This window comes from Nonomuraea sp. NPDC050790, assembly GCF_044456745.1.
GTDB lineage: Bacteria > Actinomycetota > Actinomycetes > Streptosporangiales > Streptosporangiaceae > Nonomuraea.
On the sequence record NZ_JBITGF010000012.1, the window covers coordinates 168,865 to 223,575 of the forward strand.

59 protein-coding genes, 1 tRNA gene and 1 riboswitch (2 of these 61 cut by a window edge) are annotated in these 54,711 nt (G+C 70.4%); of the genes, 30 read left to right on the plus strand and 30 right to left on the minus strand.

Annotated elements, in window-relative coordinates; translation table 11 throughout:
* A protein-coding gene (locus ACIBEJ_RS44700) for a cellulase family glycosylhydrolase (protein ID WP_397189060.1) crosses the window boundary here: on the minus strand, nt 1-840 show its 5' portion. The gene continues 606 nt to the left of window position 1, outside the view; 840 of the gene's 1,446 nt are visible here — the first part of the coding sequence; it begins with the start codon at nt 838-840; its stop codon lies off the left edge, out of view.
* Nucleotides 841-885: 45 nt separating this feature from the next.
* On the opposite strand from ACIBEJ_RS44700, the gene ACIBEJ_RS44705 reads away from it, so the two are divergent.
* The 3 genes from ACIBEJ_RS44705 to ACIBEJ_RS44715 all read left to right on the plus strand — a co-directional run bounded on the left by ACIBEJ_RS44705 (nt 886) and on the right by ACIBEJ_RS44715 (nt 2,619).
* Complete coding sequence (locus ACIBEJ_RS44705; protein ID WP_397189061.1) at nt 886-1,386, plus strand: hypothetical protein; 501 nt, start codon at nt 886-888, stop codon at nt 1,384-1,386.
* Complete coding sequence (locus ACIBEJ_RS44710) at nt 1,383-1,640, plus strand: DUF3039 domain-containing protein (protein ID WP_397189062.1); 258 nt, start codon at nt 1,383-1,385, stop codon at nt 1,638-1,640. The genes ACIBEJ_RS44705 and ACIBEJ_RS44710 overlap by 4 nt, the downstream gene beginning before the upstream one ends.
* Before the next feature lie 79 nt (nt 1,641-1,719).
* Nucleotides 1,720-2,619, plus strand: coding sequence for a zinc metalloprotease (locus ACIBEJ_RS44715; RefSeq protein WP_397189063.1), 900 nt, complete (start codon nt 1,720-1,722; stop codon nt 2,617-2,619).
* 5 nt (nt 2,620-2,624) lie between these two features.
* Here ACIBEJ_RS44715 and ACIBEJ_RS44720 read toward each other — a convergent pair whose 3' ends face one another.
* Complete coding sequence (locus ACIBEJ_RS44720; RefSeq protein ID WP_397189064.1) at nt 2,625-2,921, minus strand: hypothetical protein; 297 nt, start codon at nt 2,919-2,921, stop codon at nt 2,625-2,627.
* Between the two features lie 80 nt (nt 2,922-3,001).
* On the opposite strand from ACIBEJ_RS44720, the gene ACIBEJ_RS44725 reads away from it, so the two are divergent.
* The 3 genes from ACIBEJ_RS44725 (at nt 3,002) to ACIBEJ_RS44735 (ending at nt 7,185) form a co-directional block, all read left to right on the plus strand.
* Nucleotides 3,002-4,387 (plus strand): MFS transporter, encoded by a 1,386-nt coding sequence (locus tag ACIBEJ_RS44725; RefSeq protein WP_397189065.1) that lies wholly within the window; start codon nt 3,002-3,004, stop codon nt 4,385-4,387.
* 168 nt (nt 4,388-4,555) lie between these two features.
* The gene (locus ACIBEJ_RS44730; protein ID WP_397189066.1) at nt 4,556-5,302 is read left to right on the plus strand and encodes a hypothetical protein; all 747 of its coding nucleotides are present in this window, start codon (nt 4,556-4,558) and stop codon (nt 5,300-5,302) included.
* Between the two features lie 134 nt (nt 5,303-5,436).
* On the plus strand, nt 5,437-7,185 hold the full coding sequence (locus tag ACIBEJ_RS44735; protein ID WP_397189067.1) for a DEAD/DEAH box helicase: 1,749 nt from the start codon (nt 5,437-5,439) through the stop codon (nt 7,183-7,185).
* A 293-nt stretch (nt 7,186-7,478) separates the two neighbouring features.
* Here the strand turns inward: ACIBEJ_RS44735 and ACIBEJ_RS44740 are convergent, their stop codons facing one another.
* The 3 genes from ACIBEJ_RS44740 to ACIBEJ_RS44750 form a co-directional block, all read right to left on the minus strand.
* Nucleotides 7,479-7,973: a hypothetical protein gene (locus ACIBEJ_RS44740; RefSeq protein WP_397189068.1), complete on the minus strand. Its 495-nt coding sequence runs from the start codon at nt 7,971-7,973 to the stop codon at nt 7,479-7,481.
* 103 nt (nt 7,974-8,076) lie between these two features.
* Nucleotides 8,077-8,649 carry an isochorismatase family protein gene (locus tag ACIBEJ_RS44745; protein WP_397189069.1) on the minus strand — a complete coding sequence of 191 codons (573 nt, stop codon included), beginning with the start codon at nt 8,647-8,649 and terminating at the stop codon, nt 8,077-8,079.
* 15 nt (nt 8,650-8,664) lie between these two features.
* The gene (locus tag ACIBEJ_RS44750; RefSeq protein ID WP_397189070.1) at nt 8,665-9,948 is read right to left on the minus strand and encodes a nicotinate phosphoribosyltransferase; all 1,284 of its coding nucleotides are present in this window, start codon (nt 9,946-9,948) and stop codon (nt 8,665-8,667) included.
* A gap of 46 nt (nt 9,949-9,994) precedes the next feature.
* Here ACIBEJ_RS44750 and clpS point away from each other — a divergent pair, with 46 nt between their 5' ends.
* From clpS to ACIBEJ_RS44775, 5 genes are all read left to right on the plus strand, one after another.
* Nucleotides 9,995-10,288: an ATP-dependent Clp protease adapter ClpS gene (gene clpS / locus ACIBEJ_RS44755; RefSeq protein ID WP_397189071.1), complete on the plus strand. Its 294-nt coding sequence runs from the start codon at nt 9,995-9,997 to the stop codon at nt 10,286-10,288.
* A 10-nt stretch (nt 10,289-10,298) separates the two neighbouring features.
* A complete protein-coding gene (locus ACIBEJ_RS44760; protein ID WP_397189072.1) occupies nt 10,299-10,820 on the plus strand; it encodes a DUF2017 domain-containing protein in 522 nt (173 codons plus the stop codon).
* A 10-nt stretch (nt 10,821-10,830) separates the two neighbouring features.
* A complete protein-coding gene (locus ACIBEJ_RS44765) occupies nt 10,831-11,232 on the plus strand; it encodes a Mov34/MPN/PAD-1 family protein (protein ID WP_397189073.1) in 402 nt (133 codons plus the stop codon).
* A 144-nt stretch (nt 11,233-11,376) separates the two neighbouring features.
* Nucleotides 11,377-11,655 (plus strand): MoaD/ThiS family protein, encoded by a 279-nt coding sequence (locus ACIBEJ_RS44770; protein ID WP_397189074.1) that lies wholly within the window; start codon nt 11,377-11,379, stop codon nt 11,653-11,655.
* A gap of 54 nt (nt 11,656-11,709) precedes the next feature.
* Complete coding sequence (locus tag ACIBEJ_RS44775; protein ID WP_397189075.1) at nt 11,710-12,657, plus strand: PLP-dependent cysteine synthase family protein; 948 nt, start codon at nt 11,710-11,712, stop codon at nt 12,655-12,657.
* 431 nt (nt 12,658-13,088) lie between these two features.
* Here the strand turns inward: ACIBEJ_RS44775 and ACIBEJ_RS44780 are convergent, their stop codons facing one another.
* Nucleotides 13,089-14,969, minus strand: coding sequence for a DUF3352 domain-containing protein (locus ACIBEJ_RS44780; RefSeq protein WP_397189196.1), 1,881 nt, complete (start codon nt 14,967-14,969; stop codon nt 13,089-13,091).
* Nucleotides 14,970-15,052: 83 nt separating this feature from the next.
* Nucleotides 15,053-15,376, minus strand: coding sequence for a hypothetical protein (locus tag ACIBEJ_RS44785; protein WP_397189076.1), 324 nt, complete (start codon nt 15,374-15,376; stop codon nt 15,053-15,055).
* A 113-nt stretch (nt 15,377-15,489) separates the two neighbouring features.
* Here ACIBEJ_RS44785 and ACIBEJ_RS44790 point away from each other — a divergent pair, with 113 nt between their 5' ends.
* The 3 genes from ACIBEJ_RS44790 to ACIBEJ_RS44800 are packed head-to-tail and all read left to right on the plus strand — an operon-like array spanning nt 15,490 to nt 17,908.
* Complete coding sequence (locus tag ACIBEJ_RS44790; RefSeq protein ID WP_397189077.1) at nt 15,490-16,278, plus strand: thioesterase family protein; 789 nt, start codon at nt 15,490-15,492, stop codon at nt 16,276-16,278.
* A 56-nt stretch (nt 16,279-16,334) separates the two neighbouring features.
* On the plus strand, nt 16,335-17,159 hold the full coding sequence (gene murI, locus ACIBEJ_RS44795; protein ID WP_397189078.1) for a glutamate racemase: 825 nt from the start codon (nt 16,335-16,337) through the stop codon (nt 17,157-17,159).
* Nucleotides 17,156-17,908, plus strand: coding sequence for an MBL fold metallo-hydrolase (locus ACIBEJ_RS44800; protein WP_397189079.1), 753 nt, complete (start codon nt 17,156-17,158; stop codon nt 17,906-17,908). The genes murI and ACIBEJ_RS44800 overlap by 4 nt, the downstream gene beginning before the upstream one ends.
* Here the strand turns inward: ACIBEJ_RS44800 and ACIBEJ_RS44805 are convergent.
* Nucleotides 17,893-19,089: an MFS transporter gene (locus tag ACIBEJ_RS44805; protein ID WP_397189080.1), complete on the minus strand. Its 1,197-nt coding sequence runs from the start codon at nt 19,087-19,089 to the stop codon at nt 17,893-17,895. The two genes, ACIBEJ_RS44800 and ACIBEJ_RS44805, sit on opposite strands and share 16 nt — an antisense overlap.
* A gap of 110 nt (nt 19,090-19,199) precedes the next feature.
* Between ACIBEJ_RS44805 and rph the strand changes: the two genes are divergently transcribed.
* From rph to ACIBEJ_RS44840, 7 genes are read left to right on the plus strand one after another with little or no spacing between them, the layout of a single operon-like run.
* Nucleotides 19,200-19,919, plus strand: a complete 720-nt coding sequence (gene rph / locus ACIBEJ_RS44810) for a ribonuclease PH (protein ID WP_397189081.1) — start codon at nt 19,200-19,202, stop codon at nt 19,917-19,919.
* Nucleotides 19,916-20,512 carry an RdgB/HAM1 family non-canonical purine NTP pyrophosphatase gene (rdgB, locus tag ACIBEJ_RS44815; protein ID WP_397189082.1) on the plus strand — a complete coding sequence of 199 codons (597 nt, stop codon included), beginning with the start codon at nt 19,916-19,918 and terminating at the stop codon, nt 20,510-20,512. Before rph ends, rdgB begins: the two co-directional genes overlap by 4 nt.
* Before the next feature lie 35 nt (nt 20,513-20,547).
* Nucleotides 20,548-22,260 (plus strand): molybdopterin-dependent oxidoreductase, encoded by a 1,713-nt coding sequence (locus tag ACIBEJ_RS44820; RefSeq protein ID WP_397189083.1) that lies wholly within the window; start codon nt 20,548-20,550, stop codon nt 22,258-22,260.
* Between the two features lie 47 nt (nt 22,261-22,307).
* Entirely contained in the window at nt 22,308-23,285 is a 978-nt protein-coding gene (locus ACIBEJ_RS44825) for a LacI family DNA-binding transcriptional regulator (protein ID WP_397189084.1), read from the plus strand.
* Nucleotides 23,272-24,690, plus strand: coding sequence for an arylsulfatase (locus tag ACIBEJ_RS44830; protein WP_397189085.1), 1,419 nt, complete (start codon nt 23,272-23,274; stop codon nt 24,688-24,690). Before ACIBEJ_RS44825 ends, ACIBEJ_RS44830 begins: the two co-directional genes overlap by 14 nt.
* Nucleotides 24,691-24,723: 33 nt before the next feature.
* The gene (locus tag ACIBEJ_RS44835) at nt 24,724-25,530 is read left to right on the plus strand and encodes a toxin glutamine deamidase domain-containing protein (RefSeq protein ID WP_397189086.1); all 807 of its coding nucleotides are present in this window, start codon (nt 24,724-24,726) and stop codon (nt 25,528-25,530) included.
* A complete protein-coding gene (locus ACIBEJ_RS44840; protein ID WP_397189087.1) occupies nt 25,527-25,796 on the plus strand; it encodes a hypothetical protein in 270 nt (89 codons plus the stop codon). Before ACIBEJ_RS44835 ends, ACIBEJ_RS44840 begins: the two co-directional genes overlap by 4 nt.
* Nucleotides 25,797-25,932: 136 nt before the next feature.
* On the opposite strand, the gene ACIBEJ_RS44845 is transcribed toward ACIBEJ_RS44840, so the two are convergent.
* The 6 genes from ACIBEJ_RS44845 to bcp all read right to left on the minus strand — a co-directional run bounded on the left by ACIBEJ_RS44845 (nt 25,933) and on the right by bcp (nt 31,979).
* A complete protein-coding gene (locus ACIBEJ_RS44845) occupies nt 25,933-28,413 on the minus strand; it encodes an ABC transporter permease (RefSeq protein ID WP_397189088.1) in 2,481 nt (826 codons plus the stop codon).
* A complete protein-coding gene (locus tag ACIBEJ_RS44850) occupies nt 28,410-29,162 on the minus strand; it encodes an ABC transporter ATP-binding protein (protein WP_397189089.1) in 753 nt (250 codons plus the stop codon). Before ACIBEJ_RS44850 ends, ACIBEJ_RS44845 begins: the two co-directional genes overlap by 4 nt.
* Before the next feature lie 109 nt (nt 29,163-29,271).
* Complete coding sequence (locus ACIBEJ_RS44855) at nt 29,272-29,922, minus strand: response regulator transcription factor (RefSeq protein ID WP_397189090.1); 651 nt, start codon at nt 29,920-29,922, stop codon at nt 29,272-29,274.
* Between the two features lie 3 nt (nt 29,923-29,925).
* A complete protein-coding gene (locus ACIBEJ_RS44860) occupies nt 29,926-31,104 on the minus strand; it encodes a sensor histidine kinase (protein ID WP_397189091.1) in 1,179 nt (392 codons plus the stop codon).
* Between the two features lie 244 nt (nt 31,105-31,348).
* Nucleotides 31,349-31,432: transfer RNA gene (locus ACIBEJ_RS44865), tRNA-Leu, on the minus strand.
* Nucleotides 31,433-31,505: 73 nt separating this feature from the next.
* Nucleotides 31,506-31,979 (minus strand): thioredoxin-dependent thiol peroxidase, encoded by a 474-nt coding sequence (gene bcp / locus ACIBEJ_RS44870; RefSeq protein ID WP_397189092.1) that lies wholly within the window; start codon nt 31,977-31,979, stop codon nt 31,506-31,508.
* A gap of 79 nt (nt 31,980-32,058) precedes the next feature.
* On the opposite strand from bcp, the gene ACIBEJ_RS44875 reads away from it, so the two are divergent.
* Nucleotides 32,059-32,385: a DUF3618 domain-containing protein gene (locus ACIBEJ_RS44875; RefSeq protein ID WP_397189093.1), complete on the plus strand. Its 327-nt coding sequence runs from the start codon at nt 32,059-32,061 to the stop codon at nt 32,383-32,385.
* A 454-nt stretch (nt 32,386-32,839) separates the two neighbouring features.
* Here ACIBEJ_RS44875 and ACIBEJ_RS44880 read toward each other — a convergent pair whose 3' ends face one another.
* Both ACIBEJ_RS44880 and ACIBEJ_RS44885 read right to left on the minus strand, forming a co-directional pair.
* Nucleotides 32,840-33,451: a hypothetical protein gene (locus tag ACIBEJ_RS44880; RefSeq protein ID WP_397189094.1), complete on the minus strand. Its 612-nt coding sequence runs from the start codon at nt 33,449-33,451 to the stop codon at nt 32,840-32,842.
* Complete coding sequence (locus ACIBEJ_RS44885) at nt 33,448-33,888, minus strand: winged helix-turn-helix transcriptional regulator (RefSeq protein WP_397189095.1); 441 nt, start codon at nt 33,886-33,888, stop codon at nt 33,448-33,450. The genes ACIBEJ_RS44880 and ACIBEJ_RS44885 overlap by 4 nt, the downstream gene beginning before the upstream one ends.
* Before the next feature lie 108 nt (nt 33,889-33,996).
* Between ACIBEJ_RS44885 and ACIBEJ_RS44890 the strand changes: the two genes are divergently transcribed.
* Nucleotides 33,997-34,770 (plus strand): oxidoreductase, encoded by a 774-nt coding sequence (locus ACIBEJ_RS44890; protein WP_397189096.1) that lies wholly within the window; start codon nt 33,997-33,999, stop codon nt 34,768-34,770.
* 9 nt (nt 34,771-34,779) lie between these two features.
* Here the strand turns inward: ACIBEJ_RS44890 and ACIBEJ_RS44895 are convergent, their stop codons facing one another.
* The 3 genes from ACIBEJ_RS44895 to ACIBEJ_RS44905 all read right to left on the minus strand — a co-directional run bounded on the left by ACIBEJ_RS44895 (nt 34,780) and on the right by ACIBEJ_RS44905 (nt 37,775).
* Nucleotides 34,780-35,262 carry a pyridoxamine 5'-phosphate oxidase family protein gene (locus ACIBEJ_RS44895; protein WP_397189097.1) on the minus strand — a complete coding sequence of 161 codons (483 nt, stop codon included), beginning with the start codon at nt 35,260-35,262 and terminating at the stop codon, nt 34,780-34,782.
* Nucleotides 35,263-35,328: 66 nt separating this feature from the next.
* On the minus strand, nt 35,329-36,501 hold the full coding sequence (locus ACIBEJ_RS44900) for an erythromycin esterase family protein (RefSeq protein WP_397189098.1): 1,173 nt from the start codon (nt 36,499-36,501) through the stop codon (nt 35,329-35,331).
* Nucleotides 36,502-36,581: 80 nt separating this feature from the next.
* Nucleotides 36,582-37,775 carry an amino acid deaminase/aldolase gene (locus ACIBEJ_RS44905; RefSeq protein ID WP_397189099.1) on the minus strand — a complete coding sequence of 398 codons (1,194 nt, stop codon included), beginning with the start codon at nt 37,773-37,775 and terminating at the stop codon, nt 36,582-36,584.
* A 123-nt stretch (nt 37,776-37,898) separates the two neighbouring features.
* Between ACIBEJ_RS44905 and ACIBEJ_RS44910 the strand changes: the two genes are divergently transcribed.
* Nucleotides 37,899-38,501, plus strand: a complete 603-nt coding sequence (locus ACIBEJ_RS44910; protein WP_397189100.1) for a DUF6286 domain-containing protein — start codon at nt 37,899-37,901, stop codon at nt 38,499-38,501.
* Nucleotides 38,501-39,001 (plus strand): hypothetical protein, encoded by a 501-nt coding sequence (locus tag ACIBEJ_RS44915; RefSeq protein ID WP_397189101.1) that lies wholly within the window; start codon nt 38,501-38,503, stop codon nt 38,999-39,001. The genes ACIBEJ_RS44910 and ACIBEJ_RS44915 overlap by 1 nt, the downstream gene beginning before the upstream one ends.
* A gap of 4 nt (nt 39,002-39,005) precedes the next feature.
* Here the strand turns inward: ACIBEJ_RS44915 and ACIBEJ_RS44920 are convergent, their stop codons facing one another.
* Complete coding sequence (locus ACIBEJ_RS44920; protein ID WP_397189102.1) at nt 39,006-39,458, minus strand: GNAT family N-acetyltransferase; 453 nt, start codon at nt 39,456-39,458, stop codon at nt 39,006-39,008.
* A gap of 63 nt (nt 39,459-39,521) precedes the next feature.
* Nucleotides 39,522-40,106 (minus strand): TetR family transcriptional regulator, encoded by a 585-nt coding sequence (locus ACIBEJ_RS44925; protein WP_397189103.1) that lies wholly within the window; start codon nt 40,104-40,106, stop codon nt 39,522-39,524.
* Nucleotides 40,107-40,184: 78 nt separating this feature from the next.
* Between ACIBEJ_RS44925 and ACIBEJ_RS44930 the strand changes: the two genes are divergently transcribed.
* On the plus strand, nt 40,185-40,592 hold the full coding sequence (locus ACIBEJ_RS44930; protein ID WP_397189104.1) for a VOC family protein: 408 nt from the start codon (nt 40,185-40,187) through the stop codon (nt 40,590-40,592).
* 221 nt (nt 40,593-40,813) lie between these two features.
* Here ACIBEJ_RS44930 and ACIBEJ_RS44935 read toward each other — a convergent pair whose 3' ends face one another.
* Both ACIBEJ_RS44935 and ACIBEJ_RS44940 read right to left on the minus strand, forming a co-directional pair.
* Nucleotides 40,814-43,213 (minus strand): PKD domain-containing protein, encoded by a 2,400-nt coding sequence (locus ACIBEJ_RS44935; protein WP_397189105.1) that lies wholly within the window; start codon nt 43,211-43,213, stop codon nt 40,814-40,816.
* Nucleotides 43,214-43,322: 109 nt separating this feature from the next.
* Nucleotides 43,323-43,727, minus strand: coding sequence for a winged helix-turn-helix transcriptional regulator (locus ACIBEJ_RS44940; RefSeq protein WP_397189106.1), 405 nt, complete (start codon nt 43,725-43,727; stop codon nt 43,323-43,325).
* Between the two features lie 96 nt (nt 43,728-43,823).
* Here ACIBEJ_RS44940 and ACIBEJ_RS44945 point away from each other — a divergent pair, with 96 nt between their 5' ends.
* Nucleotides 43,824-44,642, plus strand: a complete 819-nt coding sequence (locus tag ACIBEJ_RS44945; RefSeq protein ID WP_397189107.1) for an SDR family NAD(P)-dependent oxidoreductase — start codon at nt 43,824-43,826, stop codon at nt 44,640-44,642.
* A 204-nt stretch (nt 44,643-44,846) separates the two neighbouring features.
* On the plus strand, nt 44,847-45,056 hold the full coding sequence (locus ACIBEJ_RS44950; protein ID WP_397189108.1) for a hypothetical protein: 210 nt from the start codon (nt 44,847-44,849) through the stop codon (nt 45,054-45,056).
* Between the two features lie 40 nt (nt 45,057-45,096).
* Here ACIBEJ_RS44950 and ACIBEJ_RS44955 read toward each other — a convergent pair whose 3' ends face one another.
* Complete coding sequence (locus ACIBEJ_RS44955) at nt 45,097-45,432, minus strand: excisionase family DNA-binding protein (RefSeq protein WP_397189197.1); 336 nt, start codon at nt 45,430-45,432, stop codon at nt 45,097-45,099.
* Nucleotides 45,433-45,523: 91 nt separating this feature from the next.
* On the opposite strand from ACIBEJ_RS44955, the gene ACIBEJ_RS44960 reads away from it, so the two are divergent.
* Entirely contained in the window at nt 45,524-46,030 is a 507-nt protein-coding gene (locus tag ACIBEJ_RS44960; protein WP_397189109.1) for a hypothetical protein, read from the plus strand.
* A gap of 362 nt (nt 46,031-46,392) precedes the next feature.
* On the plus strand, nt 46,393-46,665 hold the full coding sequence (locus ACIBEJ_RS44965; protein ID WP_397189110.1) for a MerR family transcriptional regulator: 273 nt from the start codon (nt 46,393-46,395) through the stop codon (nt 46,663-46,665).
* Nucleotides 46,666-47,145: 480 nt separating this feature from the next.
* On the opposite strand, the gene ACIBEJ_RS44970 is transcribed toward ACIBEJ_RS44965, so the two are convergent.
* From ACIBEJ_RS44970 to ACIBEJ_RS44995, 6 genes are all read right to left on the minus strand, one after another.
* Nucleotides 47,146-48,522, minus strand: a complete 1,377-nt coding sequence (locus ACIBEJ_RS44970; protein ID WP_397189111.1) for an L-serine ammonia-lyase — start codon at nt 48,520-48,522, stop codon at nt 47,146-47,148.
* A gap of 66 nt (nt 48,523-48,588) precedes the next feature.
* Nucleotides 48,589-48,978, minus strand: coding sequence for a glycine cleavage system protein GcvH (gene gcvH / locus ACIBEJ_RS44975; protein WP_397189112.1), 390 nt, complete (start codon nt 48,976-48,978; stop codon nt 48,589-48,591).
* A gap of 34 nt (nt 48,979-49,012) precedes the next feature.
* On the minus strand, nt 49,013-50,104 hold the full coding sequence (gcvT, locus tag ACIBEJ_RS44980) for a glycine cleavage system aminomethyltransferase GcvT (protein WP_397189113.1): 1,092 nt from the start codon (nt 50,102-50,104) through the stop codon (nt 49,013-49,015).
* Between the two features lie 132 nt (nt 50,105-50,236).
* A riboswitch (glycine riboswitch) is annotated at nt 50,237-50,335 on the minus strand.
* A gap of 27 nt (nt 50,336-50,362) precedes the next feature.
* A complete protein-coding gene (locus ACIBEJ_RS44985; RefSeq protein WP_397189114.1) occupies nt 50,363-51,793 on the minus strand; it encodes a cation:proton antiporter in 1,431 nt (476 codons plus the stop codon).
* A gap of 301 nt (nt 51,794-52,094) precedes the next feature.
* Complete coding sequence (locus tag ACIBEJ_RS44990) at nt 52,095-53,768, minus strand: M28 family peptidase (protein WP_397189115.1); 1,674 nt, start codon at nt 53,766-53,768, stop codon at nt 52,095-52,097.
* On the minus strand, nt 53,765-54,711 hold the 3' end of the coding sequence (locus ACIBEJ_RS44995) for a M4 family metallopeptidase (RefSeq protein WP_397189116.1). It continues 1,333 nt past the right edge of the window; the window shows 947 of its 2,280 coding nt (coding positions 1,334-2,280); the start codon falls outside the window, past its right edge; the stop codon is at nt 53,765-53,767. Before ACIBEJ_RS44995 ends, ACIBEJ_RS44990 begins: the two co-directional genes overlap by 4 nt.

Here is a 54,711-nt window from a genome sequence, read left to right on the forward strand (position 1 = left end):
GGAGGGCAGGCCCCAGTTGACCCCGACCGCCTGCGGCTCCAGGAAGATCCAGCTATCGGGGTCGACGGCGCGGATCTCGGCGATGGACTTGCGGTAGAGGGTGGCCAGCGGGCCGGTCTCGAAGGCGGCGCCCTGCACCGATCCGCCCCACGGCTCGTTCATGAGGTCGTAGCCGATGACGGCGGGGTCGTCCTTGAAGCGGTCGGCGACGGCTCGCCAGGCTTTGGCGTAGCGGTCCATGAGCTCGGGGTGCTCGCCCGTGGTGTTCCAGAAGTGGTCGAAGGCGCGGATGACACCGGGCTCCAGGTAGTACATCTCCCAGGTGGGCTGCTCGGTGGCGACGGGCAGGCCGTCCATGAACGTGGCCCACTGGGGCGCGCCGTTGCCCGCGACCTTGGAGGGGGTGATGCCGTTGCCCCACAGGTCCTGGTGCATGTCGAGCATGACGTGGTAGCCGCGTTTGCGGTACCAGCCGATGCGCTCAGCCACCTTGTCCAGATATTTCGTGTCATAGGTGCCGGGGGAGGGCTCCACCGCGCGCCACTGCAGGAGGAAGCGGACGAAGTTCGTCCCCATGTCCCGGTACTCGCGCTCCACATCCGCCTCGGCCAGCTTCGGCAGGCCGTCCGGCGTGCTCTTGGCGCTGCTGGCGGTGTTGAACCCGTGCAGGATCAGCGCCCGTCCCGCGTCGTCGGTCACGTACCTGCGCGCGGGCTGCGGCGTGTCCCTGGCCGCCGCGGCCACACCGCCACCGGCCACGACCAACGCCACCACGGCGCCTGCGATCCACCGCGCACGCTTCATCTCATCGAACTCCGGCATCCGCGGGGTTTCCCGCATCTGGGGTCTTCCATCACCATCTTGGTGGCCGCTAGCCTGCCGAACATGAGCTTTGGTCGCAATAGCCTTCCGGCGATCGTCACCGCGCTGCTCGCGCTGTTCTTCGGCCTGTTCGGGACGTGGCTGGTGACGCGGGTCGGGTACCTGGCCGTGCCGTCGGCCGTGGGCCTGCCGTACGGGCTGCCGGGGCTGCGGGTGACGCCGGTCGGCGAGACGTCCTGGCTCTTCCTGCTCGCCGACGTCGCCGCGGCGCTGGTGCTGGTGGCGGTGGTGGCCAGTACGCGGCGCGGGTTCTGGGCCACCTGGGGCGTGTTCGTCCTGGGGTCGATGCTGGCCGGGCTGCTGCGGGCCGCGGTCCTGGCCACCTCGGCCGAGGCCGGTCTGGGCGCCTACGCGGGGCTGGCCGGAGGTGGGCTGGTGGCCGGGCTGCTCTGGGGGATCGTGCTCGGATGGATCGCCGGGCTGGCCGCGCTGCCGCGGCGGCGTGCCGTACGGGGCGTCCAGGAGGATGGGCGCTTGCCCGCGGGCATAAACTCGATGGGGTGAGCACGAAGATCCTCCCTGAGCAGAAAACCACGCCGCAGACCTCGCACGGCGACGGGGACCACGAGCGGTTCGCCCACTATGCCGACAAGCACAAGATCACCGAAGCCATGGTGACGGGCACGCCGATCCGTGCCCTGTGCGGCAAGGTGTGGGTGCCCAGCCGTGACCCGAAGAAGTACCCGGTCTGCCCGGAGTGCAAGGAGATCTACGAGGGGCTGCCGGCCGGCGGCGGCGACGGCGACGACAAGCAGTGAGTGTTGATCACGGGTGATCGCCCCCGGTAGGGCTACGGTCGGGGTGACCTGACCTGCTCATGCCGTATCGGGGGAGTGCATGGCCCGGCGTGCGACCGCCGTTCTGTTGGTGTGCCTGTTCGCGGCCGTGCCACCGATCGACAGCCCTGCTGATGCCGCCGCTTCCTGCGAGCGGCCCGCCGTACCCCGGCTGAGGGGTGAGCGCCCGCCCGACGTGCGGGCGCCGCACGTGCGCGAGCCCGATCCACGGCAGGTGCGCAAGGTGCTCGCCGAGCTCGGCGAGCGGCTGGGCGACACCAAGCCGCCCAGTTCGATCGAGGTCCCGACGTGGGTGCACGTGCTCACCGACGGGCGCCGGCGGGCGCCGGACGAGGCCGTGCGCGCGCAGATCGCCGCGCTCAACTCCGCGTACGGCGGGCGGCTCGGCGGCGTCGACACCGGCGTGCGCTTCCGTCTGGACGGCATCACGCTCACCCGAAACGCGACCTGGTTCGGCGACCCCCTAGGCCACGAGGCGGCCATGAAGGGCGCGCTGCGCAGGGGCGGCGTGCAGACGCTCAACCTCTACATCGGCCAGCTCAGCGAACTCGTGCTCGGCTTCTCGACCTACCCCTTCTGGTACGCCTCCGGGCCGGGCCTGGACGGCGTCGTCGTCGACTGGCGCAGCCTGCCCGGCGGCGCCCTGCGCAACTTCGACCGGGGCTTCACCGGCGTCCACGAGATCGGTCACTGGCTCGGGCTGTTCCACACCTTCGAGAACGGCTGCGAGGAGCCGGGCGACGGCGTGGACGACACGCCCCCCGAGGCGCTGCCCACCGAGGGCTGCCCGGGGGGCAAGGACACCTGCCCGCTGGGCGGTCCCGATCCGGTCCGCAACTTCATGGACTACTCCTACGACCGGTGCATGACGGAGTTCACGCAGGGTCAGGCGGTCAGGATGCACGAGATGTGGGCGGCCTACCGCGGCGCGCAGACCTGACCCGGCTACACGAACGACAGCAGGGAGACGGCCAGCCCCGCCGCGGACAGCAGCGCGCCCGCGCGGCTGCCCCCGGTGCGCCGGACCGCGAGGCCGGTGAGCAGCCCGCCGAGGCCGAACAGCAGGCCGACCAGACCGGCGATGAGGCTGAACGGGTTCGGCGCGGTTCCGGCGGCCGTCCAGCCGCCGGGGACGAGGACCCATACGGGACCGCTGGCCAGACCGGCCAGTCCGGCGAGCAGCGAGCCGCCGCCCAGCAGGGTGCCCGGCTCGGTCCGCTCGGGCTTGGTGGAAGATCGCATGGAGCCCATCCTCCCTGCTCGCCGCGTGGAGGCCGCAACACCGGGGTTACTTGGAAGTGAAAAATGGTGACATCTAGGATATGGGGGTGACAGCACCGAAGACTCTGGACACTCCAGTCGACCCGCCCCGCATCTTCGGGCCCACATACCGCACGGCCACCTTCGGCATCCTCCTCGTCGCCACCCTGATCGCCTTCGAAGGCATGTCCGTCGGCGTCGTCATGCCGCAGATCTCCCGGGACCTGCGCGCCGTGGAGCTCTACGGCATCAGCTTCTCCGCCTTCCTCATCGCCAGCCTGTTCGCCAACGTGGTGTCGGGACTCTGGTCGGACCGGCGCGGATACACCATGCCGTTCCTGGTGGGCGTGGTGCTGTTCGTCGCCGGCATGGGCCTGGCGGGGGCGGCGGTGAACGCGCAGATGTTCATCGTCTCCCGCGCCGTCCAGGGGCTCGGGGCGGGGACCACGATCGTGGCGCTGTTCGTCATGATCGCCCGGGTCTACCCGGCCGAGGTGCGTCCCAAGGTCTTCGCGGGGCTGTCGGCGGCCTGGGTCGTGCCCGCCATGGTCGGACCGGCCATCGCGGGCTTCGTCGGCGACCGGTTCGGCTGGGAGTGGGTCTTCTTCGGCATCATCCCGCTCGTGGTGCCCGCGCTGGTCATGCTCATCCCGGCCCTGAACAGGAAGCCCACCGAGGAGGCCGCGCCCTCGACGGGACCGCGCGCCAGGCCGGCACTGATGTCGCTGGCGGCCACCTGCGCGGCGGTCGGCGCGGGCACGCTGCTGTTCGGCATCCAGGAGCACACGGTCGGCAGCGCCCTGCTCGGCGCGGTGGGACTGGCGCTGCTCGGCTACGGCCTGTACCGCCTGCTGCCGCCGCACGCGCTGCGCTTCGGCCGCGGCCTGCCCACCACGGTCATGATGCGTGGGATGTTCTCCGCCGCCTTCTTCGGCGTCAACGCCTACATCCCGCTCGCGCTGCAGGAGGTCAAGGGCTTCGACGCCACCACCGCGGGCATCGCGCTCACCACCGGCGCCCTCGGCTGGTCGACCGGCTCCTACCTGCAGAGCCGCCGCGACGCCCCGCCGCACCGGCGCATCAGGCTCGGCGGCTTCTGCGTGATGGCCGGAGTGCTGCTCACCATGCTGTCGGTCCTGCCCGGCGTCACCGGATGGGTCGCGGTGCCCGCCTGGATCATCGCCGGATTCGGCATGGGCATCGGCATGACCACGGTCAGCGTCACCGCGCTCAAGCAGTCGCCGGTCAACGAGCAGGGCGCCAACTCGGCCGCCCTGTCGGTCACCGACATGCTCGGCTCCGCCCTCACCATCGGCGTGGGCGGCGCGCTGGTGAACATGATCGGCCACGCCCCCGCGCAGATCGCGACCGGCTTCGTGGTCATCTCCTGCCTCATGGCGGCCATCGCCCTGGCCGCGGCGCTTCTGGCGGGCCGTACCGCGGGCTGAGCGCGCGGAGTGAGCGGGCGGCCTGCCGGGTACGCACTGATCGTGCCCCTGGCCTCCCGTGCCCCGCCGTACCCCTCATTCGGCTAACTTTCCCCTTCCGCCCCAGCGATCACGGATCGCCGGACCCGGCGCGGGAGGAGTGATAGGACAGCGGGACGAGGAGGTGCCATGGAGGACGATCACCGCGTCTGGCCGCCCGGGTCGCCGCGCGGCACCCCTCCGCTGCCCGCCGCCGACGACGATCTCGACGATCTCGACGAGCCGTGGAACCCCCCACTCAGACGTACGGCGGGCCGCGACGTCGAGCCCACGCCGTGGGAGTCGCTGCCCCCTTCCGCCCGCTACTACGGCAAGCCGGCGACCCCCAGCCCGGTGCGCCGCTCGCGCTGGCGGCGGCGGGCCGGGGCGGTGCTGGCGCTTCTCGTGGCCGCGGGGCTGGTGGGCGGGCTGGTCGTGGTCGTGTTCAGGATGGCGACCCCGCCGCCGGTCCAGGGGCGGCTCGTCGATGGCGCCGCCCAGGTGACGATGATGCTGCCGCAGGACTGGCAGGAGGGGGTGGTGGCGCCGGTCACCGGGTTCACCTCGGTGGCGCGCTCGGATCGCGGGGTGGTGATGGCGCGGGCCGTACCGCACTCCCAGCAGGCGCCGCGCACGATGGTGGCCGACACCGCGCAGCTCTACTCGCGGCTGCTGCTCAAGGGCGACCAGGTCGACATCGTGGACGACCGGGCGCTGCCCCAGGGGCACACGCGGGCGATCCGGGCCGAATATCGGGATGTGGTCAACCGTCCGGCCTATCTGCGGGTGACCCTTCTCACGCGGCCGGGGCGGCCCGTCCTGCTGGTCGGACTGCTCCAACCTGCGGATACCGCCTCAATCGCGGCCCTCGACTCGGTGATGGCGAGCGTGCGATAAGCCGCGCTACGCCCAATAGCACGCAAGGATGAGGTTGGCCAGGATCCAGGTTCCACGGCACGTCTTGTCGGTCGGCCCGATTACTCTTGGGTCACTGTGAGAGAGCGAAGCACACGAACCCCAGGGGTGATGCGGTGAGTACGTTCGCCGCATCCCATCTGTCACCCTCCTATCCCGACAGGGCAGCATGGGGCACCGCGCCCAAGCTGAGGGCCTGGCAGCAGGAGGCTTTCGACCTCTACTTCAGGCGCGAGCCCCGTGACTTCCTCACGGTGGCGACGCCGGGCGCGGGCAAGACGACCTACGCCCTGCGCATCGCCAGCGAGCTCCTGGCCAACGGCGTGATCAGGGCCATCACCATCGTCACGCCCACCGAGCACCTCAAGCGCCAGTGGGCCGACGCCGCGGGCCGGGTCGGCATCAACATCGACCCCGAGTTCAAGAACAGCCAGGGCGCCACCTCACGCGACTACATCGGCGTCGCGGTCACCTACGCCCAGGTCGCCATGCACCCGGCGCTCCACCGCGCCCGCACCGAGGCGCGCAAGACGCTGATCATCTTCGACGAGGTGCACCACGCGGGCGACGCCAAGTCGTGGGGCGACGGCATCCGCGAGGCGTTCGAGCCGGCTACCCGTCGCCTCCAGCTCACCGGAACCCCGTTCCGGTCCGACGACAGCCCCATCCCCTTCGTCGAGTACGCCGAGGACACCGAGGGCTTCAAGCGCAGCGTCTCCGACTACTCCTACGGCTACGGCCCCGCCCTCGACGACGGCGTCGTCCGCCCGGTCATCTTCCTCGCCTACTCCGGCGAGATGAAGTGGCGCACCCGCGCCGGCGACGAGATCGCCGCCACCCTCGGCACCCCGCTCACCAAGGACCAGCTCTCCCAGGCCTGGCGGGCCGCGCTCGACCCCAAGGGCGACTGGATCCGCCAGGTGATGCAGGCCGCCGACCGCCGCCTCACCGAGGTACGGCGGGGCGTCCCCGACGCCGGCGGCCTGGTCATCGCCACCGACCATGAGGCCGCCCGCGCCTACGCCCGCCACCTGCGCGCCATCAGCGGCGAGGGCGCCACCGTCGTGCTCTCCGACGACCCGGGCGCCTCCAAGAAGATCAAGCAGTTCGCCGCGTCGGAGGACCGCTGGCTCATCGCCGTGCGCATGGTCTCGGAGGGCGTGGACATCCCGCGCCTGTGCGTCGGCGTCTACGCCACCTCCACCTCGACCCCCCTCTTCTTCGCCCAGGCTGTCGGCCGCTTCGTGCGGGCCCGCAAGCGCGGCGAGATGGCCTCGGTCTTCCTGCCCTCGGTGCCGACCCTCATGGGGCTGGCCAACGAGATGGAGGTCGAGCGCGACCACGTGCTCAACAAGCGGCCGCCGGAGGACGGTCTCGACGACACGCTCCTCCAGGAGGCCAACCGCAAGAAGGACAATCCCGACGTCCTGGGTGACGAGCTGCCGTTCGAGACCATGGAGACGTCGGCCACCTTCGACCGGGTGCTGTTCGACGGCGGCGAGTTCGGCACCGGCGCCGAGGTCGGCTCGGCCGAGGAGGAGGACTTCCTCGGCCTGCCCGGCCTGCTCGAACCCGACCAGGTGGCGACCCTGCTGCGCAAGCGCCAGTCCGACCAGCAGGCCGCCAAGACCAAGAAGGCCGAGACGGTCAGGCCCGCGCTGGCGCCCCACGAGCAGATGGCCGAGCTGCGCCGCGAGCTCAACGGCCTGGTCGGCGCCTGGAACCACCGCACCGGCCAGCCCCACGGCATCATCCACAACGAGCTGCGCCGCGCCTGCGGCGGTCCGCCCATCGCCCAGGCGACGGCCGAGCAGATCCAGGAGCGCATCGACAAGATCCGAGCCTGGGCCACCCAACGCCGCTGACCCCACCCTTCGGACGCCGCCCGCGCCTGACCTCCGCCGTGTTGGGCGCCACCGTGTTGGGCGCTGCCGCTTTTGGGTGCCGCCGGTTCGAGGTTGGGTGCCGCCGGTTTTGGGTGCCGCCGGTTCGAGGTTGGGCGCCGCCGGTTTTGGGTGCCGCCGGTTCGAGGGTTGGGTGCCGCCGGTTTTGGGTGCCGCGGTTTGGGCGCCGCGCCAGTCCCTGGCGTTCGCCTGCCGTTGAGCGCCACTCGCCCGTTGTGGGCGCCACTCGCTCCGGCGTTCGGCCGCCGAAGGGGCTAGGGAGTGGGGATGCGGTGGTTTGTGCGGCCGTCTATGGCGCGGTAGGCGCCTGGCCTGGGCAGGGGGACCCGTAGGGAGGCGGCGCCGCCGTTCACGTGCACCGGGACGGTGGTGACGCCGGGGTGTACGCCGGTCAGCGGGCCCTCGTGGATCCACACGCGCAGTTTGTGGCCCTTGGGGCGCAGCAGCACCTTCGCGGTGTCGCACTCGGTGGCCGAGGCGGGCCAGGTCAGCTCCAGGCTGCGCCGCCTGACCACGCGGGCCGTCGCGGGGACCGGGGCGCTCTCGGCGCACTCCGCCTGGCGCGGCATGGTGTGGGAGACCACGACCGGCTCCGGGTCCAGGGCGTCGGCCAGGGCGACCGTACCCGACTCAAGGAGCACCAGCACGGCGACGGCGCCGGCCCTGGCGAGGTTGTGGCCGCGGACGAGCACCCAGAGGCTGAGCGGCGCGAGCACCAGCCATGCCAGGCCCAGGGAGATGGCGAGCATGAGGACCCCAAGACGGTGAAGGAGAGATTACTCTGCGTGTCGATGTGATGACAGAGGGGTGTCGCCGTCCTGGATATCACATGACCGGTGGGCCGCGTGGTCGCTAAGCGCGCACGATCGGGGCCCCGTGCAGATTGGCGCCCGCGTCGGTCAGCTCCGCGACGGCCTTGTCCGTGGTGGTGCGGGCCACCCCGGCGGTCAGGTCCAGCAGCACGTTCACCGCGAGCCCGTGCTTGACCGCGTCCAGCGCCGTCGCGCGCACGCAGTGGTCGGTGGCGATGCCGACCACGTCCACCTGGTGTACGCCGTGGGCGCTGAGCCAGTCGGCCAGCGAGACCCCGTCGCCCGAGGCGCCCTCGAAGCCGCTGTAGGCCGCCTCGTGCGCCCCCTTGCTGAAGACCTCCTCCACCGCCGCCACGTCGAAGGCGGGGTGGAAGTCGGCGCCAGGCGTGCCGGCCACGCAGTGCGCGGGCCAGGAGGAGACGTAGTCGGGCGTCGCGGAGAAGTGCTCGCCGGGGTCCACGTGGTAGTCGCGGGTGGCCACCACGTGGTCGTAGCCGTGGTCGGCGACGTGGCGGGTGATGGCCGCCGCGACCTCCGAGCCGCCTGCCACGGCGAGGCTGCCGCCCTCGCAGAAGTCGTTCTGCACATCGACGATGATCAGCGCCGTGCTCATACCAAGAACGATACTTCAGGCGAATTCCGTGGGGATGGCCGCATAGCCCCGTCCGAGGTGGAGGGCGTCCTGGGGCAGGCGTCCGACGGCCTCGCGGTGGCGGTCGCGGGCGGCCTCCAGGGGTTCGCGGCCCACGACCGCGCCGTCCTTGACCAGCTCGTGCAGCAGGGGGACGCCGCCTTCCGGCACGAGTCCCGAGGTGGTCACCATCTCGGTCTCGTAGTGGCCGCTCTCGTCGAGCAGCCGGTAGGCGTGCTTGCGGCCGCCCCGCGAGGGCTTGCCGACCGAGCGCTTGGCCACCGGCTCCAACTTGCCGGCGGCGGTCTCCCTGGCCACGAGCTTGTACACCAGCGCCGCCGTCGGCACCCCCGAGCCCGTCACCAGCGAGGTGCCCACGCCATAGGCGTCCACGGGGGCCGCGGCCAGGGCGGCGATCGCGTACTCGTCGAGGTCGGAGGTGACCAGGATGCGGGTCTTGAAGGCGCCGAGCGCGTCGAGCTGCTCGCGCACCTCCTGCGCGGCGGCGGCCAGGTCGCCCGAGTCGATCCTGACCGCGCCCAGGTCGCGGCCGGCCAGCTCGACCGCGGTCCTGACCGCCTCGGGCACGTCGTAGGTGTCGACCAGGAGCGTGGTCGAGGGACCGAGGGAGGCGATCTGGGCCTCGAAGGCGGCCTTCTCGGAGTCGTGCAGGAGGGTGAAGGCGTGCGCGGCCGTACCGGCTGTGGGGACGCCGTAGGCGTGACCGGCCATGAGGTTGGAGGTCGCGGTGAAGCCGGCGAGGTAGGCGGCGCGGGCGGCGGCCACGGCGGCGCGCTCGTGGGTGCGGCGCGAGCCCATCTCGATGAGCGGCCGGCCACCGGCGGCGTTGGCCATGCGCGAGGCCGCGGAGGCGATGGCGCAGTCGTGGTTGAGGATCGAAAGGATCACGGTCTCAAGCAGTACGGCTTCCGCGAACGACCCCTCGACCACCAGGATCGGCGAGGCCGGGAAGTACAGGTCACCCTCGCGATAACCGCACACGCTCCCGGAAAATCGGTAATCGGCCAGAAACGCCAGGGTCGCCGCGTCCACCACCCGGTTGTCGCGCAGGTAGGCCAGTTCTTCCTCACCGAAGCGGAAGCGTTCCAGCTCGTCCAGCACCCGTCCGATGCCCGCGACCACGCCGTAGCGGCGCCCGCCGGGCAGGTGGCGCGCGAAGACCTCGAACACGGCCCGTCGATGGGCGGCGCCGCTGCGTAGCGCGGCCTGCAACATTGTCAGCTCATAGTGATCTGTGAGCAACGCAGTGCTCATGGTCATAGTCACGACTCGAAGACTACGGCCCAGATAGGGCAGACTCGGGGATGTGGGTAGCACCGCTCCAATCGCCGTCGAGCGTCCGTCATCGGACGTTCGGCCCGATCTGCCATGGGTGACGATCGTCTGGAATGACCCGGTCAACCTGATGTCGTACGTGACCTATGTCTTTCAGACCGTCTTCGGCTACTCGAAGGAAAAAGCCGAGAAGCTCATGAAGGACGTCCACCACAAAGGCAAGGCCGTCGTGTCCAGCGGCACGCGTGAAGAGATGGAACGCGATGTGCAGATTCTTCACTCCTACGGCCTGTGGGCGACGCTCCAGCCGGACTCGGCCAAGTGAGGCGGAACCCGTGAGCTCTGGCTTCACCTCGCACAAGGACGGTGTGATCGCCGAGTTCGAGCCCGCCGAGGTCTCGATACTCAAGTCGCTGGTCTCCCAGGTGCTCGGGCTGGTCGAGCCGGGGCTCACCAGTGACGACCCGCTGGAGCGCGCGCTCGGCATCGGCGCCGCGCAGGCGCCGTCGGACCCGGTGCTGAAGCGGCTGTTCCCGAGCGCCTACGAGGACGACGAGGACGCGGCCGACTTCCGCCGCTACACCGAGGCGACGCTGCGCGAGGGCAAGCGCGCCGACGCGCAGACGATGCTGGACACGGCGAAGCCCGGCCGCAGCGAGCTGACGGCCGAGCAGGCGCAGGCGTGGCTGCGCTCGCTCAACGACGTACGGCTGGCGCTGGGCACCCGGCTGGAGGTCACCGAAGAGGTGCACGACGAGATCGCGATGATGTCCGAGGACGACCCGCGCTATCCGGCCTACGTCACCTATGACTGGCTGACCTACCTGCAGGACAGTCTGGTTCGCGCACTCTGGTAGTTTCCGCCCCATGCTGACGATCTCGCAGGAACTGGTGGACAAGATCGTGGCCCACGCGCGGGCCGACCACCCCGACGAGGCGTGTGGGGTCATCGCGGGGCGAAATGGGGTACCCGAGCGCTTCATCCCCATGGAGAACGCCGAACGCTCGCCCACCTTCTACCGTTTCGACTCGCTGGAGCAGCTCCGCGTCTGGCGGGAGATGGACGACAACGACGAGGAACTGGTCGTGATCTACCACTCCCACACCGCCACCGAGGCATACCCCTCACGGACCGACGTGAGCTACGCCTCCGAGCCGAACGCTCATTACGTGCTGGTCTCAACCCGGGAAGAGGACGAGACCGAATTCCGCTCCTACCGCATCCTCGACGGGGAGATCAGCGAAGAAGAGGTAAGGTTTATCCCATGAGGACCGCCGCCCCTGCCGCCGCGCGGGTGCGTCATGTCCAGAGCTTCCTCTTCGCGCACACGCCCTCTGTCGTCGTCTACGACTGTCGCTGAACGGACCCCCGCTCACCCCGACATATCCCGACATGAGGAGACCTGATCAGCGATGGCCATTGAGGTACGCATCCCTACCATCCTGCGCAACTACACCGACGGCGCGAAGGCCGTCGACGCCGAGGGCGCCACGCTCGACGAGCTGATCGCCAACCTGGAGTCCCGGCACCCCGGCATCAAGGACCGCCTGGTCGACCAGGGGGCGCTGCGCCGGTTCGTGAACGTCTACCTGAACGACGAGGACGTGCGTTTCCTCGGCGGTCTCGGCACGCCCGTGTCCGACGGTGACACGGTGACCGTCCTGCCCGCCGTCGCCGGCGGCGCGCGCTAGATCCCTTAGCGTGGCCCCTTTCCGGGGCCGCGCCCGAGGCGGAAGCCGTACACGATGCGCTTTGAATCTTTGATCGACTCCGTCGGCCGCACGCCGCTCGTCGGGCTGCCCAGGCTCTCGCCCTCCGCCGAGGTGCGCGTGTGGGCCAAGCTTGAGGACCGCAACCCCACAGGTTCCATCAAGGACCGGCCCGCGCTGTGGATGATCGAGCAGGCGGAGAAGGACGGCCTGCTCACCCCCGGCTGCACGATCCTGGAGCCGACCAGCGGGAACACCGGCATCTCGCTGGCGATGTCGGCCAAGTTGAAGGGGTACCGGCTGATCTGCGTCATGCCGGAGAACACCTCCGAGGAGCGGCGGCAGTTGCTGCGGATGTGGGGCGCGGAGATCATCTCCTCGCCGGCCGCCGGCGGCTCGAACGAAGCCGTCAGGGTGGCCAAGGGGCTGGCGGCCGAGCATCCGGACTGGGTGATGTTGTACCAGTACGGGAACCCGGCCAACTGGCGGTCCCACTATGAGACGACCGGGCCGGAGATTCTGGCTGATCTGCCGACGGTGACGCACTTCGTGGCGGGGCTGGGGACGACCGGGACGCTGATGGGGGTGGGGCGGTTCCTGCGTGAGCGGGTGCCGGAGGTGCAGATCGTCGCCGCCGAGCCTCGGTATGGGGAACTGGTCTATGGGCTGCGGAACGTGGACGAAGGGTTCATTCCTGAGCTTTATGACGAGTCCGTGCTGACCACCCGGTTTTCGGTGGGGTCGGGGGATGCGTTGCGGCGGACCCGGGAGCTGCTGGAGGCTGAGGGGATCTTCGCTGGGGTTTCCACGGGGGCGGCTTTGCATGCTGCGCTGGGGGTGGCGGGGAAGGCGGTCAAGGCTGGGGCGCGGGCGGACGTGGTGTTCGTGGTGGCGGATGGCGGCTGGAAGTACTTGTCCACCGGCGCGTACGAAGGCACCCTCGACGAGGCCGAACACCGCCTCGACGGGCAGCTCTGGGCGTGATCCGGTTCTCCCGGGGCAGTTCCTGGATTTTCTGAGGGTCTTCCCGCCTCGGCGACCGTGCGTGTTGCGCCGGGCTCCATCGCACATCGTCCCGCCGTACCGGCGCTGACAAGCGTCGGGGGTGGCGGGGTGTTGGGCGCCACCGCGACCGGGCGTCGCCTGCGGTGCTGGCGGGCGGTGCTTGCCGACCGTGCGTGTTGCGCCGGGCTCCACCGCACATCGTCCCGCCGTACCGGCGCTGAAGAGCGTTGGGGCCGTCAGGTTGTGCGGCCGTGCGGCGGCGGTGGTGGCGATGTGCTCGGGTGGGTTGGGATGCGGTGCGCGGGGGTGCGGAGGGCGGGTGCGGGGGGATTGGTGGTGCGGTGGGCTGGGGTGTGGTGGGTGTGGAAGAGGGGCAGGGCCTAGTGGCTCTGCCCCTCTTTTGGGTTTTGTTAGTTGAAGAGGAGGCGGAGAGAGAAGGTGGCCTCTGAGGTGGTTTGTTTGCCGCTCAGGCCCACTGCGCGGAGCGCCTGCAGGTTGGTCTTCTCTTCGCCCTGCAGGTTCTGCAGGTAGAGCTTCTCCACCTTGTCCAGGTCCACGAAGAGGGCGTAGCTGGTGGAGCCAGCGTCGGGGATGGCGGTTTTGAAGGTTTCGCTGTCGCCCAGGGCGCCCTCTTCCGCCAGCTTCTTGGCGTACTCGTCCGTGGTGGCGAGGGTGAAGGTGCCGTCGCCGGGGACCTTGGCGATCTGCGGGGCCGGCTGGCCCTGGGCGGTGATCGCCTTCTCGACCTTGTCCACGATGGCCTGCGCCTTGGCGGGGTCCGTGACGATGCGGACGCCGGCCTTGAACTGCTGGCTGTCCAGGCCCTCGCCGTCCACCGCGATGGTCAGGTTCTTGCCCAGGAAGGTGGCCAGGTCGTCGGGCAGGGCCAGGCCGTACTGGGTCTTGGCCTGCTCCACGAACTGCTTCATCTGGGCCCCGCCCGGGGTGGCGGCCATGGACTGTTCGATCTCGGCCCACTTCTTGGTGATGATCTGGTCGAGGCCGGAGATCGAGAGTGCGCCCGCCGTGCTGGCGGGGAGCGTGGCGAGGTTGGCGGCCTCGGGGTCGCTGGTGACCAGGCCGTCGGCGCCCCTCACGATGCCGGCCAGTTCGGCGTAGGCGGCGTCGAAGCGGAACGCGCCGGCGAAGCGGGCGTTCTTGATCTGCTCGAACGCCTTGGTCTCCTCGGGCGACATGTCGGGCTTGGCCAGTTCGGCGATCTTGCCCACGTGACCCCAGAAGGACAGCACGCCCTGCTCGCCCACGGCGTCGATGTCGCCGCCGAAGTCGGTGTTGTCGGCGAGGCTGGTCGAGCCGGTGGCGTACTTGTCGGCGTCGGCCTGCTTCTCCGTGAGGATCGCGTAGTCGTCGCGGAAGGCCAGGCCGTACTTCTCCTCGCCCATGAGCTTGGCGATGCCCGCCTTGGCCTGCTCCTCGTCCTTGACCTGGACGGCCACGGCGAAGCCCGGCTCCTTCGAGCCGCCGGCGGGCGGCAGGACGCCGACGCCGATCCGGCTGCCGAGCCAGGGGTCGACGTCCTTGGCGAAGTCCAGCTTGGACAGCCGCTCGTCGTCCTTGGTGGCGGCGTCGAACAGCGCCTGGCGCGGGTCCTCACCCTTGAAGGAGTCCTTGGTGACGGTGAACTTCCTGGCGATCTGGAACAACGCCACCTTCTGGTTGGCGGCCGGGTCGAGGTCCAGGCGCATGTAGGCGAAGGACTCTGCGGGCAACACCTCGTGCGGCTGCGTGCCGCCGCCACCCAGCGCGCTCAGCGCGTAGACGGTGCCGCCGCCGAACAGGATGACGGCCAGCGCCGCGATCCCGGCGATGATCCAGCCCTTGCGGTTGCCGCCGCCCTGCTTGGCCGGCGGCTCCGAGGGACCGAAACCCTCCGGGCCCTCCTGCTGCCAGCCGCCGTACTGCTGCTGCTGGTCGTACTGGGGCTGCTGCTGGCCGTAGGGCTGCTGGCCGTACTGCTGGTGCTGGCCGTAGGAAGCCTGGTCATGCGAAGGCTGACCATATGAGCCCTGGGAGGGCTGGCCGTATGAGGGCTGACCATGCGAAGGCTGGTCATATGAGGGCTGACCGTAGGCAGGCTGACCGTAGGGGGGCTGGCCTTGGGACGGCTGCTGCCCGTAAGCGGCCTGCTGACCGTAGGGCTGCTGCTGGCCGTACTGGGGCTGCTGCTGCTGGTAGGGCTGCTGCGGCGGGTACGGCTGCTGCTCCTCGTTCCAGCGGTATGCCGTCGTCCGATCCGGATCCTGGCCACTCGGGGGATTATTCGCAGACATCACTCAACTCACAATGTGGATTTTTGACCACATGGAAGTTATCGGATGTCTCTAGCGGATCGCTTGCAATGGACTAAATCGTGTTACACCCGTGAAAGCTCCTTCTTCTGGGTCTTGAGGATCACCTCACCGCCCCCGTAGTCCTCGACCGTCTCCCACGGCACGAACGTGCATCCCGTGTAAACGATCTTCGCCACCTTCTCGGACACCCATCCGAAACGTCCCTCGCGGTCGCGGGTCAGCCCGAAGAAGACCGGCCCGCGGATCGCCGAGACCACGAGCCCGTAGACCGTGTGGCTCTCCTGGAGGCCGCCCTTGTTCTTGACCACGCGTACGTCCACGACGTGTCCGACCCAGATTCCCTGGGAGTCCCAGACCGACTGACCCATGAGCTCGGTGAGTGCCATGCGCGCGACCTTCGCACCCGGATCACGTTTACGCAGGTAGGCGCGCTGATAGGCGGGATGCCCTAGAGTATGGGTTTACTAGAATTTAGTTCCGGACTTGAGGTGGCAACGGGATGACCAAGTTCGACGAGGCGACCCAGGCGATCAGGGTCGACGACCAGACCTACGACGTCTGCCTCGACCCCGGCTACGCGATCGGGGGACCGCTCAACGGCGGCTACCTGATGGCGGTGATCCTGCGGGCCGCGGTGGACGCCTCGCCGTTCGAGCATCCGGTGAGCACCTCGACGCAGTTCCTCAAGGCTCCGGTGGCGGGTCCGGCCCGGGTCATGATTGAGCCGCTCAAGGCCGGCCGTACCGCGGCATTCGCCCGCGCGCGGCTGATCCAGAACGACGTGCCGCAGATCGAGGCTCTGATCACCACGGCCACGCTCACCGGCGCCGCGCCCGACTTCAGCGGGGAACCGCCCGCGCTGCCCCCGATCGAGGAGTGCGGGAAGCTGCCCGACCCCAAGCCCGAGTCGGGCATGACGCTCAACGCCCAGATGGACCTGCGCTTCGACCCGCCCACGATCGGCTGGCTGAGCGGCGCCCCGAGCGGCCGCCCCGAGTCGCGGGCCTACTTCAGGATGGCCGAGGAGCAGGACCCCGACCCGTACGTGCTGGCGCTGGCCGTGGACGCGCTGCCGCCCGTGGTCTTCTCGGCCGGGCACCGCGGCTGGGCGCCCACCGTGGACCTGACCTGGCACCTGCGCGCCGTCCCCGCCCCCGGCTGGCTGACCCTGAGCGCCGGCGGCCGGCTCATCGCCGACGGCTGGTTCGACGAGGAGGTCGAGGTGTGGGACTCCGCCGGCCGCCTGGTGGCCCAGTCCAGGCAACTGGCCAGGGTGGGGCGCGGATAGGCAATGTGAGCATTCTTACGCGGTGAAGTCGTGGCAGGTCGCCTACCCTCGAATGCGTGCCAGACGCGAGCATCGGGATCTTCGACAGCGGGGTGGGCGGCCTGACGGTCGCCAGGGCGATCATCGACCAACTGCCGCACGAGTCCGTCACCTACGTCGCCGACACGGCCAACCAGCCGTACGGTCCCAAACGCATCGCCGAGCTGCGCAAGTACGCCCTGGAGGTGATGGATCACCTCGTCGATACCGGCGTCAAGATGCTCGTGATCGCGTGCAACAGCGCCAGCGCCGCCGTGCTGCGCGACGCCCGCGAGCGCTACGACGTCCCGGTGGTCGAGGTGATCCAGCCGGCCACGCGCCGGGCCGTGCGGGCCACCCGCAACGGCCGGGTCGGCGTGATCGCCACCCGCGCGACCATCGAGTCGATGGCCTACAACGACGCCTTCACCGCCGCACCCGACATGCGACTGACCGGCGTGGCCGCCCCACGCCTGGTCGAGTACGTCGAACGCGGCGAGACGATGAGCGACGAGCTCATCGAGGTGCTCCGCGGCTACCTGGCGCCCGTCCAGGACGACGGATGCGACACGCTCATCCTGGGCTGCACCCACTATCCGCTCCTGACCGGCGCGATCTCCTACGTCGCCGGTGACGGCGTCACGCTGGTCTCCAGCGCGGACGAGACGGCCAAGGACGTCTACCGGATCCTGCACGACCGCGGCCTGGCGGCCGGGAGCGGAGCCACCCCCCGGCACCGGTTCCTCGCCACCGGCGACTCGACCCTGTTCGCCCAGCTCGGGCGGCGCTTCCTGGGGCCGGAGATCGACGCGGTCGACCTCGCACCCGTGGGGGGTAGTACCTCTTTTGGGAGGCCCACATGAAGGTGACCATCGTCGGCTGCTCGGGCAGTTTCCCGGGCCCGGACAGCCCCGCGTCCTGCTACCTGCTGGAGGCAGAGGGGTTCAGGTTGCTGCTCGACTTCGGCAGTGGAGCGCTGGGAGCGCTCCAACGCCACATCGACCTCTATGACGTCGACGCCATCTGCCTCACCCACCTGCACGCCGACCACTGCCTTGACCTGTGCGGATACCACGTGGCACGCACCTACGGGCCGGCCGCGCCGTACCCGAGGGTGCCCGTCTACGCGCCGCGCGACGCCTCACGACGGCTGGCCGCCGCCTACGGCATGCCCGAGGAGCCCGGCCTGGAGACCGCCTTCGACTTCGTCGCGCTGGCTCCCGGCAGCTTCGAGATCGGGCCGTTCACGGTGACGGCCGGCCGCGTCAACCACCCCGTCGAGACGTACGGCTTCCGCGCCGCCTATGGCGGGCGCAGCGTCGCCTACTCCGGCGACACCGGCGAGTCGGAGGAACTGGTACGGCTGGCCGACGCCGCCGACCTGCTCCTGTGCGAAGCCTCCTTCCTGGAGGGCCCCGACCTGCCGCAGGGCCTGCACCTGACCGGCCGCCAGGCCGCCGAGCACGCGGCGAAGGCGGGCGTGGGCCGGCTCGTGCTGACCCACCTCGTGCCGTGGCACGACCGCCGCCGGGTGCTCGACGAGGCGTCGAGCGGCGGGTTCGCCGGCCCGATCGAGCTGGCCCGCAGCGGGGCGGTCTACGAGCTGGCCTGAATCTTCACGAAGTCCCGCATGCGCGGCAGCCGGGAGAACAGCAGGGGCGCGAACGAGACCAGCCGCCCCGCCATGAACACCCACAGCGCCTCGCGCACGCCGATCTCATGGGCCACGATGCCGCCGAGCAGCGCGCCGACCGGCATCGTGCCCCAGACGATGAACCTGACCGTGGCGTTGACGCGGCCGAGCACGTTCTCCGGCATGACCGTCTGCCGGTAGGTGATCACGCCGATGTTGTAGAGGATGCCGCCGAAGGACAGCGCGATCGAGGTCAGCGCGAAGAACGAGACCCGCCAGTCGGCCTGCGTCATGGGCAGCAGCAGGCCGAACGGCGAGCTCAGGGCGAGGGCCAGCCAGGTGACCCTGGCCTGGCCGTACCTCCTGAACAGCCATGCGCCGAAAACGCCGCCGAGCAGACCGCCGACCGCGCCCGACATGAGCAGCACGCCGATGATGCCGGGCGGCAGGTGCACCACGGTGGCCAGGAACAACACCGACAGGCTGAGCACGGCGCTCACGCAGACGTTGGTCGCGGCCGTCGCGGCCAGGAAGGCCCGCAGGACCTGGTCACCCCATACGGCCCGCAGCCCGACGGCGATGTCGGGAAGGAGCCGGGAACGTTCCGATCGGACGGGCGCCGGTTCCGGCTTCTTGATCGTGCCCAGGAAGGCGACCGAGGCCAGGGCGGCCAGCGCGGTGGCCAGCATCGTGCGCGGGGCACCCAGCAACTGCACCAGAGCGCCGCCGAGGCTCGGACCGGCCAGCGCGCCCCCGTTGCGCACGACCTCCAGCTTGGCGTTGCCGTCGGTGAGATCCTCCTTACCGACCAGTGACGGAAGGTAGGTCGGATCGGCCACGTCGTTGAAGACCTGGACCAGTCCGGCGAGCAGGGCGACCGCGTAGAGCACCGGCATGCTCAGCACGCCCAGCGCCGCGGCCAGCGGAATGCTGCTGAGCAGCAGGAAGCGCACCGCGTCGGCGAACATCATCACCCTGCGCTTGCGCATGCGGTCGACCCACACCCCCGCGGGCAACCCGATGATCAGGAAAGCGACGGACTGCAGCGCTGCGAGCGCGCCCACCTCGAACGGCGACGCGTGCAACGACAGCACGGCGACCAGGGGGAGGGCCACCCGTGCGATGTTGGCTCCGAACTCGTTGGCCAGATGTGAACCCATGAATCGGAGGAAGTCCGGGTTTCGTAACACCCCCGTTGTCATTGGGTAAGGATCTATGTCTAGGCCGGGGGCGGTCAAGGGTATAGGCCCGCGGAGATAGGGTGATCTGCATGTCTCGACAGGATGGCCGCACCCCGGATCAGCTCCGCCCGATCACCATCACCCGCAACTGGCTCACCCACGCGGAGGGCTCCGTGCTGGTGGAGTTCGGCGGCACGAGGGTCCTGTGCGCCGCGTCCGTCCAGGACAGCGTGCCGCGCTGGCGGCGCGGCAGCGGGCAGGGCTGGGTCACCGCCGAGTACGCGATGCTGCCCCGGGCCACCAACACCCGCAACGACCGTGAGTCGGTCCGCGGCAAGATCGGCGGGCGCACCCACGAGATCTCCCGGCTGATCGGCCGTTCGCTGCGCGCCTGCGTCGACTACAAGGCGCTGGGCGAGAACTCGGTGCTGATCGACTGCGACGTGCTGCAGGCCGACGGCGGCACCCGCACCGCGGCCATCACCGGCGCGTACGTGGCGCTGGCCGACGCGGTCGCGTGGATGCGCAAGCGCAAGATGTGCCCGGGGGACCCGCTGGTCGGCTCGGTCGCCGCGGTGTCGGTGGGCGTCGTGGGCGCGGTGCCGATGCTCGACCTCTGCTACACCGAGGACGTCGCCGCCGAGACCGACATGAACGTCGTCATGACCGGCGAGGGCAGCTTCGTCGAGGTCCAGGGCACCGCCGAGGGCGTCCCCTTCGACCGTGACGCACTCAACCAGCTCCTCGACCTGGCCGTGACCGGCTGCGAGGAGCTGACGCTCCACCAGCAGGAGGCACTGGGCGCGTGAAGATCATCCTGGCCACCCGCAACAAGGGCAAGATCGCCGAACTGCGGCGCATCCTCGGCGGCTTCGACATCGTGGGCCTCGAGGAGTTCCCCGAGATCGAGGACGTCGTGGAGACCGGCGTCACCTTCGAGGAGAACGCCCTGCTCAAGGCCGTCGCGGTCGCCCAAGGCTCCGGGCTGCCCGCGGTCGCCGACGACTCCGGGCTCTGCGTCGACGTGCTCAACGGCATGCCCGGCGTCTTCTCCGCCCGCTGGGCGGGCCGACACGGCGCCGACGAGGCCAACATCGACCTGCTGCTCGCCCAGGTGGGCGACGTGCCGGACGAACTGCTGACCGCGCACTTCGCCTGCACCGCCGCGCTCGCGCTGCCCAGCGGGGAGACGCGGGCGGTCGAGGGCACGCTGCCCGGACGGCTGATCCGCGAGCGCCGCGGGTCCCACGGCTTCGGGTACGACCCGATCTTCGTGCCGGACGGCGGGAGCCGTACCACGGCCGAGCTCACGCCCGCGGAGAAGGACGCCATCAGCCACCGGGGCCGCGCCTTCCGCGCCCTCGACCCGATCGTCCGCGAACTCCTCGTAACCAGGGCGTAAGAACTCCCGCCCCGGGGCTGGCGTAGCGTCGGGGTGTGCGTAGACGTGTGGTTCCCGCGTGGGCGGGAGCGCTTGCCGGGCTCGTGGCCGGGGCCGTGGCGCTGGGGATCGCCCAGTTGACCGCGGCGATCGTGCGGCCCGAGTCCTTTCCCGTGGTGGCCGTGGGTGACGCGGTCGTGGATCTGTCGCCCGCTCCGCTCAAGGACTGGGCGATCGCGACGTTCGGCGAGAACGACAAGGCCGTGCTGGTCGGGGGCGTGCTCGTGCTGCTCGCGGCGGCCGCGGCGGGTCTCGGCGTGCTGGCGACCCGGCGGATCGGGTACGGCCAGGCGGGGCTGGCCGCCTTCGCGGTCATCGGGGTGTGGGCGGTGCTGACCCGTCCCGATGCCGGCCCCGCCGACGTGCTGCCCACGGTGATCGGGCTCGCGGTGGGCATCTGGGCGCTCGGTCTCCTGGTACGGCGGGCGTACCGCATGGCCCCGGCCGTCGCCGGCGCGTCCACCGGGGAGCCTGCCGGGCTTCGCACGGAGGAGCCCGGCGCGGTTCGCACGGAGGAGCCCGCCGCGGTTCGCGCGGGAAATCCCGCTGAGGCGGGCGCGGGGGAACCCGCCGAAGATCCCGTAGGGGGGTCAGCGGAGGGTGGGCCTGTGGAGTGGCCCACGGTTCATGGGCCGGAGATGGTCTTCGATCGGCGGCGGTTGCTGATCGGGGCGGCCGGTGGGGTGGTGGTCGCGGGGGCTTCCGGGCTGGTGGGCAGGGCGTGGTCCGGGTCGGAGGCCGTCGATGCCGCCCGTAGCGGTGTCGCCCTGCCCAAGGCTGCCCAGCCTGCGAAGGCGCTTCCGCCGGGCGTGGACTTCCGGCTCAACGGCCTCACCCCCTTTGTCACGAAAAATCGGGACTTCTATAGGGTGCACACCGCGCTGATCCTGCCCAGGATCGACCCCAGCCAGTGGCGGCTGCGCATCCACGGCATGGTCGACCGTCCCATCGAACTGACCTACGCCGACCTGCTCAAGCGCCCCTTCACCGAGGCCGACATCACGCTCACCTGCGTGTCCAACGAAGTGGGCGGCGACCTGGCGGGCAACGCGCGCTGGCTCGGCGTGCCGCTGGCCGGGATCCTGCGCGAGGCGGGCGTCCAGCGCGACGCCGACATGCTGCTGTCCACCTCCGACGACGGCTGGACCTGCGGCACCCCCGTGGACGTGGTCATGGACGGCAGGAACGCCATGCTGGCCGTCGGCATGAACGGCGAGCCGCTGCCGCTCGCGCACGGGTTCCCGGTCCGGCAGGTGGTGCCGGGTCTGTACGGGTACGTCTCGGCCACCAAATGGCTGGTCGACATCAAGGTGACGCGTTTCGACCGGGACGAGGCGTACTGGACTCCGCGCGGCTGGTCGGCCAAGGGGCCCATCAAGACGCAGTCGCGCATCGACCTGCCGCGCGACGGGGCCAAGGTTACGGCGGGCCGTACGACGATCGCGGGGGTGGCGTGGGCGCAGCACACCGGCGTGGACGCGGTCGAGGTGCGGGTGGACGGCGGCGCGTGGCAGCAGGCGCGGCTGGCCGAGGCGCCCACGGCCGACACCTGGCGGCAGTGGGTGTTCGACTGGCAGGCGGCGCCGGGTGAGCACACGATCCAGGCGCGGGCCACCGACGCGGCGGGCCGTACGCAGGTCGAGCAGAGGGCGCCGGTGGCGCCGGACGGCGCGAGCGGATGGCACACGATCACCGTGCGGGTGGGCTGAGGAGGCGGGCCGTTGACGGCTCGGCGTTAAACGTTTAACAATGGCGTGTGCCGTCCAAACCGACCGTCCGTGACGTCGCGCGCGTGGCCGGCGTCTCGGTGGCGACGGTCTCCTACGTGCTCAACAACCGCGACGACGGCCGGGCCAGGCCGGAGACCCGCGAGCGGGTGCTCGCCGCCGCGGCCGGACTCGGCTACTCGCCCAGCTTCGCCGCCCGCGGGCTGCGGCGGGGGAGGACCGAGCAGGTGTACGTCGTGCCGCGCCGGCCGGGCTCGCCCTTCGCCGCCGCCCTGGCCCGCGACCTGTCGGCCGTCGCCGAGCGGCACGGGTACGCGACCGCGATGTTCGTCCAGGGCGACTGGGAGGGCTACCTGCGCAGGCGGGTCGCCGACGGGGCCGCGATCGACCTGTGGCACCGGCGCGGCTTCGACCAAGCCAGGCTCGAACCGCTGGTCGAGATGGGGCTGGCCCTGGTGGTGTTCGGCAACGGGATCGAACCCTCGGGCTTCGACGTGGTCCGCAGCAACGAGCGGGAGGCGTGCGAGGAGGCCATGCGGTACCTGGTCGGGGCCGGGCACCGGCGCATCGCCTGCCTTCGGCGCTGGCCCGGCGAGGGGCAGGACGACTACCGGGCGGTGCGCTTCGAGGCCTATCAGAGTGTTCTGGGGGAGCTGCCCGAGGAGTGGCTGATGCCGTACACGGACAATTCCTGGGAACGCGGCCACGACGCCGCGCTCGCGCTCCTCGACCGGCCCGACCGGCCCACCGCCGTCTTTGCGCTCAGCGACTCCGCGGGGGTCGCGGCCTGCTGGGCCGCGCGCAGCCTCGGCCTGCGCGTGCCCGACGACGTGGCGATCGTCGCCGTCGGCGGCGTGCACGAGCCCGCCACCCGGGTCACGTTCGTCGAACCCGACCGCATGGACTTCACCCCCGCGGCCGACCTGCTCTTCGACCGGCTGAGCGACCCCGGCCCCGGCCGGGTCCTGTTCCAGAACTGGAGTCTCGTCCACCGTGGCACAGCCTGACATCCTGGTGATCTTCACCGACCAGTGGCGGGGCGACTGCCTGTCGATCGACGGCCACCCCGTCGTCGAGACGCCCTTCATCGACCGCTGGGCCTCCGGCGCCCGCCGCTTCACCAGGGCCTACTCCGCCAACCCCACCTGCGTGCCGGCCCGCGCCTCCCTCATGACCGGCCAGCGCGCCACCACCCACGGCCGCGTGGGCTACGCCGACGGCGTGCCCTGGGAGTACGAGACCACCATGGCGGGCGCCTTCACCGCCCACGGCTACCGCACCCACGCCATCGGCAAGATGCACGTCTACCCCGAGCGGCACACCCTCGGCTTCGAAAGCGTCGAACTGCACGACGGCTACCTGCACCACGCCCGTCGCCACGCCGCCGACCTGGCCGACATCGACGACTACGTGCCCTGGCTGCGCGAGGTCACCGGGCGGGCCGACGCGGACTACGCCGAGCACGGCGTCGACTGCAACAGCACCGTCGCCCGGCCCTGGGACAAGCCCGAGTGGCAGCACCCGACGAACTGGGTCACGCAGCGGACCGTGGAGTTCCTGCGGACCCGTGACCGGTCGCGGCCGTTCTTCCTGTACGCCGGGTTTCATCGGCCGCATCCGCCGTACGACCCGCCCGCCTGGGCCTTCGAGCAGTACATGGATCGGGAGATGCCGCCGGTGCCCGTGGGGGAGTGGGCCGGGGACATGTGGGGCGGGCTCGGGAATCCCCATGATCCGGCTTCGCCGTACCTGGAGCTGCCGCCCGAGCGGCTGCGGCGGGCCAGGGCCGGCTACTACGGGCACATGTCGCACATCGACCAGCAGGTCAACCGCATCCTCGAGGTGCTCGCCGAGGAGAAGGCCGACAACACGATCGTGCTGTTCACCTCCGACCACGGGGAGCTGATGGGCGACCATCACCTCTACCGCAAGTCGCTGCCGTACGAGGGGTCCGCGCGCATCCCATTCGTCCTGGGCGGGCCCGGCATCGCGCCCGGAGTGGACACGCGGGTGGTGGAGCTGCGTGATGTCATGCCGACGCTGCTGGGGGCCGCCGGGCTGCCGGTTCCGGCCACGGTCGAGGGGCGTGACGTGGTGTCCGGGCAGCCGCGGCCGGTGCTGCACGGTGAGCACGTGATCTCCGCGCGGGCCGGGAGCACGCACTGGCTGACCGACGGGCGGTGGAAGTACGTCTGGCGCAGCGGTGACGGGCGGGAGCAGCTTTTCGACCTGGCCGAGGATCCGGACGAGCTGCGCGAGCTGCCGGTCGGTGGTCCGTGGCGGGCCATGCTGGTGGAACGGCTGCGCGGCCGTCCCGAGGGCTTTGTCAGGGACGGGTCGCTGGTCGCGGGGCGGCCGGTGGGGCCGGTGTTGCCCGCCGGGTGGGTTCGGGAGAATCGGGTAACTCGCTGACTCGGAGCGACGGGGAGTTTACGATCGGTCGTCGTGTTCCGCGACCGAAAGTCCGGCAACCGGTGGAGCCTTCCCGGCGGGCACTACGACCCGCTGGTGGCCGAGGGCGTGCGCTGGCGTGACTACGAACGGGCCGCCGACTCGGCCGAGCCCCTGGAGCCGTCCTTGGAACAGCCCTCTGAGCAGCCGTTGGGAGTTCGGGATGGTGGTTTTGCCGGGGAGGACTGGTTCGACCTGCCCGGTCGGCCGCCCCGGCTGGCGAGTTGCCGGCCGTACGGGGTGCCGGGTGGGCTGGCGCACCCCGACCCGCAGGTCGAGCAGGACCTGATCCGGTCCGTTCCGGCGGGGAGCCGGTTTCCCGATCCGCGCGGCACCTGGATCCGGCTGATCAACGGCGAGGGGCCCGCCGAGGACCCGTTCCGGGCGGGCAACGCCGTGGACTGCGCGCTGGCGGTGCTGTCCACCTGGCACGGCGAGCCCGCGGCGGCCGCGCCGCGGCTGCCCGAGTACGACCGGGTCGGCCGGCCGCTGCTCACCGGCGAGGACGGCGGCATCGCCAGGATGGAACGCTGGGTCGGGCAGCGGTTCGAGTGCGCGGGGCAGGGGCGCAACGCCTACCCGCTGATCGCGCGGCGGCTGGCGGAGGCCGGGCACGGGGCGGCGGCCGTGCTGGTGGTGCGCTGGCCGGGCGGCGGCGCCCACGCGTGGAACGCGGTCAACATGGCGGGAGAGGTGATCTGGGTGGACGCGCAGCGAGGGCACATGGCGGTCGAGCCGCCGTACACGACGGTGACGGGCGTCTTCTGCGTGGTCGTCGACCGGCAGGGGCTGCCGCGGTGAACCTGGACCAGGCGCGCGCGGTGGCGGAGGAGTACTTCAACGGCGTCCGGGCCGCCGACGAGGCCGTCTCGGTCGGGCTCCACGCCTTTCGCGAGGGTTACGTGGCCTGGGTCAGGGAGCCGGAGCCCGCCGACCCCGCCCAACTGCCCGAGAGCGTGGGCGGCGGCTGCATCGTCATCGACGCGGCCACCGGAGAGGTGGCGATCCGGCCACTGCTCGACCCCGAGACGGTCGCCGAGCAGTGGCCGGGCCGTACCCCTCGCTGACCCGTCACCCCGAGCTCGCGAGGACGGCACGCTGAGCGCGCCGCCCTGACGCGAGCTTGGGAGCGGCGTCGTGAGGCGGGCTCAAGGAGCGCGGCCTCCTGAGGCGGGTTCGGAGAGCGCGGCGGGCTCGGGGGAGTCAGCCGGCGGCGAGGGAGCCGACGATGGAGGCGCGGGCGGCGCGGCGGGCGGGCAGGACCGCGGCGAGCACCCCCGCCACCCCCGACAGCGCCACGAATAGCAGCACCTGGCCGATCGGGAGCTGGTAGACCGCGCCGTCGATCATCGCCTTGACCGCTGCCCAGCCGAACACGGCGCCGAGCGCCACTCCGACCAGTGCCCCGATGAGCCCGAGCACCAGCGCCTCGACCGAGAGCATTCGGCGTAGCTGCGGCCGGGTGAGCCCGAGCGCGCGCAGCAGCGCCGACTCGCGGGTGCGCTCGTGCACCGACAGCGAGAGCGTGTTGGCGATGCCCAGCAGCGAGATGAGGATGGCCAGCCCCAGCAGCGCCGTGATGATCATCAACACCATGTTGAGCGCGTCGTCGAACTGCCCGCGCACGTCCGTGGAGCTCTGCACCTGGACCGTCGGGTAGGCGGCGGTGGCCGCCTCCACGAGTTCGCGGGCCCGCTCGGGGGCGACGCCGTCCTTGATGTTGACCATGACGCGGGAGTCGAGCGCGGCGGCGAAGTGCGCGTCGAAGAACTTCTCGGGCAGCGTGACGCTCGGCAGCGGCGTCTCCGAGCCTTCGAGGACCGCCACCACCTTGAGCGTCTCGCCCTTCAGCGTGATCGTGCTCCCGACCTTGGCCCCGAGGTCGGTGGCCAGGTAGTCGGTCAGAGCCACCTGACCGGGGGCGAAGCCGGACATGCTGCCGCTCTTGGCGACCGGCTTGAGCGGTCCCGACCAGGTGCCGACGTCGAACTTCTTCCCGCCGACCTTGGCGCTGCCCTCGCGGATGGAGACCACCGCGCTCAGCTCGGGCTGGGCACGCAGCTTCTCGCCGACCTCGCGCGGGATGCCGGGCTCGCGCGTCTGGGTCATGATCATGTAGTCGACCGGGAACTGGTTGTCGAGCTTGGCGTCCATCGTCACCCGCGTGGACGCCGTGATGACCGAGATGAGCGTCATCAGCGTGACCCCGATCGTCAGCGCGACCGTGGTGGTGGCGGCCCGCTTGGGGTTGCGGCCAGAGTTGTCCACGGCCAGTCGTCCCGGCACCCCGAACAGCTTGCCCGGCACCCAGCCGACCAGCGCGCTGAGCGGCTTGACCAGGACCGGGCCGAGGATCAGCACCGCCAGGAAGGTCAGCGCGCCGCCGCCCATGACGACGAACAGCGAGACCATCTCACCGGGCGTCATCATCACCCCGGCCACGGTCGCACCCGCCCCCGCCAGCAGGAACAGCCCGGCGAAGATCATGCGCAGCGCGCCGGTGCGGAACGTCTGCTCCTCCACCTGCGAGCGCAGCGCGGCGATCGGGGCCACCTTGGTCGCGCCGCGGGCCGGCAGCAGCGCCGCGCCCACGGTGACCACGATGCCGACCGCCAGGCCGATCGCGATCGTCTTCGGCGCCAGCGACACGCCCGCGCCGGTCGGCAGCGGCGCGTCGAAGGCGGCCAGCAACGTCATCGCCAGCGCGCCGAGCCCGTAGCCGGCCAGCAGGCCGAGCACCGAGGAGACCACGCCGACCACCGCCGACTCGAACAGCACCGAGCCGAACACCTGCCGCCGGGTGGCGCCGATGCAGCGCAGCAACGCCATCTCGCGGGTGCGCTGGGCGATGAGGATGTTGAAGGTGTTGTAGATGACCAGCGCGGCCACCAGCATGGCGATCAGGCCGAACAGCAGCAGGCCCGCGGTGATCATGTCCGTGGACACGCCCGCCGCCTTCGCCATCTGGTCGGCCAGCTCCTGGCCGGTCAGGACCGTGGCGCCGCCGGCGACCGCGGCGACCGCGCGCTTCAGCGCGGCGGGGTCGGCCCCGGCCACGTCGATCTCCGAGAACCCCTTGGCGCCGGTCATCCGCTGCGCCGTCGCGGTGGTGAACCCGACCGCGCCGGTGAAGCCCAGCTCCTGGTCCAGTCCGGGGTCGAGGATGCCGACGACCTTGAAGTCGTGCCTGGCCTGGCGGTGGTCGAGCACGGTGACGGTGTCGCCGGGCTTGAGGTCCTGGGCCTTGGCGGTGTTCCTGTCGACGACGGCCGCGTGGTCGTCGTTGCCCGGCCCGGTGCCGGTGAGGATCGTGGCGCGGGCCAGCTCGCCGGTCGGAAGCGAGACGGCGGTGGTCGGCAGGTCGCCGACCGCCTTGCCGTCCTTGCCGAGCAGGGGAGCGGAGCCGCGGACCAGGCCCTGCGCGTCCCTGACGCCGGGCACCTCCCTGATCGTGGCCAGCAGCTCGGCGGGCAGCGGCTTCTCCGGGTTCTCGGGCAGCACGGCGACCGCGACCTTGTCGGCCTCCGCGGTGACCTTCTGGGAGAAGCCCGCGTCGATGGTGTCGGTCAGCACGAACGTGCCCGCGATGAAGCCCACGCCGAGCGTGATCGCCAGGGAGGTCAGGAGGAGTCTGAGCTTGTGCGCGCGCAGGCCGGCCAGAGCCGTCTTGATCAACCCGCTCACCCTTCCAGCTTCATCAGGGTGTCGAGGACCGTCTGCGGGGACGGCTGCGCCAGCTCGGAGACCAGGACGCCGTCCCGCAGGAACACCACGCGGTCGGCGTAGGAGGCGGCCACCGGGTCGTGGGTGACCATGACGATCGTCTGGCCCAGCTCGCGCACGCTCGTCCGCAAAAACGACAGCACCTCGGCGCCGCTACGCGAGTCGAGGTTGCCCGTCGGCTCGTCGGCGAAGATCACCTGGGGCTTGCTGATGAGGGCGCGGGCCACCGCCACCCGCTGCTGCTGGCCGCCGGACAGCTCGCTCGGCTTGTGCGACAGCCGGTCCTTCAGCCCGACGGTCGCGATCACCCGGTCGAACAGCGGCTGGTCGGCCAGGCGGCCCGCGATCTCCAGCGGCAGCCGGATGTTCTGCTCTGCGGTCAGCGTCGGCAGCAGGTTGAACGCCTGGAAGATGAAGCCGATCCGCTCGCGGCGCAGCAACGTGAGCTGCTTGTCGCCGAGTCCCGTCAGCTCCACGTCGCCGATGTGCACGGTGCCGCTGGTCGCGCTGTCCAGACCCGCCAGGCAGTGCATCAGCGTGGACTTGCCCGAGCCCGACGGGCCCATGATCGCGGTGAACGCGCCGGTGGCGAACGACACGTCGACGCCGCTCAGGGCGCGCACCTGGGCGTCGCCCTGGCCGTACACCTTGGTCAGGGCTCTGGCCACCACCGCGGGCGGGGCCTGGCGCCGTGTCTCCGTGAGGGTCACGTTCACTCCTGGGTCGTGTTTCGTCGAACTCGACCCACGCTAGGGCCGGAAATTTCGCGATCCATGACCCCTGAGGAGGGACTTCACGTGCCCCCTGAGATGACCGGCCTCAGCCTTTCGGCCGATTCGAGGGCACGATCAGGCCCGCCTCGTAGGCGTACACGACCACCTGGGCGCGGTCCCGCAGCCCCAGTTTCGCCAGAATGCGCCCGAGATGCGTCTTCACCGTGGCCTCCGCCACGTCCAGGCGGGCGGCGATCTCCAGGTTCGACAGTCCACGGCCCACCATCAGCAGCACCTCGTGCTCGCGTGGCGTCAGCTCCTTCACCGCCGCCGCCTCGCCCGAGGGCAGGTGCGCGGCGAAGCGGTCCAGCACGCGCCGCAACGTGCTCGGCGCCATCGCCGCGTCGCCCGCGTACACCTGCCGGATGGCGGTCACCAGGTCCGCCGGCGGCACGTCCTTCAGCAGGAACCCCGCCGCGCCCGCCTTCAGCGCCGCGAACGCGTACTCGTCCAGGTCGAACGTGGTCAGCATCAGCACCTTCGGGCCGTCGATCCTGGCCGTCGCCTCGACGCCGTCCATGGTCGGCATGCGTACGTCCATGAGCACCACGTCCACCTCCGTGTGCTCCAGGATCTCCAGCGCCTGCGCGCCGTTGGCCGCCTCGGCCACCACCTCGATGTCCGGCTGGGCCGACAGCACCATCCTGAAGCCCGTGCGCAGCAACTGCTGGTCGTCCACCAGCATCACGCGGATCATGGTCTAGGCCGCCCTCTGCTTCGGGATCGGGAGCCGGGCCAGGACCTCGAAGCCGCCGCCCGGCCTGGGTGCGGCCGTGACGGCGCCGCCGTACATGGAGACGCGCTCGCGCATGCCGACCAGGCCGTGGCCGCCGGTGCTCGTGGGGGCCGCGGCGCCCCTGCCGTCGTCGGTGACCTTGACGACGAGTTCGGCGCTGCCGTACGTCAGCTCGACCTGCGCCCGCGCGGCGGGACCGCCGTGTTTGAGCGCGTTCGTGAGCGCCTCCTGGATGATCCGGTAGACGGCGAGTTGCTGCCCCTCGGGCAGCTCGCCGGGCGCGCCGGACACCTGCAGCTCAGCCGGTACGCCCGCGCCCCTGACCAGCTCCTCAAGCTGGCCGAGACCGGGCTGGGGCAGGTAGTCGGTGCCCGGAGTGTCGTCCTGCCGCAGCACCCCCACCAGCCTGCGCATCTCCGCGAGCGCCTCGCGCCCGGTCCTGGAGATGTTCCGCACGGCCAGCCGCGCCTGCTCCGGATCGCCGTCGATCGCGAACCCGGCGCCGTCCGCCTGGACCACCATGACGCTCACGTTGTGCGCCACGACGTCGTGCAGTTCCCGCGCGATCCGCGCCCGTTCGGCCGCCGCGGCGATCCGCGCCTGCTGGTCACGCTCACGCTCGGCCCGCTCGGCCCGCTCCTCCAGGCTTTCCAGGTAGCGCCGCCGGGTGTTGGCGTACAGGCCGGTGAGCCAGATCGCCGCCACGAAGATGGTCCCGGTGGTGAACATCCCCAGCGACGGATTGTCCCAGTGCACCAGCGACAGGAAGATCCCCAGCTCGGCCACCAGCACCGCCAGGACCGCCCACAGCAGGCGCGCCCGGTAGGCCACCGAGAACAGCGCCACCAGCACCGCGAGGTTGGCCGGGATCGGATCCAGCTTCAGCAGCCACTGGACGAAGCTGATCGCCGCGATCACCGCGAACGCCGGAACCGGCCGCGAACTGCGCCAGAGCAGCGGCAACAGCAGGATCCCCGACAGCCCCAGATAGCCGCCCACCGAGATGTAGGCGCCCGGATCCTCCGGCCTGATGTTGCCGTACGGCACCGCCATCAATACGCACAGGCCGATGAGAGGCGACACCCACAGGGCATCGACCAGCTTGTCGTGGCGCTGCGTCCACGAACGAACCCTGCCGAACACATCATCACGATACGTACCACCCGCGGGCGCTCGATCCGCCTGGAGGTGGAACACGCCGTACGACCCAGGTCTGACATGAACGGCTCTTAACACCCGCCTTACCGGCCTTCCGGCAAGATTCTTCCTGGGAGCGCCTTTCAGAGGCGGGTAAAGGGAGATCGTGATGGTCGATCATGATCACGACGTCGGGCCGGGTGGCGAAGAGGAAGCGCCACCCGGCCCGATCTTTGTCCGTGGCGGCGTGTGCGGGCGGGGGGACTCGAACCCCCACAGTGTCTCCACCAACAGGACCTAAACCTGCCGCGTATGCCAATTTCGCCACGCCCGCGTCCCGGCTGCAGTAGCGGAACTCCCGTAGTCTAGCTGCCCCGGGGCAGCCTGGAGCACGGGTTTTCGCCGCCTCAGTCCAGGCCCAGCTTCTTCTTCAGACTCGCCACGTGGCCGGTGGCCTTCACGTTGTAGAGCGCCTGCTCGATCTTGCCGTCGGCGTCGATCACGAAGGTGGAACGGATCACGCCTACGACCTCCTTGCCGTACAGCTTCTTGGCGCCGTACGCGCCGTACGCCTTGTGCACCGCGAGCTCAGGGTCGGACAGCAGCGGGAACGTCAGCGCGTCCCGCTCCGTGAACTTGACCAGCTTGTCGGGCTTGTCCTTGGACACGCCGAGCACCACGAAGCCCTCCGCGGTCAACTGCCCCAGATTGTCGCGGAAATCGCACGCCTGCTTCGTGCAGCCCGGCGTCATCGCGGCAGGGTAGAAATAAAGGATCACCCGCTTGCCGCGCAGCGAGTCGAGCGAGACGGTGCTGCCGTCGGCGGCGGGAAGGGCGAACTCCGGCGCGGCGTCACCAGCTACCAGCTTGGTTTCGGTCATGACCCAGAACCTACCGGCCTGCCCGGCGTGCCGTACGGTGACCTGACCTGACAGACTGATCGCCTGCGAGAGGAGAGCCATGGCTGACACCGACCCGGACGAGATGGAGCGGCGGATCGCGCAAACGCGCACGGAGCTCGCGCGTACGGTCGACGCCATCGCCGACCGGGTGAGCCCCAAACGCGTGGCCGAGCGCACGGTGGCCGACGTGCGAAGCCGGGCCGCGCACGTCGCCACGTCCGTAGGCGACGCCCTCGGCTTCACGGCCCGGCCGGTGCGCATCGAGGACGACCCGGACCACCTGTGGGACGACGAGCCGCCTAGCTTGGCGCCGGTGCTGATCGGGGTAGGAGCCGTACTGGTGGTGGGGGCCGCCATCATGCTGTGGCGCCGCCGCCGCCGCTGACACAGGCAAGCTCCTCCCCTCGGGGCGTCGGGCTGTGACAGTGGGGCTCTGCCCCACACCCCGGGCGCGGGAGAACCCTCGCGCTCCCCACGCGGCCGAGGTCCTGCTGTTGCGCCGGGGTTGGGACTGCCCTGGCGAGGTGGCTACGGGCGTGGCGTGTCTGTCGGACCGTTGTGGCACTGAGCGCACCGGGCGCGGTCACCGCGTCGTGTGGGCCGAACCGGCCACCGCACCCGACAGCGACGCCCCTGGCGAGCCCTTGGCCGCCAGCCCAGTCACCTGAAGCAATAGTGTCGCCCGACCAAGGAGACCTTGGCCCGGCTCACCAAGCGACCCGGAGCGCACGCCGCCATACCTAGTTGCGATCTCAGCGCGAATGGGCCCAATCCACGATGAGTGGTGGCGACTTGAGGACGATGTCCTGGACGCTGACGCACCAGGGATCGCTGGGCGCTCAGAGGTAGTCGCGCCAGAACGGGACGGTGGCCTGGGGCGCCCAGTCTTCTGGAAGTTCAGGCCGGGGCACCTCGAATTGCCGGGTGATGTATTCGAGCAGGTCGGCCAAGTAGTAGATGATGTCCCTGCCCCACATCGACAGCACCGGGTGGCCGAACGTGCCGTGCCCCGCGGGCAGGAACCGGTGCGCGTAGACCGGAACCATCCTTGGCACCCCGGCGAGCTGCGACCGTGCCAGCTCCACCGCGGCCTCGCCGGAATCCGGCCGCTCACCCCAGGCGAAATCCCAGTGCCCGCGCCCGACGTCCTCGAGCAGGAAGTCGATCGGCCACTCGACCTGGTAGCGGAGCTCGGCGGGGTCACCGTTGCGGCAGTCGGGCCAAGGTCTTTCCCACGTGTAGGTGGTGTTCGGTTCCTCGACCCGAGGCTGGTTGACCGGTAGTCCGGCGGCGAGGAAGGCTCGGTGGTCGTCGGCGAACTCGAAGCCGTATTCGTGCTCGATGCGAGCGAACTCCGCGTCGGTCAGGCCATCCTCGATCACGCAGCAGTCCAGATGGACCAGGCGATCCGCGGCTTGTCTTCCGAGCCGGGCGCCTCCTGCGCTGATCATGTTCGAACTGTACCGCCACCGCCGCCGGCGGAGGGTTCGCGGTTGGCGAGGACCTCGTCCATGTGGGTCTGTGCCCAAGTTCTCAGGCCGCGGGTCAGGTGGTGGAGGGACAGGCCGAGGGCGGTCAGTTCGTAGGTGACGGTGACCGGGACGGTCGGGGTGGCGGTGCGGGTGAGCAGGCCGTCGCGTTCCAGGGAGCGGAGCGTCTGGGTCAGCATCTTCTGGCTGACCCCGGCCAGCACGCGGGAGAGCTCCGAGTAGCGCATCGCCGCGGGCCCCGCGCCGGGCCGGCTGTCGCCGCCCAGCGCGCACAGCACCAGGACGACCCACTTGTCCGAGATGCGGTCGAGCAGTGCCCGGCTCGGGCAGCCCGCCAGGAACGCGTTGTACTCCACCTTGGCCTGGGCCCGCTTCTGGGCCGCCTTCATCGTCGTCACCGATCCGCACCTCTCACCCGTGGGTGGGTTACGCACTTTCGAGTGCCTACTTCCTGGCAGGAAGTTTCTCTCCCATGCTGCTGCAGGGATACGACGAAAGGAAACCCGATGAGCACTCTTCCCGGCGGCACCTGGAAACTGGGCGACCTGTCCGTCACCCGGTTCGGGTACGGGGCCATGCGACTGGCCGGACCGGGGGTGATGGGGCCGCCTGCCGACAGGGACGGCGCGCTGGCCGTACTGCGTGCGGCGGTTGACCTCGGCATCACCCACATCGACACCAGCGACGCCTACGGACCGCGCGTCACCAACGAGCTGATCCGTGCGGCCCTGCACCCCTATCCGGACGGGCTGCTCGTCGCGACCAAGGTGGGCGCGACGCGCGACGAGCGGGGCGGCTGGCCGACGGCGAGGCGCCCGGAGGATCTGCGGCGGCAGGTCCATGACAACCTCAGGGCCCTCGGGCTCGACGCTCTCGGCCTGGTCAACCTGCGGCTCGGGGACGCCGAAGGTCCCAAGCCGGGCTCGGTCGCCGAGGCGTTCGAGACGCTGGCCGGGCTTCAGCGGGAGGGGCTGATCAGGCAGCTCGGGGTCAGTAACGCCACTGCGGAGCAGATCGCCGAGGCCCGGAGCATCGCGCCGATCGTGTGCGTGCAGAACATGTACAACCTGGCGCACCGGCACGACGACGAGCTCATCGACCGGCTCGCCCTCGACGGCATCGCCTACGTGCCCTTCTTTCCCCTCGGCGGGTCCACGCCGGTCCAGCCGTCGGCGCTGGCCTGGCTGCTGCGGCGCTCGCCGAACATCCTGCTCATCCCCGGCACGTCGTCGATCGCGCACCTGCGCGAGAACGTCGCGGCCGCCGGGCTCGCCGCTTGACGGCGCGGTTCAGCCACGCCGGCGGATCAGCTCCTCGACCGCGCTCGGCAGGGTCGTCTCGAAGTCGATCAGCTTCGCCCAGGTCGGGGTGACGACGATGCGGACCATGCCGTCGTAGAGCGAGCGGACCTCGGCCTCCCACTCGACCCGCTGCTCGGGCGTCATCTGGTAGGTGCCGTTCGTCTGGAGAAACTCCTCCGGGATGCCGTCCACGACGTCCAACTCGGCCCGGCCCCGGATGAACAGGATCTTGGGCGGGTGCACCTCGGTGTCGATGGTCAGGGCGACCACCGGGTTGGCGCGCAGGTGCCTGAGCTTCTCGGAGATCTTCGTCGTGCACATGACCACCTTCGAGCCGTTCCAGGTGAACGAGATCGGCAGCACGCGCGGCGTGCCGTCCTCGGCGACGTAGGCCAGGCGGGTCACGTCGCGGGCCAGAAGCTCCTGGCTGAGCGGGCGGTTCAGGATCTCGTCGATCTTCTGCTGCTGCACGGTGGTCTCCCGGTGTCGCGGGGCCGCGCCGGTCGCGGCCCCCCTTCACCTGGAGAGCGGAGCCGGTTACCAGTTCTCGACACCGGTGCGGTGCGCGGTTTTCCTGAGGAAGACGATGCCGTCGATCAGGCCGAGGTGGTCGGGGTCCAGCGGGATGTACGCGTGGTCGTGGGCGACCCGCCGCGCCGGCTCGGCGAGGGCGCCGGCCAGGCGGCGGGCGTCGACCAGGGAATGGTCCCAGGGCAGTTCGGACAGCGCGCCCTCGACGGTGTCCGGCGACGGTACGGCCTCGCCGATCGTGCCGAGCGCGATGGCCAGGAAGGCGTACCGGTCACCCAGGTACGCCTCGGCGACCGCCCCCGCGCTGTACCACTCCAGCGTCTGGTCGCCGAAGCTCATGCTCGCCCGGTTGCGCTGCAGATGGAGGTTGTGGGCGAAGACCAGGCACGGGCCGCGCTCGGCGATGGCGCGCAGGTTGGCGGCCATCATCGCGTCGCGCAGGCTCGACAGCCTGGTCCACCGCATCGGGGAGGCGTCGGCCAGCCAGTAGTGGTAGCGAAGCAGGCCGACGGCGGTCCGCGCGTACAACCTCGCCCGATCCCTGTCCTCCCGGCTCAGCCGCGGCGCCTGCGTGTCGAGCACCGCCACCAGGTCGTCGGCGATCAGCCGCAGCCGCTGGGCCTCCTCGGACCGGCCGATGGACTGCGCCGGATCCATGGCCGACGCCTCGTTCGACCACGGCTCGTCCTGGCCGAGCAGCGTGCCGAGGGTCTGCCGGGTGCAGGGGAGCGGCTCCTCCAGCAGGTCGTACAGGGCGGTGAGCGCCTGGCGCGGGCTCTCCGCCCAGTACTCCAGCGGCCCGTCGAACCCGAAGAACCGGATCTTCTCCGCGTTCTCCTCGTTGTACGCCCGCATCCACCGCACGAGTTCCCGGTTGGCCGGGAAGGCGCCGAAGCCGTGGCTGAAGCCGCGCTCCATGACCTCGTCGAGGGTGCCGACGCCCTTGGTGACGTAGTCGTCCACGACCAGGCCCCTCAGGCAGTCGCTTTCGAGCGCGATCGAGCGGTAGCCCTCGTGCTCGACCAGGTGCCGGAACATCTCGTTGCGCACCTGCGCCCCTTCCTCCACGCGGTGGGTGGGTTCGCCGAGGCCGAGCAGCGCGGGGCGGGTGGGCAGGGACCGGAGGAATGCGGAGATGCCCGCGCCGTCCAGAGGGCGCGCTGTGTCCTTGATGTCCATGCCTTCAACAGTATCGTTGAACACTCAGTTGATACTTTGGCGCGAAATACGCTGTCAACGCGACGATAACCCTCAAGTCGTCAGAGGAAGGTCTGGCCCTCGCCGCGGTAGGTGGGCGCCTGGCCGACGAGTTCGTCGCCGTCGACCAGGTGCAGGGCGTCGAAGCGTTCGCACAGTTCGCCCGCCTTGGCGTGCCGGAACCACACGCGGTCGCCGACCCGCAGGTCCTGGGCGGCCTGGCCGAGCAGCGGCGTCTGGACCTCGCCCGCGCCCTCGTCGGTGGCGTAGCGCAGGCCCGCGGGAAGGTACGGCTGGGGCAGGCGGCTGGGCCCCGCCGCGCCCGAGGCGGGATAGCCGCCGCCCAGGACCGTCACGATGTCGGGGGCCGGGCGCCGGACCACCGGCAGGGCGAACATCGCGGCGGGACGGCCGGAGAAGCCCCGGTAGAAGTCGAACAACCGGGGATGGAAGAGCCCCGACCCGGCCGCCACCTCCGTGATGGCCTTCTCCCTGACCGTGCGCTCGACGCTGCCGGTGCCGCCGCCGTTGACGAAGTCGAGGTCGGCGAAGCGGCGGACGGCGTTGACGATACGGCCCCGCCGGATGATCAGCTCGCGGGCCGAACGGTTCTGCATGAGGCGGACCAGACGGGTGTAGGCCGCGTTTCCCGGCGGGTCATCGCCCACGCCCGCGATCTGGGCCTCGTAGGCCAGCAGGCCGCTCAGCCGGAACCCGGGGCGCTTGGTGACGGCGGCGGCCAGTTCCGCGGCCTGCTCGGGCTCGCGGATCGTGGAGCGCAGCGCCCCGGCCCGGAACCTCCCGCTCAGGGCGACGAACGCGGCGTCGATGTCGACGCACACGCGGATCTCGTGCCGGGAGGCGACCCCGGCCACCGCGTCCTCGACGAGGTCCAGATGGACGACGGAGTCCACGGTCAGCACGATCTCGCGGGCGGCCGCGGCGTCGCCGGCCAGGCGGGCCAGCGCCTGCCTGTCGACGGTCGGATACGCCACCAGGATGTCCGTGAAACCCTTGCTCACCAGCCACAACGCCTCGGGCAGGGTGAAGGCCATGATGCCCTGGAAGCCGTCCATCGCCAGGACGCGTTCGAGCACCGCGCGCGATCGCACCGACTTGCTGGCCACCCTGATGGGCTTGCCGGCGGCCCGCCGCACCAGATCGGCGGCGTTGGCGCGCAGGGCCGCCAGGTCGAGGATCGCGAACGGGGGTTCGAGCGCGGCGGTGGCGCGGTCGTAGCGCCGGCGGTCGTCCATGGCTGCAGCGTAACCGGACATGAGCATGATTCGCATTCTTCGGAAGTCCCGTAATGATCCGGCAAACCGGCGGCGGGGAGGGCGACGGGCGGCTATGGGAGGCGTGTACCCATGGTCGATGTGATGACCACGCTCCAGCAGCGGCTGCCGGGCGCAGCCTCCCTCGCCCAGCCGGAGACTCCGCGCAAAAGGTTCACCCGGGCACTCAAGCCCGCCCGCACGCCCGCCGGGGTGACGCTCGCGCTGGCGTTGACCGCCGGGCTCGGGCTGACGGCCGCCGAACTGGTCGCGGCGCTGATGGGGACGCCGCTGGGGTGGGTTCCGCTGGATCGGGTGATCGCGGTGGCCGGCCGTACCACGTGGTGGGAGATCTCCTTCGCGGCGCTCGTGCCGGTGATCGGCGGCGCGGGGCTGCTGACGCTGGCGTTCCTGCCAGGACGTTCCCGGCTGGTGCCGGTCGAGACCGGCGATCCGCTGATCGTCATCGGCATCACCCGCGCCGGGCTGCGGCGCACGCTGCGCGCCGTCGCCCAGGAGGTGGACGGCGTCGCCCGCGCCCGCGTCCGGCTGCGCAAACGCGCGATCGAGGTGACCGTGACCACGGGCGCGGAGAGCTCGGGCACGATGCTCAGGCAGGTCGGCAGCGCGGTGGGCGACCGGCTGGCCGGTCTCGGCGCGATCTGCGCGGGCGAGGTCGTGGTACGGCTGCGCACCAGGGGGCTGTGATGCGCCAGTACTCCGGCAACCGGATCGGCCTGGCCGTCGTCGGCACGATCCTGCTCGCCGCCGGCGCCTACGCCTACCTGCGCGGCCAGAACCTGCTGCCCGGCCTGGCCCCGCGGGCGAAGGTCCTGCCGCCCGAGGCCGCCGCCTCCCTCGCCACGCAGCCGTGGATGCTCTGGCTGCTGGCGCTGATCCTGCTCGTGCTCGCGCTGGTGTCGCTGCGCTGGTTCCTGCTCAGCCTGGGCTGGGGTCGCCGGGGCGCGCGTTCCGGGACGGGCACCGCGATGTTGTGCGTGGGCCTGAAGGACGTCGAGGGCCTGAGCGGCGCGGCCGTACGCGTCGTCGGCGACTCCGAGCGGCTCAACGTCCACCTGGCCTGCCCCGCCTCGGCCGACGTCGGCGCGATCGCCACCAAGCTGGACCGCGAGATCGTCGGCCGCATCCGCCGCGAGGTCTGCGAGGACGACCGCGGCACCGTGGTCCGCCTGCACGTGCGCCGTTAGCGCGCTACGCCCGATAGTCGGGCGTGGTGAAGGTCCAGTGCGTGGACAGCCAGGCGGACACCGCCTCGTGCAGCGGTTCGTCCAGGTCGGCTCGGCCGGCCGTGACCCAGGAGGACACCTCGGCGTCGTGCCCGTCCTTCGTCGAGGGGTAGATGTAGACGCAGCCGATCACCTCGCCGGCCGGATCGAGCACCGTGTAGGTGAACCCGCGCCGCCGGGTGAAGTCGTTCGCGTGCCGCTCCAGGTCGGCGCGGTTCGCCTCCAGGCTCATGCCGTCCAGGGGCGGCCACTTCCCGTCGGGGAAGCCCGGGGTCGCGCGGATGTGCTCGATGCTGCCGGTCCACGCGGCGTGGTCGGCGGCGTTGTGCTGAGGTCCGAGTGGCTCCAGGCGGAAGCGCGGAGTGTCCAGGTGCTCGGGAACGGCGAAGTCGCCGGGGACGAAGGCGCGGTCGTTCATGAGAGCGAGGCTACGAGGCCGGGCTCACGGACCGCATCTGGATATGTCCCACCCCGGTACGCCTCACCGGGCGCGCAGCGATTCCAGCAACCGGGCCAGCGCCGCCCGCGTGTCGGCCAGATCGCCCGGCCCGCCGGCCGCGGCCAGCCACAGCGCCGCCTCGTTCATCGCGCCGGACAGCAGATGGGTCAGCGGCTCGACCGGCTGGCGCGCGATCACGCCCAGCTCGACCAGTTCGGTCAGCGCCTCGCCCAGGTGGCGTGCCGAGTTGTCCCTGTCCAGCCGCCGCCACTGCGCCCACCCGAGTACGGCGGGGCCGTCCACCAGCATGATGCGCTGCAGCAGGGGGTCGGTGCTGGCCGTCAGGAAAGCCTGACACCCGGCCACCAACTGCTCCCAGGGCTCGGTTCGCGCGTCGGCCGCCGCGACGACCCGCTCGGCCACCTCCTGCTGCACCTGTTCGAGCACGGCCTGGAACAGCTCGGACTTTCCGGCGAAGTGGTGGTACAGCGCGCCCTTGGTCACCCCGGCGGCGGCGACGATCTCGGCCAGCCCGACCGCCGCGTACCCGTGGTCGGCGAACAGCCGCCTGCTCTCGCGCAGCAGCGTCGCGCGGGTCTGCTCGCGTTGCTCGGCCCGGGTGGTCATGTCGGCCTCCAATTTGACATACCGATGGTATGCGAGCTAGCCTACCTGACATACTAGCGGTATGTGAAAGGAACCCTCATGAACGTCAGCAGCTTCTACCCCGTCATCGGCAGCTCCCGGCTGGCCGAGTCGCGCGACTTCTACGTGCGCCTGTTCGGTTTCGAGGTCACCTTCGAGGCCGACTGGTACGTCAGCCTGCGCCGGGATGCCTATGAGCTGGCCCTGCTCGACTATGACCACGCCACGGTGCCCGCCGCGTACCGCAGGCCCGCGCAGGGTGTCCTGCTCAACATCGAGGTGGACGACGTGGACGCCGAGTGGGAGCGCCTGGTGGTCCGGGAGGGGCTGAAGCCCGAGCTGGAGATCAGGACCGAGGACTTCGGCCAGCGCCACTTCATCGTCGCCGACCCCAACGGCATCCTGATCGACGTGATCACGAACACCCCGCCGTCGGAGGAGTTCGCCGGGGGATACGTGGCCGGATGACTGGCAAGTCTGGCCGCGGGGCCAGCGTAGGGGCCGGTTGAGAGGGGTACGTCCTGCGTTCCCCGATGAGGCGAGGAGACCCCGATGACCCCTGGTTGCGGCAACTGCAGTTGCTCGGACGCGATGTCCACCGGCACCCCTCCGCGCTGGCAGATCGTGCGCGTCGAGTAGCGGTCACGTCGCCCCCGCCCTTGCCGGCGGGCGGGGGCACGCCGGCGCGGTCAGCCCACGTTGACGTCGTTGAGCACGCTGACCTGGAACGCGATGGCCGCGGGCGTCGCGGCCGGGTCGAGACGCAACGCCTCCGCCCTGGCCATGGCCGCGGCGAACGTGGTCTCAGGGACCTGGTCGCCGTCGCCGTCCACGAGTTCGTCCAGGACGGGGTCGCCCTCGGCGAAGTTCAGCCAGGCCGTCAGCAACTGGGCGTCGAGCTGCCGGCGCGGGTCCGTGCCCCGCGGGGTCAGCACCCGGTACGCCCGCTCCCTGGTCGAGACGTCCACGACTTCTGAGAACACCCTGCTCATGTGCTCCACCGTGCGCAACATGCAGCCCGCCGCCACGCCGCCTCCCGGCCGGAAGCGCAGCGCCCAGAACGCCAGCAGCCTCGGCCCGCCGCCCGTCCCGGTGACGACCACGGTCGCCGTGTCCGCCGCCTGACCGCCGTCGTCGTCGGCCGACGTCACGCGCACGCCGTACACACAGGGCCGGGTCCACGTGTGGCGGGCGACGTCGCGCACGTCGCGCGGCCGCACGTCGGGGCTGGGGTCGGGGTCGGCGCCCGGCGGGTCGATCAGGTACGCGGTGCTCGTGCTCTCCCCGTCGCCCCACGTCCAGGTCACGGTCAGGTCGTCGCTGCCCGGATCGGTGCTGCGCGCCGCCCACTCCACCGCGGCGCCCGCGCGGGCCACGCGCGTGTCCGGCCCCGCGATCGCCGAGGCCGGCCCCTCGATCGCCGCGGTCGGCGCCGCGTTGGCCACCGTCACCGTCGCCGTGTCCCGGCCCGTGCGCCCGCCCTGGTCGGTGACGGTCAGCGTGGCCGTGAACGTGCCGTCGTCGCCGTAGACGTGCGCCGCCCGCGCGCCCGTGCCCGTCGTGCCGTCGCCGAAGTCCCAGGTGTAGGTGAGCGCGCTGGTCCCCGTCCCGCTGCCGGCGAACGTGATCGGCCCGCCCTCCACTCCTGTGTACGGTCCCCCTGCCTCGGCCTTCGGAGCCAGAGCCCGCTCGACCCGGTCACGGATCTCCACCGCGGCCTCACCGGAGATCTCCGGCGGGGTCGGGGAGTGGGCGCCGTCGGCGTAGTCGGGGTCGTCGCGGAAGTTGAAGTCGAGGTTCGCCCAGTCGTCGTGCCCGGTCAGCGTCTCGCCCGCGCTGGCGCGGCAGCCGGTGAAACCCAGGTTGTTGACGTCCACCGGGACCGTCCCGGCGTCCGTGGCGCCGTTCTCGTTCCAGTCGAGCGCGCCGTTGGCCCGCGCGCTGCTCAGGCCGCCCGCCCCGCCGTCCGCGCTCCAGAACGTGAAGTCCGTGCCGCCGTCACCGACGCCCGCCGACTCCACCAGCGCGCCCTCGTTGAGCCCGGTCAGCACGCGGCGGGAGTAGTCCAGCCGGTTCGGTCCCGTCACCTGCGGGATCAGCACGGTCTGGAAGGCGTAGCCCATGACGCTGATGTAGTTCGGCTTGCAGTTGATGTCGTCCGCGCCGCCGTGGCGCAGGCCCAGGTTGTGGCCGAACTCGTGCATGAGCGTGCCCGCTTGCTCCCTGACGGTGCCGACGTGGTGGCCCGAGGCGTCCACCCCCCAGGGCGCGCCGCCGAGCGTCACGATCACGTCGTTGCCGTGGATCTCGGCCCGCCCTGAGGAGGTGTCGCCGTCGCGTTCGTGCCCGAAGAGCACATAGTGGTAGACCTTGCGTTTGGCGTCGAGCGTCTGCGGCCTGCCCCGCTGGGCGACGGTCCCGAACGCGCCGGCCTTGATCGTGTCGAACTCCGACCACGTGGTCACGTCGTTCTCGTGGGCGAGTCGCTCGTCCTGGTCGATGTGCAGGGTGATGCCGGTGCTGCCGTCCGGGTTCGGCACCGGGGCGGCGGCGAACGCGGCGACGACGTCCTGCCGCGCGGCGGGCAGCAGAGCGTGGCCGGTCATGTGGTCCAGCTCCATGTAGATGTCCTTGCGGCGGGGGTTGGCGCCGGCCAGCGTGAGGTCCGCGACGCCGTCGCCGTTCGCGTCCACGCCCGAGGTCTCCCAGGCGTCGAGGATGCCGTCCTGGTCGGTGTCGCCGCTGACGGTGAGCGTCATCGTGCAGGAGGCCAGGACGGTGGAGCCGGTCCGCGACGAGGTGATCTCGATCGTGATGTCGTCCGTCGTGAGCGGCGTGGACGGGGCCGTCAGGTGCGCGTTCACGTTGACGCCGGTGCCGCCGCCCACGGTTCTGGTGAGATAGGCGTGGCGGGCGCCGTAGAAGTCGTTGTCGAGCATCACCGCGGTGAACGTGGCCTCGGGGTCGCCGCCGCCGGGGTTGCGGAAGCTGAAGTCGAGCGCGAACGTCTCACCTGGAGCCAGGGTCGGGTGCCGCGCACCGAACCCGCAACTCGCGGTCGGCGCCGCTGCCCTTTGACCGGGATTCACCCCTTGCCGGGCATTCACCCCATGACCGGGATTCGCCCCGACAAGCCCCGCTGCCAGGAGCAGCACCAAGGTCGTTTTCACGCCAAAGAAGATCACCTTCCAAAGATCATCAGAAACCCCGCATCGGGGAATGATTCCGGTGCTTCGCCCGTGACTCGTTGATTTCCGGCTCGTGCCGGATCGCCCAGTCGGCCAGCGCGGACAGCGGTTCGAGCAGCGTCCGGCCCAGTGGGGTCAGGCTGTACTCGACACTGGGCGGCACCGTGGGGAACACCTCCCTGCGCACCAGCCCGTCCACCTCCAGGTTGCGCAGCGTCCGGGTCAGCATGCGCTGGCTGATGCCCTCGACCGCGCGGTGCAACTGGTTGTAGCGCTGCGGCCCCTTCCCCAGCAGCGCCACCAGCAGGAGGCTCCAGCGGTCGCCCATGCGCCGGAACACGTCGCCGACCGGGCACGCCTCCAGCTCTTCCAGGGGCACCGGCCGCGGAAGCTCGTACGTCTGGATGGAGGGCACACGCGTGTTCGTACCTGACATCAAACTGCCTTCTTCCGGCCTACGGCGCGCGCGCCGCACGATGGTCCTCGCTGAAGCCTACGGAGGAGAAACACCGTGCCCAAGACCGTGATCATCAGTGGCGGCACCGACGGCATGGGCCGCGCGAGCGCCCTGGAACGGCTGGCGCGCGGCGACCGCGTCATCGTGATCGGCAGCAACCCGGCGAAGGGACAGGCGCTCCGCACCCAGGCCGGAGGCGGCGACCTGCGCTTCGTCCAGGCCGACCTGTCCTCGATCGCCGAGGTCGAGCGGGTCGTCGCCGTCATCGCTGAATCCTGCGACTCCGTGGACGCGCTGACCCTGTTCGCCAACCGGGTCAGCCCGCGGCGGCGGGAGAGCGCGGAGGGCCTGGAGTACACCTTCGCCCTGTACTACCTGAGCCGCTACCTGCTCAGCCACCGCCTGATCCCACTCCTCGACGCCGCCCCGGCCCCGGTGATCGTCAACGTCGCCGGGGTGGGCAACACGGCCGGCCGTATCGTCTGGGACGACCCCCAACTGACCCGCCGCTACGGCCGGATCCGCGCCCAGCTCCAGGCCGGACGGGCCAACGACCTGCTCGGCGTGGCCTTCGCCGACACCGCCGGAAGCAAGGCCCGCTACGTCCTCTACCACCCGGGCTTCACCCGCAGCGGCACCGGTGGACACGAGAATCCGCTGATCAGAGGCTCCCTCAAGGTGCTCGCCCGCCTCTTCGCCCGTCCGGTGGCGGAGGCGGTGCGGCCGATCGTGGACTGGATCGACCACCCTCCGGAGGCGGCGCTGTCCGCCTTCGATCGGGGGCGGGTGGTCGATCCCACCCTGAAAACCCTGGACCCTTTGGCGGCTGGGCGGCTGGCGGCGTACACCGAGGACCTGCTCCAACGAACGTGAACGCCCACGGCGCCTCTAGGACCGTCTGTGCCTGCACGTGATGAGCTCGCAGATTGAACGAGATCCACAGATGGGCGTCGGGGCGTGTCGTGCGTTGACCACCGGATGATGATCGGCGAACTGGGCGTCAGATATGACGATCCAGGGCACAAGATCGTGTTATCTTCCTGAATTCCCGTGGCGGCAGACAGATCTGGGGCAGCGATGTTCACGTACGAGTTCGGCCTGGTCGAGTGGCTGTGGGACACGAACGCCATCAGAGTCAACCTGCCCGGTGGCGACGAACGCGTGTTGTCCGGCAGCTACGACGAGGTGGTCTCGGTGTTGTCCGAACTCGGTAGCCAGGGGTGGGACGTGGCCACGTGCGCGGCCCAGAGCAACTGGCTGTTCTGGACTCTTCGGCGCCAGCGCTGACAGGTGCCCATCACGCCTCGGCTTCACCCCGCACGGATGTTCAGCCGCCCAACTCCTGCCCGAGAGCGCTGAGCCGACTGGCGCGACGCTTGTACTCCTGAAGGTCTTCACAGGCGATTCGCCGACGCCTGCCTACCAGCCGGAAGGGGATCTTTCCGGACTCCAGGAGCTTGATCAGAAAGAGGCGGGAGACGTTCAGCACGTCGGCTGCTTCCTGGGTGGTCAGCTCAGCACGCGATGGTACGACCACGCGATTCGGCACCCCATCTCGCAGTAAACGGAAATCGGATAGTCGGTTTACGCCCGTTGTCACTGGGTGTCTATTAAGTTGGTCAGCGCGCAAATGATCTGCGGCCAGGATGCCACGGCACGCCACGCCTGGGATGCGCTTTCCAACGGACGGCAACCAATGTCTGAGGTGTGAGATGGGCAGACGCAAGCATCAACGTCCCTGGGATCCACCCTGGGTGAAGATCGCTGGACTTGTCGTCGCGGTTGTCTCCCTGCTCATCGCCGGATTGAGCCTCATCAACGGCGGCGACAAGGGTCAAGGTTCGAGGGTTAACCCGCCCGTGCCGTCGCCTCATCATCAACCCGGCGAAGCGGTCACCCAAGTAGTTCCGGAGGTTGCCGATTCTCAAATTAAGGCAGTCCCATTACCGTTTGTCGGGACGTGGGTAGGTCTGGTGGACGATGAGGACCTCGATACCCCTTTTCCAGTAGAGATCCAGATCCAGAAAGGTGGACTCGGCCAGACGGTAGGAAAGGTCAAATATGAGACATTTGATTGCAGGGGCGTCATCAGGCTTTATGAAGTCTCATCACGTGAATTGTCTGTCCAGGAAAGGATTGCGGACGGTGATCACTCCTGTGACGAAGATCTTGTCATCCTGGAGTACCGACCCAACGGAACCCTCCACTACAGCTACAACGACGGCGAGGCGCGCGGAACGCTGAGCAAGAAGACTGGTTGAGACCACCGCGAAGACCGAACCCCTCTTGACCCTGACCCTCCGTCAGGGGTCGAGCACCGACTCCATGTCAACCAGATACGACAGATCGGTCCTGAAGTCCGACCTCCAGGCCATCCACGCCAAAGCGTCCCCGGCCTGCTCGCAGCGGCCCACACCGGCCGAGAACACCCGGCAACGACCCCAAGCTCCCAACCCCCGCACCCAACGGGCTAAACCGACTTCCCCGACAGCTCAGACCCGGTCGAAACGCCCGAACGGAACCTCACGGCCGCCGACGCGGCAGGCGACCTCATCACCACCCTCCAGGACCTCGTCAGGTTTGACGCCATGGCCCACCTGATGTGCGACGGGCGGATGGACGGGTGCTCACCATCGGCCAGCTCGCCGCCCACGCCGGAGTGACGGTACGCGCCGTCCGCCACTACCACCACCTCGGCCTGCTGGCCGAGCCGGAGCGGGACGCATCCGGATATCGTCAGTACGGCGCCGCCGCGGTCGTCGACCTGATCCGGATCAAGACCCTGGCCGAAGCCGGGGTCCCCCTCACCCGGACCGACGAACTCCTGCACGCCGAGCCCGGCCACTTCGCCGAAGCCATCACCGAGATCGACTTCTTGGATGGCGCCACTTGGTGATCGTATCCCTGTGAGCCCTCGTTACCGATGGCCGCCAGGGCGCCGCTGGGGCAGTTGACGGCTGCATTATCCACAGCACACGCTCAGGGGCGGAGGCCCGGCTCGCGTGCGCGATTTTGACGTCGGCGAACGCCATCTGTTCCGCATGTTGTCCGGCAGTTACGACGGCAGTCGCATCTGCCCGCAATCCACGCGGCTCGTACGGTCCGCCAATGGCCTCTTGGTAGGACTTGATCAACCGGCGGGCGTTGCGGTGCGCGCAGGGCCGCCGAAGCCACATCCTCAGGCAGCCTCAACGCAGGCGCAACAGCAGGACCTCGGCCACGTGGGGAGCGCGAGGGTTCTCCCTCGCCCGGGGTGTGGGGCAGAGCCCCACAGTCACAGCCCGACCCCAATGCGCGAAGCGCCCAATAGGGAGGACCTTTGCCAGTCAGCCCTGAACTCTGAAGCGCGAAGCGCGGCTTGTGAAGACCTTGTCTGTCAGCACTCGATCACGTTGACGGCCAGGCCGCCTCGGGATGTCTCCTTGTACTTGTCCAGCATGTCTCGGCCTGTGTCGCGCATCGTCTTGATGGCCTTGTCCAGGCTGACGAAGTGGCGGCCGTCGCCTCGCAGGGCTATGCGGGCCGCCGTGATGGCCTTGATGCTGGCCACCGCGTTCCGTTCGATGCACGGGATCTGGACCAACCCGCCGATCGGGTCGCAGGTCAACCCAAGGTTGTGCTCAATGCCGATCTCTGCGGCGTTCTCCACCTGCTCGGGGGTGCCGCCCAGGACCTCGGTCAGGCCCGCCGCGGCCATCGAGCACGCTGAGCCGACCTCGCCCTGGCAGCCCACCTCCGCACCCGAGATCGACGCGTTCTCCTTGAACAGGACGCCGACCGCGGCGGCCGTCAGCAAGAAGCGGACCACTCCCTCATCATCCGCCTGCGGGACAAAGCGCGTGTAATACGTAAGAACCGCAGGGATGATGCCCGCCGCGCCGTTCGTCGGGGCTGTCACGATGCGGCCTCCTGCCGCGTTCTCCTCGTTCACGGCCAAGGCGAACAGCGACACCCAGTCCATCGTCTGCAGCGGGTCCTTCTCCGGGGATTCGCTGCACAACCGGCGGTGGAGCTGGTGGGCGCGGCGCCGTACCTTCAGACCGCCGGGCAGTACGCCCTCCTTGCTGATCCCGCGCCGCACGCACTCGGCCATCACGCGCCAAAGGTTGAGGATGCCCTCGCGGATCTCCTGCTCGCTGCGCCCGAACGCCTTCTCGTTCTCCAGCATGAGCCCGGAGATCGACAGGCCGGTGTTGTGGCAGTGCTTCAGGAGCTCTTCCGCCGTGGTGAACGGATACGGCAGGACGGTGTCGTCGGGCTTGATGCGGTCGGCGCCGGTGGCGTTCTCGTCGACGACGAAGCCGCCGCCCACGGAGAAGTACACCTTTTCGCGGAGTTTCTCCCCGTCCGAGGCGAAGGCGGTGAAGCGCATGCCGTTCGGGTGCTCGGGCAGGCTGATCTTGCGTTCGAAGACCAGGTCCTCGCCCACGACGAACGGGATCTCGCGCTCGCCGTAGAGACGCACGGTGCCGGCGGCGCGCATGGCGGCGAGGCGTTCGTCGACGGTGTCGACGTCCACGAGTTCCGGCTTCTCGCCGGACAGGCCGAGCAGTACGGCCTTGTCACTGCCGTGACCCTTGCCGGTCAGGCCGAGGGAACCGTAGAGGATGGCCTCGACCCGGGCGGTCCGCTCCAGGAGGCCGTCTTCGTGCAGGCCGCGGGCGAACTTGTGCGCGGCTGCCATCGGGCCGCCGGTGTGCGAGCTCGACGGGCCGATTCCGATCTTGAAGAGGTCGAAGACGCTGATCGCCATTGATGCGTCCTTCCGCAACAGGGGGGAGGGCGGTGCCGGGGCCCGGTGGCGGACCCCGGCGGGTGGTCAGGAGTCGCCGGAGGTGAGTGCTCCGTACTCCTCGGCCGAGAGAAGGTCCTCCGGGTCGCCTTGGAGGCGGATCCGGAACATCCAGCCCTCGCCGTAGGGCTCGCTGTTGACGAGCGAGGGGTCGTCCACGACGGCCTGGTTCACCTCGGTGACCTCGCCGCCGACCGGCGCGTAGATCTCGCTCACCGACTTGGTCGACTCGACCTCGCCGATGGAGTCGCCGGCCTCGACGTTCGAGCCCGCCTCGGGAAGCTGCACGAAGACGACGTCACCCAGGGCCTCGGCCGCGAAGGCCGTGATGCCGACGGTCACGGTGAGGCCGTCGTCGAGACCGGCCACCCATTCGTGCTCCTTGGTGTAGCTCAGCTCGTCAGGGATGCTGCTCACTTACGTCCTCCTGCTGGTTACTGATTCTCGCCCGTCACGAACGGGCGCTGCGCTTGTAGAAGGGCAATGGGACGAGGTCCATGCCTTCTTGGCTGCCCCGGATGTCCACGGCCACGCCTTCGCTGACACCAGTGTCCACGTAGGCCATCGCGATGGGCTTACCCAGGGTCTGGGAAGGGGCCCCGCTGGTGACCTCGCCGACCACGGCGCCGTCCTTGGTCACCGGGTACCCGTGGCGGGGGACCCGGCGCCCGTGCGCGACCAGTCCGACCAGGCGCCGCCGCGGCGGGTCGTCCTTGACCGCCTCCAGCGCCGCCCTGCCGACGAAGTCACCGGGCTTGTCGAATTTCACCACTCTGCCCAGGCCCGCGTCGAACGGGGTGAGCGCGGTGGACAGCTCGTTGCCGTAGAGCGGCATGCCGGCCTCGAGACGCAGCGTGTCGCGCGAGGACAGTCCGGCCGGCATCAGCCCGTACGGCTCGCCCGCCTTGACCAGCGCGTGCCACAGCGGCACCGCGTCCTCGTTGGCGACGAACAGCTCGAAGCCGTCCTCGCCGGTGTAGCCGGTGCGGGCGATGAGGGCCTGGGCGCCGGCGACCACGCCGGGCAGCCCCGCGTAGTACTTGAGCCCCTCAAGGTCGGCGTCGGTGAGCGTGGAGAGGATCTCCTGGGCGCGCGGACCCTGCACGGCGACGAGCGCCCACTGCTCGGACTGGTCGTCCACGGCGGCGTCGAACCCGGCGGCGCGCGCGGTCAGCTCGCGGGCCACGAGGAGGTAGTTGGAGGCGTTGGCCACGACCATGAAGCGGTCCTCGGCGAGCCGGTAGACGATCAGGTCGTCGAGGACGCCGCCGTCCTCACCGACGATCATCGTGTAGCGGGCCCGGCCGGGGACGAGCGCCGAGAGGTGGCCGACGAGCGCGTAGTCGAGGGCCTCGCCGGCCTGCGGGCCGGTCAGGAAGATCTCGCCCATGTGCGAGAGGTCGAACAGTCCGGCGGCGGTGCGCACGGCGTTGTGCTCGGCGGACTCGCTGCCGTAGCGCAGCGGCATCAGCCAGCCGGCGAAGTCGGTCAGCGTCGCGCCGAGACTCTCGTGAACGTCTCGCAACGGTGTCGGTCGGGACATTGGTCTTCGCACCTCAGGGCAGGGTCGGATGCCAGCATCCTCCCCCTCTGTCATCGATGCCTGAGAGCTTCGCCCGGGTTTTGCCGGACTTTCACCTTCGGCGAGGCCCGGAGGCCTGCTTTCCAGAGGCACCTCGCCCGAGCGGTCCTTTGCCTTGAGAGGTTCGCGGGGAGGGCTTGCTCCTTCAGGGGCTCTGACCGGATTGTCAGAACGCTCTCCCGCACGGGTTCACCGGTGTCTTGGTCCAGCCTAGTGCCGTCACGGGGGTGTTGTCGCGTGTGGATCGCGCAGATCGATCTCTTCTGTGAGCTTGTGAAGGGTCGTGGCGCCGATGCGGCCCTCTGTGTACATCTGGCCGAGCGTCTCGCGTTGCGCCCTGGCGAGCTCGTCGCGCAGGTCATGGGGCGCGCGGGTGTGCGCCTCGACCGCGAGCAACTGCCGCTGCGCCCACAGCGTGCCGGTGTCGAGCCGGTGGGAGATCTGGTCGAGTCTGCGCATCGCCGCCGCGGCCGCCGCCTGCCGCGCCCGCGCCTCCTCCGGCGCCGCCAAACCCCCACTCTCCGGTACGGCGGAGCGGCACGTGAGCAGGGCGAACCCGCTGACCAGCACCACCGAGGCGGCGGCGAAGATCAACGCGTCCTGGGCGGGCAGCGCCGGGATGGCCAGTGCGATGGCCAGCGTCGAGGCCCCCCGGGTGCCGCCCAATGTCACGGCCCGCACGTTGCGCCGGTCCACGGCCAGCGCGAACGCCAGCCGTACCAGAAAGGTGGCGCCCAGCAGGGCGGCGGTCACGAGCAGGACCGTCGCGATCGGCAGGCCGGAGTGCGCGGCGCCCAGGTCGCGGAGCTGGAGCCCGAGCAGGACCGCGAGCGTCCCGCCGAGCAGGAACGTCAGGACCTGCCAGGTGATCCGCTCGGTGGCCCGTGCGGGGGTGTGGAAGAGGCGGCCGCGCGCGCCGACGTAGAAGCCGGCGGCGGTGACGGCGAGCGGGCCGGACAGTCCGAGCTTGCTCGCGCTGACCTCGGCGACGAACGGCGTGGCCAGCGAGAGCACGATCAGCGTGCCCGAGTCGGCCAGGCGGCGGCGCAGGTGCACGACGGCCCAGCCGATCGCGAGGCCGGCCAGCGCGCCGCCGGCGATCGCGCCGGCCAGTTGGAGCGCGGCCACGGAGACGGTTTCGGGGCGTTTGAGCTGTTCCAGGCCGATGGCCAGCAGGACGACCGCGACGCCCTCGTTGATCAGGCTCTCCCCGCGCAGCACGGTGAGCACGCGTTCCGGCGCGCCGAGCCGGTCCAGGACGAGCGCCTGAGTGGGTGCGAGGGCGGCGCCGACGGTCAGCGCGGCGCCCCAGGGCAGGCCGGGGAGCAGCAGGTGCGCGACGAGGGTGACGGCGCCGGCGGTGGCCAGGGTGAGGCCGACGCCCAGCAGCATGATCGGCCGCCAGGCGGCGCGCGACTCGCGGGGCGCGCTGCGCGAGGTGGCGTGGTGGTAGAGCAGGGGCGGGATGAGCAGGGTCAGGACGACGTAGGGGTCCATGGACACGACCGGCACCCAGGGCAGGATGCCCACGAGCATGCCGAGCAGCACGAGGAACGGCAGGGGCGGCAGCCGCCACCTGGTGCTGAGAAAGCGGGCCAGCACGATGGAGACGGCGACGAGCGCGGCGATGATCACCAGGTCGCTGGACAAAAGCTCGGGCTCCCTCCTGAGGGGGACGGGTTCCGGACAACGGTGGCGAGCCTAAGGGGGAAGTGTCCGGAAATGTCCGAGCTTGGAGGGTGGGGTGATCAGTGTTTGCCGAGAGGTTCAGGTGTCCCGCGTGTCGCTTGCCCTGCCTTTAGCGGGTCTTTCATCGCACACGACGCGGCCGGCCGTCCCCCCGGATGAACGGCCGGCCACGAGGTGTGGCCGGGAACCTGGCACACCCCAGCGGTTCCCGGCCACGTCTGTACGACCGGCGCCTGGCGGGACGCCGGCCGTACATGCTCCTCTAGATGCGCTGCCAGAGCGCGGGTGTGCCGGGCGGCTCCCAGCCGGGCAGGCTCGTGTGGCTCTGCAGGCACCGGTAGCTGGCGCCCTGGTAGCTCACGGTCGTGCCGGCCGTGTAGGAGGTGTACGGCGCCCATTCGTTGCCGGTGCTGCCCACGGTCAGAGTGAACGTGGCCGAGCGGTCCGTGCTGGTGCCGTCGCCGTTGAGCGTGATCGGGTAGCTGCCCACCGCGACCGAGGACGTGGTCGCGATCGACACCGCGGCGGTCTGGCCCGCGGTGATGGTGGCCGGGCTGAAGCTCACCGTCACGCCCTGGGGCGCTCCTGAGGCCGTCAGCGTGATCTGCTGGGCCTGGCCGGAGGTGACCTGGGTGTTGACGGTGGCGTTCGCGCTGCCGCCCGGCTGGACCGAGGCGGAGGCCGGGCTGACCGAGAACGAGTAGTCGTTCTGGACCTGCCCGATCGTCAGGTTGAACGCGGCGGAGCGGTCGCTGTCAGCGCCGTCGCCGTTGAGGGCGATCTGATAGCTGCCGTTCGCCGCCGCCGCGGACGCGGCGACCGTGACCGTCGAGGACTGGCCCGCCGTGATCGTCTGCGGGCTGAAGGAGACGGTCACCCCGGCCGGGACGTTGCCGGCGGAGAGGCTGACCTGCTGCGCCTGGCCGGAGGTGACCGCGGTGGTGAGCGTCGTCGTCGCCGACTGGCCCGGTTGGAGGGTTGCCGAGGCCGGGCTCACCGCGATGGAGTAGTCGTTCTGCTGCGACTGGCCGACGGCCAGGGTCCACAGCGCGTGCGCGGCCGCGTCGGCGTTGCGGTCGAGCGCGGTCGTGTTGATGTTGGACGGGTAGGTGTCGCACGCCGAGTGGTAGCAGCGGTCGAACGACTGGTTGGCCTGCCCGCCCCACTTGGCGGCCTGGGCGGCAGTCTTGCGCTCGCTCGCCCCGGTGAAGACGCCGCCGACGCGTACGCCCGCGTTCTTGAACGAGGCGTGGTCGCTGCGCCCGTCACCGATGCGCTCCGGCTCGGTCTGCACCCCGATCGAGGTGTAGTAGTCGTTGAACAGCCGCTGCAGCGCCACGTCGTCGTCATAGACGAAGTAGCCCGGGTTGGGCGAGCCGGTCATGTCGAAGTTGAGGTACGCCTCGACGCCCGCCGCACCACCGTTCTGCACGTAGTAGCGCGAGCCGATCAGGCCCTGCTCCTCGGCGCCCCACCAGCCGAACCGGACGTGCTTGGTCACCGTCGGCCGCTGGGCGGCCAGGGTCAGGGCGATCTCCAGCAGGGCCGAGGAGCCCGAGCCGTTGTCGTTGATCCCCGGTCCCGCGGCCACGCTGTCGAGGTGGGCCCCGAGCATGATGGTCTGGTTGGTCGGGCCGCCCGGCCAGTCGGCGATGAGGTTGCTGCCGCCGCTGAAGGTCTGGATCCGGGTGGTGTAACCGGCCGCGTCCAGCTTGCCCTTGATGTAGTTGACCGAGGCGGTGTACCCGGGACGTCCCGAGGCCCGGTTGCCGCCGTTGGCCGAGGCGATCGACTGGAGCTGGCTGAGGTGGGCTGTCACGTTGGCGACCGGGATGTTGGGCGGCGCCGCGACGGCCTGGGCGCTCGTGGCGCCGGCGAGGGGGGCCAGGGCGGCCACCACGATGGTGGCCAGCCCTGACACTAGGAGTTTCTTCACAGCGGCTGCCAGAGTGCGAGCACGTTCGGCGGCTCCCAGCCGGGCAGGCTGGTGTGGCTCTGCCGGCAGCGGTAGCTGGCGCCCTGGTAGGTGACGACCTGGTTGACCGTGTAGGAGGTGTACGGCGCCCATTCGGTGCCGGTGCTGCCCACGGTCAGCGTGTAGGTGGCCGTCTTGCTGCCGCTGGCGGCGGTGCCGGTGAGCGTGATCGGGTAGGAGCCCGCCGCGACGCCGGAGGTGGTGGCGACGGTCACCTGCGAGCTCTGGCCCGCGGTCACGGTGGCCGGGCTGAAGGTCACGGTCACGCCCGAGGGCTGGCCGGAGGCCGCCAGCGTGATCTGCTGGGCGGAGCCGCTGGTCACCGCGGTGTTCACGGCGGTCTGGGCGGAGCCGCCCGGCTGGGTCGAGCCGGAGGCCGGGCTGACCGCGAACGAGAAGTCGTTCTGGACCTGCCCGATCGTGAGGTTGTAGGTGGCGTTCTTGTCGACGGCGGTGCCGTCCGCGGTCACCTGTACGGCGTGGCCGCCCACCGGGCTGCCCGCCGAGGTCGTCAGCGTCAGCGTCGAGGTCTGGCCGGCGGTGATCGTGGCCGGGTTGAACTGGGCCGTGACGCCGCTGGGCAGGGTACCGGCGCGCAGCGTGATCTGCTGGGCGTTGCCGCTGGTCACCGTGGTCCTAACCGTGCTCGTGACCTGCCCGCCGGGATCGGTCTGGCCGGAGGCCGGATCGAGCGTGAGCGAGAAGTCGTCGGTCGGGGCCGTGCAGGTCGGCTCGCCGGACTGGGCGCCCAGGCGGATGCCGTCGAAGGCGGCCTTGACCACGTTGAACTCGGCGCAACTACCGGGCCACAGCTCCTTGGCGGACTGCAACGCGGCGACGCGGACCTTGGTGTGCGTCCACGGCGACGTCTTCTTGTTGAGGGTGTTCATGAAGACCTGGGCGG

What these genes read in the sequence shown, in the direction of transcription:
- rph (WP_397189081.1), top strand. Translation starts at nt 19,200, where the DNA reads ATGTCTCGACAGGATGGCCGCACCCCGGATCAGCTCCGCCCGATCACC.
- ACIBEJ_RS44720 (WP_397189064.1), bottom strand. Translation starts at nt 2,921, where the DNA reads ATGCGATCTTCCACCAAGCCCGAGCGGACCGAGCCGGGCACCCTGCTG.
- ACIBEJ_RS44730 (WP_397189066.1), top strand. Translation starts at nt 4,556, where the DNA reads ATGGAGGACGATCACCGCGTCTGGCCGCCCGGGTCGCCGCGCGGCACC.
- ACIBEJ_RS44905 (WP_397189099.1), bottom strand. Translation starts at nt 37,775, where the DNA reads ATGGACGACCGCCGGCGCTACGACCGCGCCACCGCCGCGCTCGAACCC.
- ACIBEJ_RS44775 (WP_397189075.1), top strand. Translation starts at nt 11,710, where the DNA reads ATGCGCTTTGAATCTTTGATCGACTCCGTCGGCCGCACGCCGCTCGTC.
- ACIBEJ_RS44705 (WP_397189061.1), top strand. Translation starts at nt 886, where the DNA reads ATGAGCTTTGGTCGCAATAGCCTTCCGGCGATCGTCACCGCGCTGCTC.
- ACIBEJ_RS44770 (WP_397189074.1), top strand. Translation starts at nt 11,377, where the DNA reads ATGGCCATTGAGGTACGCATCCCTACCATCCTGCGCAACTACACCGAC.
- bcp (WP_397189092.1), bottom strand. Translation starts at nt 31,979, where the DNA reads ATGACCGAAACCAAGCTGGTAGCTGGTGACGCCGCGCCGGAGTTCGCC.
- ACIBEJ_RS44725 (WP_397189065.1), top strand. Translation starts at nt 3,002, where the DNA reads ATGGGGGTGACAGCACCGAAGACTCTGGACACTCCAGTCGACCCGCCC.
- ACIBEJ_RS44910 (WP_397189100.1), top strand. Translation starts at nt 37,899, where the DNA reads ATGACCACGCTCCAGCAGCGGCTGCCGGGCGCAGCCTCCCTCGCCCAG.
- ACIBEJ_RS44765 (WP_397189073.1), top strand. Translation starts at nt 10,831, where the DNA reads ATGCTGACGATCTCGCAGGAACTGGTGGACAAGATCGTGGCCCACGCG.
- ACIBEJ_RS44790 (WP_397189077.1), top strand. Translation starts at nt 15,490, where the DNA reads ATGACCAAGTTCGACGAGGCGACCCAGGCGATCAGGGTCGACGACCAG.
- ACIBEJ_RS44800 (WP_397189079.1), top strand. Translation starts at nt 17,156, where the DNA reads ATGAAGGTGACCATCGTCGGCTGCTCGGGCAGTTTCCCGGGCCCGGAC.
- ACIBEJ_RS44915 (WP_397189101.1), top strand. Translation starts at nt 38,501, where the DNA reads ATGCGCCAGTACTCCGGCAACCGGATCGGCCTGGCCGTCGTCGGCACG.
- ACIBEJ_RS44745 (WP_397189069.1), bottom strand. Translation starts at nt 8,649, where the DNA reads ATGAGCACGGCGCTGATCATCGTCGATGTGCAGAACGACTTCTGCGAG.
- ACIBEJ_RS44925 (WP_397189103.1), bottom strand. Translation starts at nt 40,106, where the DNA reads ATGACCACCCGGGCCGAGCAACGCGAGCAGACCCGCGCGACGCTGCTG.
- gcvT (WP_397189113.1), bottom strand. Translation starts at nt 50,104, where the DNA reads ATGTCCCGACCGACACCGTTGCGAGACGTTCACGAGAGTCTCGGCGCG.
- ACIBEJ_RS44880 (WP_397189094.1), bottom strand. Translation starts at nt 33,451, where the DNA reads ATGATCAGCGCAGGAGGCGCCCGGCTCGGAAGACAAGCCGCGGATCGC.
- ACIBEJ_RS44970 (WP_397189111.1), bottom strand. Translation starts at nt 48,522, where the DNA reads ATGGCGATCAGCGTCTTCGACCTCTTCAAGATCGGAATCGGCCCGTCG.
- ACIBEJ_RS44855 (WP_397189090.1), bottom strand. Translation starts at nt 29,922, where the DNA reads ATGATCCGCGTGATGCTGGTGGACGACCAGCAGTTGCTGCGCACGGGC.
- ACIBEJ_RS44805 (WP_397189080.1), bottom strand. Translation starts at nt 19,089, where the DNA reads ATGGGTTCACATCTGGCCAACGAGTTCGGAGCCAACATCGCACGGGTG.
- ACIBEJ_RS44785 (WP_397189076.1), bottom strand. Translation starts at nt 15,376, where the DNA reads ATGGCACTCACCGAGCTCATGGGTCAGTCGGTCTGGGACTCCCAGGGA.
- ACIBEJ_RS44890 (WP_397189096.1), top strand. Translation starts at nt 33,997, where the DNA reads ATGAGCACTCTTCCCGGCGGCACCTGGAAACTGGGCGACCTGTCCGTC.
- ACIBEJ_RS44750 (WP_397189070.1), bottom strand. Translation starts at nt 9,948, where the DNA reads ATGACCATGAGCACTGCGTTGCTCACAGATCACTATGAGCTGACAATG.
- ACIBEJ_RS44920 (WP_397189102.1), bottom strand. Translation starts at nt 39,458, where the DNA reads ATGAACGACCGCGCCTTCGTCCCCGGCGACTTCGCCGTTCCCGAGCAC.
- ACIBEJ_RS44900 (WP_397189098.1), bottom strand. Translation starts at nt 36,501, where the DNA reads ATGGACATCAAGGACACAGCGCGCCCTCTGGACGGCGCGGGCATCTCC.
- ACIBEJ_RS44875 (WP_397189093.1), top strand. Translation starts at nt 32,059, where the DNA reads ATGGCTGACACCGACCCGGACGAGATGGAGCGGCGGATCGCGCAAACG.
- ACIBEJ_RS44715 (WP_397189063.1), top strand. Translation starts at nt 1,720, where the DNA reads ATGGCCCGGCGTGCGACCGCCGTTCTGTTGGTGTGCCTGTTCGCGGCC.
- ACIBEJ_RS44950 (WP_397189108.1), top strand. Translation starts at nt 44,847, where the DNA reads ATGTTCACGTACGAGTTCGGCCTGGTCGAGTGGCTGTGGGACACGAAC.
- ACIBEJ_RS44780 (WP_397189196.1), bottom strand. Translation starts at nt 14,969, where the DNA reads ATGTCTGCGAATAATCCCCCGAGTGGCCAGGATCCGGATCGGACGACG.
- ACIBEJ_RS44740 (WP_397189068.1), bottom strand. Translation starts at nt 7,973, where the DNA reads ATGCTCGCCATCTCCCTGGGCCTGGCATGGCTGGTGCTCGCGCCGCTC.
- ACIBEJ_RS44930 (WP_397189104.1), top strand. Translation starts at nt 40,185, where the DNA reads ATGAACGTCAGCAGCTTCTACCCCGTCATCGGCAGCTCCCGGCTGGCC.